This window comes from Streptomyces sp. SAS_272 (assembly GCF_052543235.1).
The window spans coordinates 1-56,368 of the sequence record NZ_JBMNDR010000063.1 but is presented as its reverse complement, the minus strand read 5'-3'; the positions used below and the strand labels follow the sequence as shown (position 1 = coordinate 56,368).

At 72.3% G+C, this 56,368-nt stretch carries 48 protein-coding genes; 33 read left to right on the top strand and 15 right to left on the bottom strand.

The genetic code is table 11. From position 1 onward, the window contains the following. Nucleotides 1-101 precede the first annotated feature (101 nt). Complete coding sequence (locus tag ACN6LD_RS29650; protein ID WP_319191415.1) at nt 102-866, bottom strand: hypothetical protein; 765 nt, start codon at nt 864-866, stop codon at nt 102-104. A 166-nt stretch (nt 867-1,032) separates the two neighbouring features. Between ACN6LD_RS29650 and ACN6LD_RS29645 the strand changes: the two genes are divergently transcribed. The 8 genes from ACN6LD_RS29645 (at nt 1,033) to ACN6LD_RS29610 (ending at nt 13,317) form a co-directional block, all read left to right on the top strand. Then, nucleotides 1,033-1,830, top strand: coding sequence for an adenosylcobinamide-GDP ribazoletransferase (locus ACN6LD_RS29645; protein ID WP_445044807.1), 798 nt, complete (start codon nt 1,033-1,035; stop codon nt 1,828-1,830). 310 nt (nt 1,831-2,140) lie between these two features. Beyond that, entirely contained in the window at nt 2,141-3,676 is a 1,536-nt protein-coding gene (locus ACN6LD_RS29640; protein WP_319191412.1) for a leucyl aminopeptidase, read from the top strand. A 494-nt stretch (nt 3,677-4,170) separates the two neighbouring features. Next, the gene (gene lpdA, locus ACN6LD_RS29635; RefSeq protein WP_319191410.1) at nt 4,171-5,559 is read left to right on the top strand and encodes a dihydrolipoyl dehydrogenase; all 1,389 of its coding nucleotides are present in this window, start codon (nt 4,171-4,173) and stop codon (nt 5,557-5,559) included. A 66-nt stretch (nt 5,560-5,625) separates the two neighbouring features. Further along, on the top strand, nt 5,626-7,392 hold the full coding sequence (gene sucB, locus ACN6LD_RS29630) for a 2-oxoglutarate dehydrogenase, E2 component, dihydrolipoamide succinyltransferase (RefSeq protein WP_445044806.1): 1,767 nt from the start codon (nt 5,626-5,628) through the stop codon (nt 7,390-7,392). A 366-nt stretch (nt 7,393-7,758) separates the two neighbouring features. Next, on the top strand, nt 7,759-8,382 hold the full coding sequence (locus ACN6LD_RS29625) for a GntR family transcriptional regulator (RefSeq protein ID WP_057583364.1): 624 nt from the start codon (nt 7,759-7,761) through the stop codon (nt 8,380-8,382). A gap of 414 nt (nt 8,383-8,796) precedes the next feature. Beyond that, a complete protein-coding gene (gene aceE / locus ACN6LD_RS29620) occupies nt 8,797-11,502 on the top strand; it encodes a pyruvate dehydrogenase (acetyl-transferring), homodimeric type (protein ID WP_445044805.1) in 2,706 nt (901 codons plus the stop codon). A 77-nt stretch (nt 11,503-11,579) separates the two neighbouring features. After that, on the top strand, nt 11,580-12,563 hold the full coding sequence (locus ACN6LD_RS29615) for a helix-turn-helix transcriptional regulator (protein WP_445044804.1): 984 nt from the start codon (nt 11,580-11,582) through the stop codon (nt 12,561-12,563). A gap of 232 nt (nt 12,564-12,795) precedes the next feature. Then, on the top strand, nt 12,796-13,317 hold the full coding sequence (locus ACN6LD_RS29610) for a DUF4240 domain-containing protein (protein ID WP_319191437.1): 522 nt from the start codon (nt 12,796-12,798) through the stop codon (nt 13,315-13,317). 34 nt (nt 13,318-13,351) lie between these two features. On the opposite strand, the gene ACN6LD_RS29605 is transcribed toward ACN6LD_RS29610, so the two are convergent. After that, on the bottom strand, nt 13,352-13,588 hold the full coding sequence (locus tag ACN6LD_RS29605; RefSeq protein ID WP_319191404.1) for a hypothetical protein: 237 nt from the start codon (nt 13,586-13,588) through the stop codon (nt 13,352-13,354). Nucleotides 13,589-13,663: 75 nt separating this feature from the next. After that, on the bottom strand, nt 13,664-14,515 hold the full coding sequence (locus ACN6LD_RS29600; RefSeq protein ID WP_445044803.1) for a peptidoglycan recognition protein family protein: 852 nt from the start codon (nt 14,513-14,515) through the stop codon (nt 13,664-13,666). Nucleotides 14,516-14,735: 220 nt separating this feature from the next. Between ACN6LD_RS29600 and ACN6LD_RS29595 the strand changes: the two genes are divergently transcribed. Then, on the top strand, nt 14,736-15,920 hold the full coding sequence (locus ACN6LD_RS29595; RefSeq protein WP_319191403.1) for a MarP family serine protease: 1,185 nt from the start codon (nt 14,736-14,738) through the stop codon (nt 15,918-15,920). A 78-nt stretch (nt 15,921-15,998) separates the two neighbouring features. On the opposite strand, the gene ACN6LD_RS29590 is transcribed toward ACN6LD_RS29595, so the two are convergent. Continuing rightward, nucleotides 15,999-16,496, bottom strand: a complete 498-nt coding sequence (locus ACN6LD_RS29590) for a GNAT family N-acetyltransferase (protein WP_319191401.1) — start codon at nt 16,494-16,496, stop codon at nt 15,999-16,001. A gap of 72 nt (nt 16,497-16,568) precedes the next feature. Between ACN6LD_RS29590 and ACN6LD_RS29585 the strand changes: the two genes are divergently transcribed. Both ACN6LD_RS29585 and ACN6LD_RS29580 read left to right on the top strand, forming a co-directional pair. After that, entirely contained in the window at nt 16,569-17,462 is an 894-nt protein-coding gene (locus tag ACN6LD_RS29585; protein ID WP_319191399.1) for a TIGR01777 family oxidoreductase, read from the top strand. Between the two features lie 161 nt (nt 17,463-17,623). After that, complete coding sequence (locus ACN6LD_RS29580) at nt 17,624-19,042, top strand: NAD(P)/FAD-dependent oxidoreductase (RefSeq protein ID WP_445044802.1); 1,419 nt, start codon at nt 17,624-17,626, stop codon at nt 19,040-19,042. A gap of 224 nt (nt 19,043-19,266) precedes the next feature. Here ACN6LD_RS29580 and ACN6LD_RS29575 read toward each other — a convergent pair whose 3' ends face one another. After that, complete coding sequence (locus ACN6LD_RS29575; protein ID WP_445044801.1) at nt 19,267-20,850, bottom strand: regulator; 1,584 nt, start codon at nt 20,848-20,850, stop codon at nt 19,267-19,269. Nucleotides 20,851-21,095: 245 nt separating this feature from the next. Here ACN6LD_RS29575 and lipB point away from each other — a divergent pair, with 245 nt between their 5' ends. From lipB to ACN6LD_RS29555, 4 genes are all read left to right on the top strand, one after another. Then, the gene (gene lipB, locus ACN6LD_RS29570; RefSeq protein WP_445044800.1) at nt 21,096-21,893 is read left to right on the top strand and encodes a lipoyl(octanoyl) transferase LipB; all 798 of its coding nucleotides are present in this window, start codon (nt 21,096-21,098) and stop codon (nt 21,891-21,893) included. Between the two features lie 92 nt (nt 21,894-21,985). After that, entirely contained in the window at nt 21,986-22,951 is a 966-nt protein-coding gene (gene lipA, locus ACN6LD_RS29565; protein ID WP_057583351.1) for a lipoyl synthase, read from the top strand. 272 nt (nt 22,952-23,223) lie between these two features. Next, nucleotides 23,224-23,424, top strand: coding sequence for an SCO2195 family GlnR-regulated protein (locus tag ACN6LD_RS29560; RefSeq protein WP_319197147.1), 201 nt, complete (start codon nt 23,224-23,226; stop codon nt 23,422-23,424). Between the two features lie 78 nt (nt 23,425-23,502). After that, entirely contained in the window at nt 23,503-24,207 is a 705-nt protein-coding gene (locus tag ACN6LD_RS29555; RefSeq protein ID WP_306952972.1) for a DUF4191 domain-containing protein, read from the top strand. Nucleotides 24,208-24,418: 211 nt separating this feature from the next. On the opposite strand, the gene ACN6LD_RS29550 is transcribed toward ACN6LD_RS29555, so the two are convergent. Further along, nucleotides 24,419-24,886, bottom strand: a complete 468-nt coding sequence (locus ACN6LD_RS29550; RefSeq protein WP_057583345.1) for an RDD family protein — start codon at nt 24,884-24,886, stop codon at nt 24,419-24,421. A 197-nt stretch (nt 24,887-25,083) separates the two neighbouring features. Between ACN6LD_RS29550 and glnA the strand changes: the two genes are divergently transcribed. Beyond that, nucleotides 25,084-26,493, top strand: a complete 1,410-nt coding sequence (gene glnA / locus ACN6LD_RS29545; RefSeq protein ID WP_319197153.1) for a type I glutamate--ammonia ligase — start codon at nt 25,084-25,086, stop codon at nt 26,491-26,493. Between the two features lie 247 nt (nt 26,494-26,740). On the opposite strand, the gene ACN6LD_RS29540 is transcribed toward glnA, so the two are convergent. Beyond that, entirely contained in the window at nt 26,741-27,259 is a 519-nt protein-coding gene (locus ACN6LD_RS29540) for a lactococcin 972 family bacteriocin (RefSeq protein ID WP_319197155.1), read from the bottom strand. Between the two features lie 332 nt (nt 27,260-27,591). On the opposite strand from ACN6LD_RS29540, the gene ACN6LD_RS29535 reads away from it, so the two are divergent. The 4 genes from ACN6LD_RS29535 (at nt 27,592) to pspAB (ending at nt 30,898) form a co-directional block, all read left to right on the top strand. After that, nucleotides 27,592-27,849, top strand: a complete 258-nt coding sequence (locus tag ACN6LD_RS29535; protein ID WP_319197157.1) for an SCO2583/SCO2584 N-terminal domain-containing protein — start codon at nt 27,592-27,594, stop codon at nt 27,847-27,849. Between the two features lie 14 nt (nt 27,850-27,863). Beyond that, nucleotides 27,864-29,195, top strand: coding sequence for a HEAT repeat domain-containing protein (locus ACN6LD_RS29530; protein WP_445044799.1), 1,332 nt, complete (start codon nt 27,864-27,866; stop codon nt 29,193-29,195). A gap of 162 nt (nt 29,196-29,357) precedes the next feature. Continuing rightward, nucleotides 29,358-30,278 carry a zinc metalloprotease HtpX gene (gene htpX / locus ACN6LD_RS29525; protein WP_445044798.1) on the top strand — a complete coding sequence of 307 codons (921 nt, stop codon included), beginning with the start codon at nt 29,358-29,360 and terminating at the stop codon, nt 30,276-30,278. 5 nt (nt 30,279-30,283) lie between these two features. Beyond that, nucleotides 30,284-30,898: a PspA-associated protein PspAB gene (gene pspAB / locus ACN6LD_RS29520; RefSeq protein WP_319186921.1), complete on the top strand. Its 615-nt coding sequence runs from the start codon at nt 30,284-30,286 to the stop codon at nt 30,896-30,898. A gap of 58 nt (nt 30,899-30,956) precedes the next feature. Here pspAB and ACN6LD_RS29515 read toward each other — a convergent pair whose 3' ends face one another. Further along, nucleotides 30,957-31,244 (bottom strand): hypothetical protein, encoded by a 288-nt coding sequence (locus ACN6LD_RS29515; protein ID WP_319186920.1) that lies wholly within the window; start codon nt 31,242-31,244, stop codon nt 30,957-30,959. Between the two features lie 311 nt (nt 31,245-31,555). Here ACN6LD_RS29515 and ACN6LD_RS29510 point away from each other — a divergent pair, with 311 nt between their 5' ends. Then, on the top strand, nt 31,556-32,740 hold the full coding sequence (locus ACN6LD_RS29510; protein ID WP_319186919.1) for a winged helix DNA-binding domain-containing protein: 1,185 nt from the start codon (nt 31,556-31,558) through the stop codon (nt 32,738-32,740). A gap of 175 nt (nt 32,741-32,915) precedes the next feature. On the opposite strand, the gene ACN6LD_RS29505 is transcribed toward ACN6LD_RS29510, so the two are convergent. Next, the gene (locus tag ACN6LD_RS29505; protein WP_319186918.1) at nt 32,916-33,230 is read right to left on the bottom strand and encodes a hypothetical protein; all 315 of its coding nucleotides are present in this window, start codon (nt 33,228-33,230) and stop codon (nt 32,916-32,918) included. Nucleotides 33,231-33,514: 284 nt separating this feature from the next. On the opposite strand from ACN6LD_RS29505, the gene ACN6LD_RS29500 reads away from it, so the two are divergent. Continuing rightward, nucleotides 33,515-33,874 carry an arsenate reductase family protein gene (locus tag ACN6LD_RS29500; protein ID WP_319186917.1) on the top strand — a complete coding sequence of 120 codons (360 nt, stop codon included), beginning with the start codon at nt 33,515-33,517 and terminating at the stop codon, nt 33,872-33,874. A gap of 148 nt (nt 33,875-34,022) precedes the next feature. After that, nucleotides 34,023-34,748 carry a hypothetical protein gene (locus ACN6LD_RS29495; protein ID WP_445044797.1) on the top strand — a complete coding sequence of 242 codons (726 nt, stop codon included), beginning with the start codon at nt 34,023-34,025 and terminating at the stop codon, nt 34,746-34,748. 3 nt (nt 34,749-34,751) lie between these two features. Here the strand turns inward: ACN6LD_RS29495 and ACN6LD_RS29490 are convergent, their stop codons facing one another. Further along, nucleotides 34,752-35,597, bottom strand: a complete 846-nt coding sequence (locus tag ACN6LD_RS29490; RefSeq protein ID WP_445044796.1) for an alpha/beta fold hydrolase — start codon at nt 35,595-35,597, stop codon at nt 34,752-34,754. A gap of 161 nt (nt 35,598-35,758) precedes the next feature. Here ACN6LD_RS29490 and ACN6LD_RS29485 point away from each other — a divergent pair, with 161 nt between their 5' ends. The 8 genes from ACN6LD_RS29485 to ACN6LD_RS29450 all read left to right on the top strand — a co-directional run bounded on the left by ACN6LD_RS29485 (nt 35,759) and on the right by ACN6LD_RS29450 (nt 43,349). Then, nucleotides 35,759-36,208, top strand: coding sequence for a MarR family winged helix-turn-helix transcriptional regulator (locus tag ACN6LD_RS29485; protein WP_445044795.1), 450 nt, complete (start codon nt 35,759-35,761; stop codon nt 36,206-36,208). Between the two features lie 276 nt (nt 36,209-36,484). Beyond that, a complete protein-coding gene (glnII, locus tag ACN6LD_RS29480) occupies nt 36,485-37,516 on the top strand; it encodes a glutamine synthetase (protein WP_319186913.1) in 1,032 nt (343 codons plus the stop codon). 178 nt (nt 37,517-37,694) lie between these two features. After that, nucleotides 37,695-37,817 carry a hypothetical protein gene (locus tag ACN6LD_RS29475; RefSeq protein ID WP_266728206.1) on the top strand — a complete coding sequence of 41 codons (123 nt, stop codon included), beginning with the start codon at nt 37,695-37,697 and terminating at the stop codon, nt 37,815-37,817. Between the two features lie 82 nt (nt 37,818-37,899). Then, a complete protein-coding gene (locus ACN6LD_RS29470) occupies nt 37,900-38,481 on the top strand; it encodes a winged helix-turn-helix domain-containing protein (protein WP_319186912.1) in 582 nt (193 codons plus the stop codon). Nucleotides 38,482-38,547: 66 nt separating this feature from the next. Further along, entirely contained in the window at nt 38,548-39,585 is a 1,038-nt protein-coding gene (locus ACN6LD_RS29465) for an NAD-dependent epimerase/dehydratase family protein (protein WP_445044794.1), read from the top strand. 51 nt (nt 39,586-39,636) lie between these two features. Beyond that, nucleotides 39,637-40,923 carry a sensor histidine kinase gene (locus ACN6LD_RS29460; protein WP_445044793.1) on the top strand — a complete coding sequence of 429 codons (1,287 nt, stop codon included), beginning with the start codon at nt 39,637-39,639 and terminating at the stop codon, nt 40,921-40,923. After that, entirely contained in the window at nt 40,908-41,564 is a 657-nt protein-coding gene (locus tag ACN6LD_RS29455; protein ID WP_319186909.1) for a response regulator transcription factor, read from the top strand. The genes ACN6LD_RS29460 and ACN6LD_RS29455 overlap by 16 nt, the downstream gene beginning before the upstream one ends. A 177-nt stretch (nt 41,565-41,741) precedes the next feature. Then, entirely contained in the window at nt 41,742-43,349 is a 1,608-nt protein-coding gene (locus ACN6LD_RS29450; RefSeq protein WP_319186908.1) for a DUF1996 domain-containing protein, read from the top strand. 126 nt (nt 43,350-43,475) lie between these two features. On the opposite strand, the gene ACN6LD_RS29445 is transcribed toward ACN6LD_RS29450, so the two are convergent. Next, nucleotides 43,476-43,904 carry a hypothetical protein gene (locus tag ACN6LD_RS29445; protein WP_319186907.1) on the bottom strand — a complete coding sequence of 143 codons (429 nt, stop codon included), beginning with the start codon at nt 43,902-43,904 and terminating at the stop codon, nt 43,476-43,478. Nucleotides 43,905-44,037: 133 nt separating this feature from the next. Here ACN6LD_RS29445 and ACN6LD_RS29440 point away from each other — a divergent pair, with 133 nt between their 5' ends. Both ACN6LD_RS29440 and ACN6LD_RS29435 read left to right on the top strand, forming a co-directional pair. Next, complete coding sequence (locus ACN6LD_RS29440) at nt 44,038-45,969, top strand: hypothetical protein (RefSeq protein WP_445044808.1); 1,932 nt, start codon at nt 44,038-44,040, stop codon at nt 45,967-45,969. A gap of 217 nt (nt 45,970-46,186) precedes the next feature. Next, the gene (locus tag ACN6LD_RS29435; protein ID WP_319186906.1) at nt 46,187-46,876 is read left to right on the top strand and encodes a TetR/AcrR family transcriptional regulator; all 690 of its coding nucleotides are present in this window, start codon (nt 46,187-46,189) and stop codon (nt 46,874-46,876) included. Between the two features lie 4 nt (nt 46,877-46,880). Here ACN6LD_RS29435 and ACN6LD_RS29430 read toward each other — a convergent pair whose 3' ends face one another. The 4 genes from ACN6LD_RS29430 to ACN6LD_RS29415 form a co-directional block, all read right to left on the bottom strand. Next, the gene (locus ACN6LD_RS29430; protein ID WP_319186905.1) at nt 46,881-47,243 is read right to left on the bottom strand and encodes a 5-carboxymethyl-2-hydroxymuconate Delta-isomerase; all 363 of its coding nucleotides are present in this window, start codon (nt 47,241-47,243) and stop codon (nt 46,881-46,883) included. 143 nt (nt 47,244-47,386) lie between these two features. Then, nucleotides 47,387-52,801, bottom strand: coding sequence for a pullulanase-type alpha-1,6-glucosidase (pulA, locus tag ACN6LD_RS29425; protein WP_445044792.1), 5,415 nt, complete (start codon nt 52,799-52,801; stop codon nt 47,387-47,389). Nucleotides 52,802-52,966: 165 nt separating this feature from the next. Beyond that, nucleotides 52,967-54,349 carry an alpha-amylase gene (locus ACN6LD_RS29420; RefSeq protein ID WP_445044791.1) on the bottom strand — a complete coding sequence of 461 codons (1,383 nt, stop codon included), beginning with the start codon at nt 54,347-54,349 and terminating at the stop codon, nt 52,967-52,969. 197 nt (nt 54,350-54,546) lie between these two features. Further along, nucleotides 54,547-56,235: a glycoside hydrolase family 13 protein gene (locus ACN6LD_RS29415; protein WP_319186902.1), complete on the bottom strand. Its 1,689-nt coding sequence runs from the start codon at nt 56,233-56,235 to the stop codon at nt 54,547-54,549. Nucleotides 56,236-56,368 lie beyond the last annotated feature (133 nt).

Genomic DNA, 56,368 nt, shown 5'->3' with positions numbered 1-56,368 from the left:
GGCGGCCCGGACCGGCGCCGTCGCCCACGCGCGCCGGACCGCCGCCGCCACCTCCGTTCGCCGGACCGGCCCCCTGGCCTGCGTTCGCCGGACCGGCCCCCTCACCTGCGTTCGCCGGACTGAGCCAGCTCCGCGTCCGTCTTGCCGCCGAGCCAGTCCCCCACCAGCCGGCGCGGCCTCGCCCAGCGCCGGTCGTGCCGGTAGGCGCGCAGCATCGCCTTCGCGCGGGCCCGCGGCCGCCGCCGGTAGAACCGCCGGGCCCACGGCGAGGCGGGCCGGGCCACCCGGACCAGGCCGATGAGCCCGACGAACGGGACGAACACGCTGAACACGGCTGTCTTGACCTTGCCCTTGGTGAGCACGGCCAGCGAGAAGAGGACGTTCGCCCCGACGGTCGCGAGGACGCTTCCCCGGTCCTGCAGCTCCTCCTCGCTCATCCCGTCGACGCCGAACGGCGAGAAGCCCACGAGCAGCAGTCCGCCCAGCGCCGCCGTGAGGACCACGGCCTCCACGCTCTTGCGGCCCGCCTCCGTCCAGTACACGTCGTCCAGGTGCAGGATCAGCGCGAACTCGTCGAGGACCAGGCCCGTGCCGATGCCGAAGACCACCGCGAAGGCGCCCGCCCCGAAGCCGTGCCGGCCGCTCGCCACGGAGCCGAATCCGCCCGCGACGGTCAGCACGACGCCCGGGACGACGTGGTGGATGTGCACCCCGCCGGAGCTGACGTTGCCGAACGGACCCTTGCCGGCCCGGATGAGGCGGGTGATGACCCGGGTGATCAGGAAGGTGGCCACGAAAGCGATCAGGGCGAGAAGCAGCGGGAGCTTGCCCGGTTCGACGATGTTGCGCTGCAGCCAGTCGCCCATGCCCCCAGTCTCACGGTGAGCGGGGCGCGCTGCCTCGCGGGCGGGGCGTCCGGGCTAGGGCTGGTGCGGCCGGGCGGGGCCGTGACCGGCCGGGGGCTGCCCGGCGGCCGTCCCGGCGGTCGTCCCCGGCATGATCCGCCGGGCGGGCAGGCCGTAGTCTGCCGCGGTGTCCACTGCCCCGCCTCCCGCCTCATCCCTCGACGGCCTGCGCTTCGCCTTCGGCACCCTCACCGTTCTGCCGGTGCGGGTGACCCGCTGGGACCGTCCGGCAGCACGCGGCGGGATGCTGAGCGCGCCCCTGGTCGGGCTGGTCGTCGGCGGCTGCGCGGCGGGGCTCGGGCTGCTGCTGCTGCGGCTGGGCGCGGGCCCGCTGCTCGCCGCCGTCGCCTCGGCCGCCGTGCCGGCCGTCCTCACCCGGGGGCTGCATCTCGACGGGCTGGCCGACACCGCGGACGGTCTGGGCAGCGGCAAGCCCGCCGAGGACGCGCTGCGGATCATGAAGCAGTCGGACATCGGCCCGTTCGGCGTGCTCACGCTCGTCCTGGTGCTGCTCGCCCAGACGGCCGCGCTGGCGCAGGCGTACGGCGACTCCTGGGCGCGGGGCGCGGTCGCCGCCGTCGTCTCGGCCGTCGCCGCGCGACTGGCGCTCACCCTGGCCGCCCGCGCCGGGGTCCCGGCGGCCCGGCCGGAGGGGCTAGGCGCGGCGGTCGCCGGGGTGGTTCCGGTCGCGGGCGCGGCGGGCGCGGCAGCCGTCTGCGTCGTCGTCGCGGCCCTCTGCGGCGGGCTGTCCGGCACGGCCGACGGGGTGCGCACGGCCTCCTCGGTCGTCCTGGCCCTCGCCGCCGCCGAACTCCTGCTGCGCCACTGCACGCGCCGCCTCGGCGGGGTCACCGGTGACGTGTTCGGCGGGCTGGCGGAGACCGCGGCGACGACCGCGCTGACGGTGCTGGCGCTGGGCGGGTAGGCGTCGTCCTGCGTCGCGCGGGGGGCGGCCGTGGCCGGTGGGGAACCCGAGGGGTGTGCGCCGGTCACGGTAGTGCGAGGATCGTCCGGCGGAGACGACGCCACCGACAGGGGCGAAGGCTCGCGCGCATGAGCGGACGCACAGGCACGCGTACGCTCGTTCCGGGATTCGCCACGCCGGTTCGCCGCGCCGGTGGGACGCACCCCGGACACGACCGCACCCACGGCCCTCATCCAGGGTCGGCTGTCGGGCCCGGTCGAACCGTGCTCCGGCCACAGCAACTCCACATCGGAAGCGAGATTTCACCACCGTGACTGCTCTCACTCTCAGCACCGCCGCGGCGCCCGGCCTGCGGGCCGACGCGATCGTGATCGGTGTCGCCAAGGGCGTAAAGGGCCCGATCGTTGCCCCAGGCGCCGAAGCCGTCGACACGGCGTTCGACGGCCGGCTCGCCGGCGTTCTGGAGACCCTCGGGGCTTCCGGCGCCGAGGGCGAGGTGACGAAGCTGCCCGCCCCGGCCGGCTTCAAGACGCCGCTCGTGCTCGCGGTGGGCCTCGGCTCCGAGCCCGAGAAGGACGCCGCCTACGAGCCCGAGGCGCTGCGCAGGGCGGCCGGCGCCGCCGCCCGCATCCTCGGCGGCTCCAAGAAGGCCGCCTTCGCGCTGCCCGTGACCGACGCCGGCGACATCGGCGCGATCGGCGAGGGCGTGGTGCTCGGCGCCTACTCCTTCGACGCCTACAAGCAGAACGCGCGCTCGAACAGCGACGCCAAGGCCAAGAACGCCAAGGCGCCGCTCGCCGAGGCCGCCCTGCTCGGCGGGAAGCCCCGCGACGCCGCCCACAAGGCCGCGCTGCTGCGGGCCGCCGCCGTCGGCGAGGAGCTCAACCGGGCCCGCGACCTGATCAACATGCCGCCGAACGACCTCGACCCGGAGGCGTTCGCCGGCATCGCGCAGGCCGCTGCGAAGGAACACGGCATCAAGGTGCAGGTCCTCGACGAGAAGGCGCTCGTCAAGGGCGGCTACGGCGGCATCCTCGGCGTCGGCGCCGGCTCGGCGGCGGCTCCGCGCCTGGTCAAGCTGTCGTACACGTCCGCCAAGGCGACGAAGCACCTCGCGTTCGTCGGCAAGGGCATCACCTACGACTCGGGCGGCATCTCGCTCAAGCCGGCCGGGCACAACGAGACGATGAAGTGCGACATGAGCGGGGCCGCGGCGGTCTTCGCCGCGGTCGTCGCCGCCGCCCGGCTCGGGCTCGAGGTGAACGTCACCGGCTGGCTGGCGCTCGCCGAGAACATGCCGTCCGGCTCCGCCACCCGCCCGGGTGACGTGCTGCGCATGTACAGCGGCAAGACCGTCGAGGTCCTCAACACCGACGCCGAGGGCCGGCTGGTCCTCGCGGACGCGCTGTGGGCGGCCTCCGCGGAGAAGCCGGACGCGATCGTCGACGTGGCGACCCTGACCGGCGCGATGATGCTGGCGCTCGGCAGCCGCACCTTCGGGATCATGGCGAACGACGACGCGTTCCGCTCCGCGGTGCACGAGGCCGCCGAGGAGGTCGGCGAGCCCGCGTGGCCGATGCCGCTGCCGGAGCACCTGCGCAAGGGCATGGACTCCACCGTCGCGGACCTCGCGAACATGGGCGAGCGGATGGGCGGCGGGCTGGTGGCCGGTCTCTTCCTGCGCGAGTTCGTGGGCGAGGGGATCACCTGGGCGCACCTGGACATCGCCGGTCCGGCGTTCAACGAGGGCGGCCCCTTCGGCTACACCCCCAAGGGCGGCACCGGCACCGCCGTGCGGACGCTGGTGCGGCTGGCCGAACTGACCGCCGCCGGCGACCTCGGCTAGGGCGTGTTTCGAAAGGAGCGTCGTCTGCCCGAAGGGCAGGCCCGGCGGCGTCCGGTGCGTGCGATCGCAAGGCGGAGGGTCGCGCCGATAGCGGTTGTGTCGGGGTGATCCCGACAACGCGGCTGGGGGTCCCCCCTCTGGGGGAGTGCGTGCCAGGCGTCGCCGGGCAGACGGGACTTTCGAAACACGCGCTGGTCCCTCCGGGAGGGGGACTGTGCGCCTGATCACTCGGCTCCGTCCGTCGTACCGGCGGGCGCGGGTCGTACGTGGCTGGTCGCGCAGTTCCCCGCACCCCTGAGCACCTCTCAGGTCTGTCACAAGTGAGCGTGGGGTGTCTCACACCCCGGCCCCGTGTCTCGTCGGGGTCCGACAAGTGCGAGGATGGGGCTCGGCAGGACAGGGCCCCCACCACAGGGCCGAGACAGAGCGGCCGGACACCAGCCGCCGACCGGTCACTGGAGACCGGCGTGGCGCACATGCATGGAGGACGTGACGTGGCGAACGACGCCAGCACCGTTTTCGACCTAGTGATCCTCGGCGGTGGTAGCGGTGGTTACGCCGCGGCCCTGCGCGGGGCGCAGCTGGGCCTGGACGTCGCCCTGATCGAGAAGGACAAGGTCGGCGGTACCTGCCTGCACCGGGGGTGCATCCCCACCAAGGCCCTGCTGCACGCGGGCGAGATCGCCGACCAGGCCCGCGAGAGCGAGCAGTTCGGCGTCAAGGCCACCTTCGAGGGCATCGACGTCCCCGCCGTCCACAAGTACAAGGACGGCGTCGTCTCCGGCCTCTACAAGGGCCTCCAGGGACTCATCGCCTCCCGCAAGGTGACGTACATCGAGGGTGAGGGCCGCCTGTCCTCCCCGACCTCCGTCGACGTGAACGGGCAGCGCGTCCAGGGCCGCCACGTGCTGCTCGCGACCGGCTCCGTGCCGAAGTCGCTGCCGGGCCTGGAGATCGACGGCAACCGGATCATCTCCTCCGACCACGCCCTCGTCCTGGACCGCGTGCCGAAGTCCGCGATCATCCTGGGCGGCGGCGTCATCGGCGTCGAGTTCGCCTCGGCGTGGAAGTCCTTCGGCGCCGACGTGACGGTCATCGAGGGCCTCAAGCACCTCGTGCCGGTCGAGGACGAGAACTCCTCGAAGCTGCTCGAGCGCGCGTTCCGCAAGCGCGGCATCAAGTTCAACCTGGGCACCTTCTTCTCGAAGGCCGAGTACACCGCCGACGGCGTCAAGGTCACCCTGGCCGACGGCAAGGAGTTCGAGGCCGAGGTCCTGCTGGTCGCGGTGGGCCGCGGGCCCGTCTCCGCCGGTCTCGGTTACGAGGAGCAGGGCGTCGCGACGGACCGCGGTTACGTCCTGGTCGACGAGTACATGCGCACCAACGTCCCGACCGTCTCCGCCGTCGGCGACCTGGTCCCGACGCTCCAGCTCGCGCACGTCGGCTTCGCCGAGGGCATGCTGGTCGCGGAGCGTCTGGCCGGCCAGAAGGTCGTCCCGATCGACTACGACGGCGTCCCCCGGGTGACGTACTGCCACCCCGAGGTCGCCTCCGTGGGCATCACCGAGGCCAAGGCCAAGGAGCTCTACGGCGCGGACAAGGTCGTCGCTCTGAAGTACAACCTCGCGGGCAACGGCAAGAGCAAGATCCTGGGCACCGCGGGCGAGATCAAGCTCGTCCAGGTGAAGGACGGTGCCGTGGTCGGCGTCCACATGGTCGGCGACCGCATGGGCGAGCAGGTCGGCGAAGCCCAGCTGATCTACAACTGGGAGGCGCTGCCCGCCGAGGTCGCGCAGCTCATCCACGCCCACCCGACGCAGAACGAGGCGCTCGGCGAGGCCCACCTGGCCCTGGCGGGCAAGCCGCTGCACTCGCACGACTGACCCTCGGTCGTACCACGTCGAAGCGACGACCCAGACTTCCGCAATCGTTAAGGAGCAACCGAAACCATGGCGGTTTCCGTAACCCTTCCGGCGCTCGGCGAGAGCGTCACCGAGGGCACTGTCACCCGCTGGCTGAAGGCCGAGGGTGAGCGCGTAGAGGCCGACGAGCCCCTGCTCGAGGTGTCGACCGACAAGGTCGACACCGAGATCCCCTCCCCCGCAGCCGGCATCCTGGCCTCCATCAAGGTCGCCGAGGACGAGACGGTCGAGGTCGGCGCCGAGCTGGCCGTCATCGACGACGGCAGCGGCGCGCCCGCCGCTGCGCCCGCCCCGGCCGCCGAGGAGGTCGCTCCGCCGGCCCCCGAGCCGGCCCCGGCCGCCCAGCCCTCCACCGAGCAGGCGGCTCCCGCCCCGGCTCCCACCGCCGAGGCCGCTTCCGGCGCCGGCTCCGCCGAGGGCACGGACGTCGTCCTGCCCGCGCTCGGCGAGTCCGTCACCGAAGGCACCGTCACCCGCTGGCTGAAGTCGGTCGGCGACTCGGTCGAGGCCGACGAGCCGCTGCTCGAGGTCTCCACCGACAAGGTCGACACCGAGATCCCGGCGCCCACCTCCGGTGTGCTGCTCGAGATCACGGTCGCCGAGGACGAGACCGCCGAGGTCGGCGCCAAGCTCGCCGTCATCGGCGCCCCGGGCGCGGCTCCGGCCGCCGCTCCGGCCCCGGCCGCCCCGGCTCCGGCGCCCGCCGCCGAGGCCCCCGCCGCCCCCGCGGCGCCGGCGCCTGCGGCTCCCGCCCCTGCTCCGGTCGCCGCCGCCCCGGCCGCTCCGGCTCCGGCGCCGGCGCCCGCTCCGGCCCCGGTCACCCCGGCTCCGGCCGCGGCTCCCGCGCAGCCCGCCGACGAGGGCGCCTACGTCACCCCGCTGGTGCGCAAGCTCGCCGCCGAGAACGGCGTCGACCTGGGCGCCGTCAAGGGCACCGGCGTCGGCGGTCGCATCCGCAAGCAGGACGTCATCGCCGCCGCCGAGGCCGCGAAGGCCGCCGCCGCTCCGGCTCCGGCCGCCGCCGCCCCGGCCGCGCCCGCCGCGAAGAAGGCCCCGACGCTCGAGGCCTCCCCGCTGCGCGGCCAGACCGTGAAGATGCCCCGCATCCGCAAGGTCATCGGCGACAACATGGTCAAGGCGCTGCACGAGCAGGCGCAGCTGTCCTCGGTCGTCGAGGTCGACATCACCCGGCTGATGAAGCTCCGCGCGCAGGCGAAGGACTCCTTCGCGGCCCGCGAGGGCGTCAAGCTCTCCCCGATGCCGTTCTTCGTCAAGGCTGCGGCCCAGGCGTTGAAGGCCCACCCGGCCGTCAACGCCCGGATCAACGTGGACGAGGGCACGATCACCTACTTCGACACCGAGAGCATCGGCATCGCGGTGGACTCGGAGAAGGGCCTGATGACCCCGGTCATCAAGCACGCGGGCGACCTGAACATCGCCGGCATCGCCAAGGCCACGGCCGATCTTGCGGGCAAGGTCCGCGCGAACAAGATCACCCCGGACGAGCTGTCCGGCGCGACCTTCACCATCAGCAACACCGGCTCGCGAGGCGCGCTGTTCGACACGATCATCGTGCCGCCGAACCAGGTCGCGATCCTCGGCATCGGCGCGACGGTCAAGCGTCCGGCCGTCATCGAGACGGAGGAGGGCACGGTCATCGGCGTCCGCGACATGACGTACCTGACCCTGTCCTACGACCACCGTCTGGTCGACGGAGCCGACGCGGCCCGTTACCTGACCGCGGTCAAGGCGATTCTCGAGGCCGGCGAGTTCGAGGTCGAGCTCGGCCTCTGACCCCGTCGGTCCAGCAGCACAGGCGCCTCCGTCCGGTTTTCCGGGCGGGGGCGCCTTCGTTCCGGCCTCATGAGTTCCGGCCTCATGAGTTCCGGCTCGGGGCAGCCCGCTTCGGCACGCGCACCGCGCACGGCGACATCGGCCCCGGGGGGACGGCCCTCGTCGACAACGCGTTGCGCGCGGTTCTCCACCTCCGAGCCGACTCGTGGCCGGCCCGCGGGCCGGCCCGCGGTCACGCTCGTGTAAGTCTCGTCTCACCTGCGTAAAAGCACCCCCGCGCGCCCTTCTGGAAAGCGCTCACGGCCGTATTGTCTAAACGTCAAACGCCCCCGGGGGCCCGTGGGGCCTCTCCTCAAAGGAGCTTTCATGACCGCGCCCGTCGTCCACTCGCTGCGCGAACAGATCCGCGAGCACATCGTGGAGGGGATCGTCAGCGGGCGCTGGCAGCCGGGCGAGCGGATCGTGGAGCGGCGGATCGCCACCGAGCTGGAGGTCAGCCAGACGCCGGTGCGGGAGGCGCTGCGCGAGCTGGAGTCGCTGCGGCTGATCGAGTCCGCGCCGAACAAGGGCGTGCGGGTGCGCAACCTGACGGCGGCCGACCTGGAGGAGAGCTACCCGGTCCGGGCGGGCCTGGAGGCGATCGCGGCGGAGCTGGCGGCCGGGAGGCTGGCCGAGGACTGCTCGGCGCTGGAACCGCATGTCGCCGCCCTCTACGAGGCCGACCGCGCGTCCGACGGCACCGGCCAGGTACGGCACACCGTCGGCTTCCACCGTGAACTGGTGCGGGCCGCCGGGAACTCCGTGCTGCTGCACACCTGGGAGGGCCTCGGCATCGAGGTGTTCACGGCGCTGTCCATCCGCTGGCTGGGGACCGTGCAACAGTCGTACGCGGAGGAGCACGAGGAGCTGGTGCAGGCGTTCCGGCGACGGGATCCGCGGATCGCGGAGCTGGTGAAGGCGCACGTCCTCGGCTGCGCCCCCCGCCCGTAGGGCCCGACGTACGACCCGGGCAGGACCGGCACGCGACCCCCGGGCAGGCACACGACCCCGGGCAGGACCGGCACGCGACCCCCGGGCCGAGCCGGGGGCAGGGCGGGGATCAGCTGCGTCCAGTGGAGCGTACACGCGCTCATACGTGGGCTCCGACCTGCGAAAACCGCCGAAATGTACGGCACGCGGTGCCTGCCCGAAAGGCACCGGGTGCCTACTTTCTCGTGATCAAGAGGTTTTCCCCCTCAACCCTTTGATCGATCATCGATCAGCGGGTTATTGTCGCCGACGGGTCTCGCGCGGAGCCGTACAACGACGCCGCATCCGGGCTCCACGCCCTGTCCTGCCAAAGACCTAGGGCACCCCGAACCCTTGCCGATGAGGGAACCCCCTTCGACTGAGGAAGGCGGCGACATGACCGACCCCCAGGCCATCCAGCCCAGCGCGCTCGACCAGCTCCCCGACCGGGACCCGGAGGAGACCGCCGAATGGCAGGCCTCTCTGGACGCGGTCGCCAAGGCGGCCGGGCCGCACCGTGCCGCGTACCTGATGCGCCGCACGCTGGAGCGTGCCGAGGGCAACGGCATCGCGCTGCCCAAGCTGCTCGAGACGGACTACGTCAACACCATCCCCACCGCTGCCGAGCCGTCCGCGCCCGGTGACCCGGAGATGGAGCGCAGGATCACCGCGTGGAACCGCTGGAACGCGGCGGCCATGGTCACCCGCGGCAGCAAGCACGGCGTCGGCGGCCACATCGCCACCTTCGCCTCGGCCGCCTGGCTGTACGAGACCGGCTTCAACCACTTCTTCCAGGGCAAGGAGGCCGACGGCTCGGGCGACCAGCTCTACATCCAGGGCCACGCCTCCCCCGGCATCTACGCCCGCGCCTTCCTCGACGGCCGGCTGACCGAGCAGCACCTGGACAACTTCCGCCAGGAGTCGGGCGGCGAGGGCCTCCCGTCGTATCCGCACCCCCGCAGGCTTCCCTGGCTGTGGGAGTTCCCGACGGTGTCGATGGGCCTCGGCCCGCTCTCCGCCATCTACCAGGCGCGCTTCAACCGCTATCTCACCAACCGCGGCATCAAGGACGTCTCCGCGTCCCACGTGTGGGCGTTCCTCGGCGACGGCGAGATGGACGAGCCCGAGTCGACGGCGGCACTCGCACTCGCCTCCCGCGAGGGCCTCGACAACCTGACCTTCGTCATCAACTGCAACCTGCAGCGACTCGACGGCCCGGTCCGCGCCAACTTCAAGATCGTGCAGGAGCTGGAGGCCCAGTTCCGCGGCGCCGGCTGGAACGTGATCAAGTCGCTGTGGGGCTCCGCCTGGGACGAGCTGTTCCAGCTGGACGCCACCGGCGCGCTGGTCCGCCGGCTGCGCGAGGTACCGGACGCGCAGGTGCAGACGTACCAGACGCGCGGCGCCGCCTACATCCGCGAGGACTTCTTCGGCAAGGACCCGGCGCTCGCCGAGATGGCGAAGCTGCTGAGCGACGACAAGATCCTCGAGTGCTTCCACCTCTCCCGCGGCGGTCACGAGGCGCGCAAGGTGTACGCCGCCTACAAGGCCGCCGTCGAGTTCAAGGGCGCGCCGACGGTCATCCTGGCCCAGACGGTCAAGGGCCACACGCTCGGCGAGGGCTTCGCCTCGAAGAACGCCAACCACCAGATGAAGAAGCTCTCGGTGGACGAGTTCAAGACGATGCGCGACCTGCTGGAGCTGCCGATCTCCGACGCGCAGTTCGTCGACGGGGTCGTCCCCTACGGGCACCCGGGCGCCGACTCCCCCGAGGTCCGCTACCTCCAGGAGCGCCGCGCGGCCCTCGGCGGCCCGGCCCCGGCCCGCCGTACGCACGCCCTCGCCCCGCTGCCCGCCCCCGCCGACAAGACGTTCGCCTCCTTCGACAAGGGCTCCGGCTCGCAGAACGTGGCGACGACCATGGCCTTCGTCCGGCTGGTCAAGGACCTGGTCCGCGACAAGGAGAGCGGCCGGCGCTGGGTGCCGATCGTCCCCGACGAGGCGCGCACCTTCGGCATGGAGAGCCTGTTCCCGTCGCTCGGGATCTACTCCCCCAAGGGCCAGACGTACGAGCCGGTCGACCGCGACCAGCTGATGTACTACAAGGAGGCCGAGAACGGCCAGATCCTCAACGAGGGGATCACCGAGGCCGGTTCGATGGCCGACTTCATCGCCGCTTCCACCGCGTACTCCACGCACGGCGAGGCGATGATCCCGTTCTACATCTTCTACTCGATGTTCGGCTGGCAGCGCACGGCCGACCAGATGTGGCAGCTCGGCGACCAGCTCGGCCGCGGCTTCCTGGTCGGCGCCACCGCGGGCCGGACGACGCTGACGGGCGAGGGCCTGCAGCACGCCGACGGCCACTCCCCGGTCATCGCCGCGACCAACCCGGCCGCTCTCAGCTACGACCCGGCGTTCGCGTACGAGATCGCGGCGATCGTCAAGGACGGTCTGCGCCGGATGTACGGCGAGGCGGCCCCGGGCGAGGACCAGAACGTCTTCTACTACCTGACGGTCTACAACGAGCCGATGCCGCAGCCGGCCAAGCCGTCGGCGCCCGGCGTCGACGAGGGCATCCTCAAGGGCCTGTACCGCTTCAACACGGCGGAGTCGGCCGGCGTGCAGGTCGCCGCGGCCAACGCGCCGCGCATCCAGCTGCTGGCCTCGGGCACCGCGATCCACTGGGCCCTGAAGGCGCAGAAGCTGCTCGCCGAGGAGTGGGGCGTGGCCGCCGACGTGTGGTCCGCGACCTCCTGGACCGAGCTGCGCCGCGACGCTCTGGACGCCGACGCGGCCCTGCTGCGCGGCGAGGAGCGCCAGCCGTTCGTGCGCCGGGCGCTGCAGGGCGCCGAGGGCCCGGTCCTCGCGGTCTCCGACTACATGCGCCAGGTCCCCGACCAGATCGCGCAGTGGGTCGAGCAGGACTGGTCCTCGCTCGGTGCGGACGGCTTCGGCCTCTCCGACACCCGTGAAGCGGCCCGCCGCCACTTCGGCGTGGACGCCGAGTCGATCGTCGTCGCGGCCCTCGCACAGCTCGCCCGACGCGGCGAGGTCAAGGCGGCTTCGGTGAAGGAAGCGCGCGAGCGCTACGGCCTGTAGGTCACGGACGGGCGAAGGGGGGTGCGGCTCCGGCCGTGCCCCCCTTCGCCGTCGGCGGGTCCCGGCATCATGTCCCCATGCGTGCTGCCCGCCTCATCAAGATGGTGCTCCTTCTGCAGTCCCGCCCGACCATGACCGCGTCCGAGCTGGCGCGGGAGCTGGAGGTGTCGGAGCGGACCGTCACGCGGGACGCTCAGGCGCTCTCCGAGGCGGGCGTGCCGGTGTACGCGGAGCGGGGGCGCGCCGGGGGCTACCGGCTGGTCGGCGGGTACCGGACGCGGCTGACCGGGCTCGGGCGCGGAGAGGCCGAGGCGCTGTTCCTGAGCGGGGTGCCGGGGGCGCTGCGGGAGATGGGGCTGGCGGACGTGGCGTCGGCCGCCCGGCTGAAGGTGTCGGCCGCTCTGCTGCCGTCCCTGCGGGACGCGCCGCGCGCGGCGGCGCAGCGCTTCCATCTGGACGCGCCGGCCTGGTTCCGGGAGCCGGAGGCGCCCGCGCTGCTGCCGGTGATCGCGGAGGCGGTGTGGGACGACCGGTGCGTGCGGGCGCGTTACCGGCGCGGGGAGGGCGAGGTCGAGCGGGAGCTGGAGCCGTACGGGCTCGTGCTCAAGGCGGGGGTCTGGTACCTGTGCGCCCGGGTGCCGGAGGGCGACGCGTTCCGGACGTACCGCCTCGACCGTTTCGTGGCGGCCGAGCCTGCGCAGGATCGTTTCCTCCGGGACGAGGAGTTCGATCTGCCGGGTTTCTGGGACGCGCAGGCCGAAGGGTTCGCGCGCTCGCTGCTGCGGGCCGAGGTCGTCGTCCGGCTGTCGGAGGCGGGGGTGCGCCGACTGCCGTACGCCGTCGACCCGGTGGCGGCGCGGGACGCGCTGGCCGACGCCGGGGAACCGGACGGGCGGGGCTGGGCGACGGTCTCCCTGCGGGTCGAGTCGCTGGAGGTGGCGCACACCCAGCTCACGGCGCTGGGACCGGAGGCGGAGGTGCTCGCCCCGGCGGCGCTGCGGGAGTGGTTCGCCGCGGACGCGCTGCGGCTGGCGGCACGATACGGGTCCCGGGAGGGCTGACTCGGCGCGACACGGACCCCGGAAAGGCTGCCGCGGCGCGACACGGACCCCGGAAAGGCTGCCGCGGCGCGACACGGACCCCGGAAAGGCTGCCGCGGCGCGACACGGACCCCGGAAAGGCTGCCGCGGGACGACACGGACCCCGGAAAGGCTACCGCGGCGCGGAAACCCGGCGGGAATCGCGCGCACTCCGGGTGCGTCGCGCATCTCCAGGCACGATGCTGGACGCGTGATGGACGAGACGGAGTTCTGGGAGCTGGTGGACGCCTCCCGCGAGGCCGCCGAGGGCGATCCCGAGGAGCAGGCCGACCAGCTCGTGGAGCGGCTGGTCCGGCTGGACCCGGAGGCCGTGCTCGACTTCGCCCGGCACTTCGAGTCGCGCTACAACCGCGCCTACCGCTGGGACCTGTGGGGCGCCGCCTGGCTGCTGCTGGACGGAGCGAGCGACGACGCCTTCGACTTCTTCCGGTGCTGGCTGATCGGTCAGGGCCGCGAGGTCTTCGAGGGCGCGCTGCACGGCGACCCGGACTCGCTCGCCGACCTGCTGGACGACTTCGACGAGGAGATCGACGGCGACGGCGAGGAACTCGGCTACGCGGCCGACGAGGCCTACGAGCAGCTCACCGGGATGGTCGCCCCGGATCTGGGCATTCCGCCGGCCGCCGCCGAGCCCGAGGGCGCGCCCGTCGACTTCGAGAACGAGGGAGCGCTGGCCGAGCGGTATCCCCGGCTGTGGCAGCGCTTCAAGGAATGAGCGCCGGCGGGCGGCTGCGCCCCCACGGCCGCCCTCACGCCGCGAACCTGCGGCGGCTGGTGTCGGCGGGGAGACAGGCCTGCGCCTGATCGGCCCGCACCGCGTGGTGCATAGGCGCCCGGTTGGCCTGCTCCAGAGCGGAGGCGGTGGCCGCCGCCGGGCCCAGGACGACCGCTGCGACGGCGCACAGCACGGCCCAGGGGCTGCGGGCGGCCCTGACGAGGGCGCCCTGCTCCGTGGTCTGCGCGGCCCCGGTACGGCTGCTGTTCATGATCCCCACCTCCGGTCGGTGCTTCCTGTCGTGCACGACCGTAGGGCGCGGGCATGGGAGGACCCTGAACGCCGCCTAAGGCGTTCCTGTGAGAGCGTGCGCGGCCGTCCTGCCCTGGAGGCGGGCGGCCTTCTCGCGGATCTCCGGCAGGCGGGCGGCGAGGGCGGCGCCGGGACAGCTCGTCATGAAGCCGTCCCGGTGGCCGGCCAGGGCGGGCAGGGTGGCGGTGGTCCCGGCCGCGTACCGGCTGTGGCTGTTGCTGGAGGTCAGCCGCACGTGCGCCCGCGGATCGACGCCGGACAGGCCGAGCTTCCAGGCGGCCAGGGCGGCGATCGCGTCGATCATGGCCTGCGGCACCGGGACGCCGGAGGTGAACGTGCCCAGCGCGGCGATGCCCACCGTGCGGTGGTTGAAGCCCTGGGTGTGCGCCCCGGTGACGGCGCGGTCGACGCCGCCCGCACGGCCCTCGTAGACGGTGCCACAGCGGTCGACGAGGAAGTTGTAGCCGATGTCGTCCCAGCCCCGGGCGGCGGTCTGGCCGGTGTACAGGGAGCGGATGATGCGGGGCGCGTCGGCGCAGTCGTAGCCGTTGGGCGAGTCGGTGTGGTGGACGAAGACGGCGACGGCCTTGTCGTCGTAGCGCGGCGGCGGCTGTGCGTGCCGGGCCAGGGCGTCCAGCCATGCGGTGCGGGGCACGACGGGCGGCCGGGCCGCCCGGTGCCCGGCGGCGGGACGGGCGGCGGCGGGACGGGCGGTCCGGCCGGCGGAGCGGGCGTCGCCGACGCCCCCCGCGCACGCCCCCAGGGCGGCCACGGCGGCGAGCCCGGGCAGACAGCCCAGGAGCACGAGGAGCGGGCCCGGTATCCGCGTGCGGCGCGGACGGCGCGTTCCCCGCGGACCGTGCGACGCCGGTCGGAGGGCACACATGACCCCACTGTCCGACGAATCCGCTCCGTCCGCGATGTGGAGTGTGCCACCCGGTGGAACCATCATCCCGGTCCGTGACGTTTTCCGGAGTGCACGCACGCGTGGCCGGTCGGGCCGCACGCGCGTGTGACGGCCATGACGGACGGACAGCTGATCACTGGGCCCCTCCCGCGCGTACTAGGACACGACCTGGGGGATCCAAGAGAAAAAAGGGGGGCCGGTGGACCTGCTCGACATTCTGCTGGTGCTGGTGATCCTGGCCTACGCCGGCTCCGGCTACCGGCGGGGCCTGGTGGCCGGCTGCGTGTCGCTGGCGGGCTTCGTGGGCGGTGCGGTGATCGGCGTGTGGATCCTGCCGTGGCTGATGGATCCGGTGACTCCGGGAACCACCGCGGCCACCGTGACGGCCGTGCTGACGGTGCTTCTTCCGGCGGCGGTGGGGCACGAGCTGGCGGGGCGGCTGGCGTTGCGGCTGCGCCGGGAGCTGGACCGCGGGCCGCTGCGGGTGGCGGACGGGATCGGCGGCGCGGCGGCCAACGTGGTCGCGGTGCTGATCGTGGCGTGGGTGGCGGCGAGCGTGCTGGGCGCGTCCTCGTCGCCGTTGGTCACATCGTCGATACGGGACTCACGGCTGCTGGGGGCTGTGCAGGACGTCATGCCGGACACCACGCCCACCTGGTTCGCGCGGGCCACGTCGGCGCTGACCCAGGCGGGTTTCCCGCAGGTCTTCAACCCCTTCGAGAACGAGTCGACGGCCGAGGTCGCCAAGCCCACCGGCGACAGCGTCACGGCGAGCGCCACCGAGGCGGCCAAGCGCAGCACGGTAAAGATCGAGGGCGTCGCGGGCGACCAGGGCCGCGAGGGCAGCGGCTTCGTGTACGCCGACGAGCACGTGATGACCAACGCGCACGTGGTGGCGGGCATCGACAGCCCGACGGTTCGGGTCGGCGGCGTCGGGCCGTCGTACGACGCGCGCGTGGTGCTCTTCGACCCGGACAAGGACGTGGCGGTGCTGTACGTGCCGTACCTGAAGGCGCCGGTGCTGGTCTTCGACGACGAGGCCGTGCGCGGAAACCCGGCGGTGGTGGCCGGCTATCCGCAGGACGGCGACCTGAACCTGCAGGCGGCCACGGTCGCGGGCCGGGTGAAGGCGACCGGCCGCAACATCTACAACGACGAGATCGTCACCCGGGAGATCTACTCGATCCGCTCCACCGTGCGCCCCGGCAACTCCGGCGGCCCGCTGCTGACCACGACCGGCCGGGTCTACGGCGTGGTCTTCGCGCGCTCCACCTCCGACGACGAGACGGGATACGTGCTGACGGCGGCAGAGGTCGCGGGCGACGCGAAGCGCGCGGCGGACTCCACCCGGCCGGTGGACACGGGGAACCTGACCTCCTCCTGAGCGTGGGCGCGGTCCCCGCCGCGGCGCGTGGTTCGACGCCCAGGCGCGCGCCGCGCGCGGAGATCCGTCCGAAGGGCCCTACACCGGCCGGCCCATGAAGACGTCGTCCACGTACGCGCCGTCCAGCAGGAACTCCTCGGGGAGGACCCCCTCCACCGTGAACCCCTCGGCCTCGTAGAGCTTGCGCGCCGGGGTGTTGTGGCCGAGGACGCGCAGGGTGATGCGGCGGGCGCCCTGCCGGCGGGTCTCCTCGACGGCGGCCCGGACCAGCGCCCGTCCGACGCCGTGGCCGCGCGCCTCGTCGAGCACGGCGAGGCCCTGGATCTGCCGGACGTGCGCGTTGGCGGCGAGCGGGGTGGGCGGGACGAGACGCACGTATCCGACGACACGGCCGTCCAGTTCGGCGACCAGGAAGTCCCCGGGCGGATGCCGTTCGTCGAAGAAATGGTCGTACGGCGGCTGCGGCTCGGGCATGACGGCGTGCAGGGGGGACCAGGTCAGCCGGTCGACGAGACCGAGCGCCTCGTCGTCGGCGGGCGACGCGGCGCGTATGCGGGGTGCGGACGGCTCGGACATGGCCGCCACCCTAGTGCGGGGGGACGACGCCCCGGCCGTGGTTTTCCCGGGGCGGGGGGCAGGATGGGCTGCATGGAACGTACGCGAATCGCGGTGGCCGGGGCGTCCGGACTGATCGGCAGCGCATTGGTGCGGTCCCTGACCGCGGACGGGCACGAGGTGGTCCGGCTGGTGCGTCGGGCGCCCCGGGGGCCGTCGGAGCTGCGCTGGGACCCCGAGAAGGGGCAGGTGGACACGGCCGGGCTCGCCGGATGCGACGCCGTGGTCAACGTGGCGGGTGCGGGGGTCGGCGACCGGCGCTGGAGCGAGGCCTACAAGAAGCGCATCCACGACAGCCGGGTGCACGGCACGGCGGCGCTGGCGCGGGCCGTCGCCTCGCTCGACGAACCGCCGCGGGTCTTCGTCAACGGCAGCGCGATGGGCTACTACGGCGAGACGGGCGACCGGGTCGTGGACGAGAGCGCGCCGGCCGGCAGCGGCTTCCTGCCGGAGCTGTGCGTGGAGTGGGAGGCGGCCGCGGGTCCCGCCCAGGAGGCGGGCGTGCGTACGGCGTTCACCCGGACCGGGCTGGTCGTGGCGCGCGGCGGCGGGGCCTGGGGCAAGCTGTTCCCGCTCTTCACGGCCGGGCTCGGGGGGCGGATGGGCGACGGACGCCAGTACTGGTCGTACATCGCGCTGCACGACGAGGTGGCGGCGATCCGGCACCTCCTCGACCGCGACGACCTGTCGGGCCCGTTCAACCTCACCGCGCCCGAGCCGCTGACGAACCGTGAGATCACCGCGGCGATGGGGCGGGTGCTGCACCGGCCGACGCTCTTCGCGGTGCCGGCGCCGGTGCTGCGGACGGTGCTCGGCGAGATGGCCGGGGACGTGCTGGGCAGCGCGCGGGTGGTGCCGAAGCGGCTGCTGGAGTCCGGGTTCACCTTCGCGTTCCCCGGGATCGAGGATGCCGTCCGAGCAGCCTGATCCGCCACGCGACCGCATGCGACCGGCGTGCGACCGTGCCCTGTTCATGCGCGACTGTTCTTGACCGATCACGGCCCTACCCTCGACCCGAACTCGGGTATCCCGGACGGCCGTCGGGGGCATGACGTCTCCACCGGCCGCGCAACCTCGAGGAGGGGCACGTGCTTGAGCCCGCGTACCAGGCAGACGTCGTCGTGGTGGGAGCCGGAGTCTCCGGACTCTCCGCCGCGCACCGGCTGACCAGCGCAGGAGTAAGAACCGTAGTCCTGGAGGCCGCCCCTTGCGTGGGCGGCCGCATGGCGACGGAGAAGGTCGACGGGTTCCGGCTCGACCGCATCGGGCAGCTGCTGTCCACGGCGTACCCCGAACTGGCCCTGACACCGGGGCTCGACGCGCTCGCCTTGCGCCCGTTCGCGCCGGGGGTCCTGTTGCACAGCGACGGACGCCATCACCGCGCAGGCGCACAGGCGGGCGCGGGGAGCGCAAGGGGCGCACTCCATGCGGTGCGCGCCCTGGCGAGCACTCCCCGGCCGGGTGCGCTGCCCCGGCCGCGCGCCGGCGGCTCCCTGCCGGCCGCGGGACGGCCGCCCGCCCCGCCCAGGGTCCGGGCGGGCGCGCCGCTGGGCACCGCCGTGGACCAGGCTCGGCTCGGCGCCGCGCTCACCCGGCTCGCGGCCACCCCCGCCGAGCGGCTGCTGCGCCGCCCGGAACTGCCCGCCGCCCAGGCCCTCGCCGCCCGCGGGCTGCCCGCCCGCACGGTGGACGGCTTCGTGCGCCCCCTGCTCGCCGCGCTGTTGTGCGACCCGGATCTCACCACCTCGAGCCGGTGCGCGGACCTCGCGCTGCGCGCCTTCGCGGCCGGCCGGCTGGCGCTGCCGGAGGGCGGGGCCGAGGCGCTGCCGGACCTGCTCGCGCGGACCCTGCCGCCGGGCTCCGTGCGCACCGGGGTGCGGGTCACCTCCGTCTCCACCACCTCGGTGACCACCGCGGGGCACGGCGAGTTCCGCTGCCGCGCGGTCCTGGTCGCCACCGACGCGCGCAGCGCGGCGCAGTTGCTGCCGGGGCTGCGGGTGCCGGACTTCCACCCGGTGACGATCGTCCACCACACGACGGACGAGCCGCCCGGGACCGGCGCCTCGCTGCTCCTGGACGCCGACCGCGGCGGGCCGGTCGCGCACACGGCGGTGGTCAGCCGGATCGACCCGAGCCGCGCGCCCGCGGGCCGCACGCTGATCTCGTCCACCGTCCTCGGCACACCCCCGCCGGGCGTCGACACCGCCGTACGCATGCATCTGTCCCGGCTGTACGGCGTCTCCACCGCGCGCTGGGAGACGCTGGCCGTTCATCACACCGCCGAGGCCGTGCCCGCGATGCGCGCACCGCACGATCTACGGCGGCCGGTGCGGCTGCTGGCGGGCCTGTACGTGTGCGGCGACCACCGGGACACCAGCACCGTGCAGGGAGCGCTGCACTCGGCGCACCGGGCGGCGTCCGCGATCGTCTCCGACCTGCGCGCCGCCGGTTCCCTGCCCCTGGCCGACCCGCGCCCGACGGCCCCCGAGGAGCAGGCAGCGGCGTGAACCGGGGGGTCGGGGGCCGGGGCGGAGCCCCCGGCCCCCCGCCTCCGCCCCCGGCCCCGGCCTCTCGGCCTCCGCCTGCCCACCACCCGTCTCGGCCGGCCGAAAGGCGGCCAGGCACTTCAACCCGTCCGGCGCGTGAGGACGTGGCCCGTCCAGGGCCGAAACCGGGGCCGAGGGGCGAAGCCCCCAGAGGTGGTAGGCCAGGGTCGGTCGGCCAGGGTCGGTCAGCCCAGGGCCGCCACCTTGTCGCGGTAGGTACGGGCCGGGGACGCGTCCTTGTACGGCTCCAGCCTGCGTTCGAAGTCCCTGACGTACTCCAGGGCGCGGACCGACCGCATCTCCGCCGCCTGGCCGGCCGCCTCCGCGGCCAGCTGGCAGGCCTGGTCGAGTTCGCCGAGTCCGAGACGGGCGGAGGCGAGGACGACACGGCAGAACAGCCGGCTGCGGGCATGGGCGGCCGGACGCAGCTGCAGGGAGCGTTCGGCGTGCTGGGCGGCCGCCCGGAACTGTTGCAGGTCGCGGTGGCAATGCCCGAACTCGTCGGCCAGCTGCGCCTCGTCGAAGAAGCGCGCCCAGTACGGCGTCTCGTCACCGGACTTGGCCGCCTCCAGCGCGCGCTCGGCGCGGACGAGGGCCGCCGTGGAGGCGCGCACCTCGCCGAGCACCGCGTGCCCGCGCGCCTCCGCCGCGTGCAGCAGCGCCTGCACGACGGGCGGGGCCCCCGTGCCGACGCCCTGCTGGGCCACCCGCGCGAGCTGCACCGCCTCCCGGCCGTGCCCGAGGTAGACGGCCTGACGGCTCATGGTGACGAGGACGAAGGAGCCGTAGGCGCGGTCCCCGGCCACCTGGGAGAGGCGCAGGGCCTGCACGAAGTAGCGCTGGGCCAGGCCGTGCGCGGCGATGTCGAAGGAGGTCCAGCCGGCCAGCCGGGTCAGGTCGGCGGCCGCGCCGAAGAGGCGGCGGCCGGTCTGCTCGCCGTACGTGCCGCGCAGCATGGGCTCGCACTCGTGTTCCAGGTAGCGCACGAGGGCCTGCCGGGCGTGACCGCCGCCGTACCGGTCGTCGAGGGAGCGGAAGAGCTCGCCGACCGAGCGCAGCGCGGAGATGTCGCCGCCGGTGACCCGCTGGCCGGGGCCGCGTTCGGCGCCGTGACCGCGCCGGCGCGGCACGACGGACGGCCCGCCCGCCGCAGATCCCGGCGAAAGGGGCGACACGAGCGGCGCCGAGAGTGCCGGGGAGGGGTGCAGGGAGGGGTGTGGCGAGGAGTGCGGGGAGAGGTGCGGGGAGGGGGGCTGCGGCGCGGTGGGCCGCGTGGCCGGGCGGCCCTGGACGGGCACCCGGGCGGGCGGCTCGTTGCGGGCGACCTTCTCGTCGGCCCGCCCGATCAGCCAGTCACGGCTCGGCACGACGAGCCCCGCCGGGGTGAAGGCGATCTTGCGCAGCTCGGCATGGCTGCCTGAGTCCTTGCGCCACAGCCCCCCGACGATGTCGACGGCCTCCTCGGGCGTGCCGGCGAACTCCAGGCCCGCGTAGACGGGGGCGCAGGCGTCCAGACCGAGATCCTGGGCGCTCAGGCGGCGGCCCAGACGCCGGGTGAAGACCTCGGCGATCAGGGCGGGGGTGGTGCCTCGGGGCTGCTGCCCGCGCAGCCACCGGGTGACGGACGTCTTGTCGTATCTCAGGTCCAGCCCGTGTTCGAGGCCGAGCTGATCGACCCGACGGGCCAGTCCCGCGTTGGAGAATCCCGCTTCTGCGATGAGCGCGGCGAGCTGACGGTTGGGCGTGCGCTGCGCGGGTCGTTCCGTCATCTGCGGTGCGGTCTCCTGCCTTCCGGGCCTCCGACGTGCCCGGATGAAGTGCGCTGATGGGTGTGATCAGCCGTTTTGGCCTCGCGAACGGCGCGAATGTAGCGGAGCGTAAGCGGGCGATCGCACATCTCGAGGTTCATTCATCCGATCGTGTGAGGATTGGCCGCGCGGCTGACGCGTGGCACGCGGTCGTACAGTGGCTTGGGCGCGTCACGCGCCTGACGACTTTCAGGGAGGCGCTTGCCGTGAGCGAGTTGCGGTTCGTCCGGATGGGTTTCGGCGGGGACGCCGTCGAGTACCAGGAGGGGTGGGACGAGCAACGCCGCGTGCACGCGGCGCGCTTCGCCGACGAGGTGCCGGACACCGTCCTGTTCCTGGAGCACCCGGCCGTCTACACCGCCGGCCGGCGCACCGCCGACTCCGAACGCCCTCTGGACGGCACCCCGGTCGTCGACGTGGACCGCGGCGGCAAGATCACCTGGCACGGCCCGGGCCAGCTGGTGGGCTACCCGATCCTGAAGCTGCCGCGTCCGGTGGACGTCGTCGCGCACGTACGCCGCCTCGAGGACGCGCTGATCCGCGTCTGCGCCGAGTTCGGCCTGGAGACCAGCCGGGTCGAGGGCCGCAGCGGGGTGTGGGTGCTGGGCGACCCGGTGGAGTCGCGCCCGTCGCTCGGCGGCCTCGCGCTGGACTTCGACCCCCGGCTCACCGACGAGGAGTTCGACCCCCGGCTGAACGGCCCGGAGTACGCCCCGTCCAACGCCGGCCAGCGGCGTGAGGACCGGAAGATCGCGGCGATCGGCATCCGGGTCGCCAAGGGCGTCACCATGCACGGCTTCGCGCTCAACGTGAACCCGGACAACAAGTGGTTCGACCGGATCATCCCGTGCGGCATCCGGGACGCGGGCGTAGCCTCGCTCGCCGGCGAACTGGGCCGGGACGTGACGATCGAGGAGGTGCTGCCCGTGGTGGAGCGGCACCTGAGGGACGTCCTGGAGAACGCCGAGCTGAAACCGCGCGAGATCGAGAAGGCGACCGCCTGACCCCGCAGGGCCCGGCAGGGCTCGAAAAGCACGGGCGTACCCTGGTGTACGCCGAAGAATCGAAAGTCTAAGCAGACAGGCAGGGAGCCGACGTGTCCGCAGTCGCACCCGACGGACGCAAGATGCTGCGCCTGGAGGTCCGTAACAGCCAGACCCCCATCGAGCGCAAGCCCGAGTGGATCAAGACCCGGGCGAAAATGGGTCCCGAGTACACGAAGATGCAGAACCTCGTGAAGAGCGAGGGCCTGCACACGGTGTGCCAGGAAGCCGGCTGTCCCAACATCTACGAGTGCTGGGAGGACCGCGAGGCCACCTTCCTCATCGGCGGCGACCAGTGCACCCGGCGCTGCGACTTCTGCCAGATCGACACCGGCAAGCCCGAGGCGCTGGACCGCGACGAGCCGCGGCGCGTGGGCGAGTCCGTCGTCACCATGGACCTGAACTACGCCACCATCACCGGCGTCGCGCGTGACGACCTGGCGGACGGCGGGGCGTGGCTCTACGCCGAGACCGTGCGGCAGATCCACCTGCAGACGGCCGAGCGGGAGGCGGGGCGCACCAAGGTCGAACTGCTGGCCCCCGACTTCAACGCCGTCCCGGAGCAGCTCGCCGAGGTCTTCTCCGCGCGGCCCGAGGTCTTCGCGCACAACGTCGAGACCGTCCCGCGGATCTTCAAGCGGATCCGGCCGGGCTTCCGCTACGAGCGCTCGCTGGGCGTCATCACGGCGGCCCGCGACAACGGGCTGGTCACCAAGTCGAACCTGATCCTCGGCATGGGCGAGACCCGCGAGGAGGTGAGCGAGGCGCTGCGGCAGCTGCACGACGCGGGCTGCGAGCTGGTCACCATCACGCAGTACCTGCGGCCCTCGGTGCGCCACCATCCCGTCGAGCGCTGGGTCAAGCCGCACGAGTTCGTGGAGCTGAAGGAGGAGGCCGACCAGATCGGCTTCTCCGGCGTGATGTCGGGACCGCTGGTACGGTCCTCCTACCGCGCCGGACGCCTCTACCAGATGGCCGTCGAGAAGCGCGGTTCCTTCGTCGCCGGCCAGGCGGTCTGACGCAACGTCACCTCTCTTGCGCCGTACGGGCGCAAGCCGAGTGTGTGAATTCCCGCACAAGAGACTACTCGCCAGTAGTGACCGATATGACGCGGTCCCGGTCGTCCTCGCAGATGAGGGCGTACGCCGGGGCCGCGTCAGCGTTTCGGCCCCTCGCACCGAGGCTTCATTCGCGTTTGACCGGCCGGTCACGCCCTGGTAACACCAATCAGTGACGCTGGTATCACACCACGTAGACCCGAGTCCGAGCCTTACGAGGGGGAACCTCCACCATGCAGGCCGCGCCCGTTAGCGCCACCGCCATCCCGTCCTTCACCACCGCACTGCGCGCCGTCGAGTCGCTGCTCATGAGCAGCGGACAGCGCACCGCCCGCCGCAACGCCTGGACCTCCGTCCTGGAGGACCGCCGTCGCGCCAAGGACCGTGTCGAGGCGCAGCGCATCCTCGACACCGTCACCTCCGCCCGCCCCTGAGCTCCTGCCCGCGGTTCCTCGGCCCACACCCGCCTCCTGCCGTCGTAGGCGCTCGTGGGGGCACGTAGACTTCGTGGCATGGCGAGAAGTGACAGCGCGGCGGACGCCGCCAACCCCGGGCGACTGAAGCAGATCGCCCTGACGTACAAGATGACCCGTAAGGCCGACAAGACGATCGGCCTGGTGCTCGCGGGCGTCTTCCTCCTCACCTTCGGCGTCTTTCTCGCGATCGGCTTCCTGCTCGGCCACCCGGTCTATCTGGGCATCCTGGGCTTCCTGCTCGCCTTCCTGGCGACGGCGATCGTGTTCGGACGCCGGGCCGAGCGAGCCGCCTTCGGTCAGATGGAGGGCCAGCCGGGCGCCGCCGCGGCCGTCCTCGACAACATCGGCCGGGGCTGGACGACCACTCCCGCCGTCGCGATGAACCGCAGCCAGGACGTGGTGCACCGGGCCGTCGGCAAGGCCGGCATCGTCCTGGTCGCCGAGGGCAACCCGAACCGGGTGAAGAGCCTCCTGGCCGCCGAGAAGAAGAAGATGAACCGCATCGTCGCGGACGTCCCCGTGCACGACGTGATCGTCGGCGCCGGCGAGGGCCAGGTGGAGCTGAAGAAGCTGCGCACCACCCTGCTGAAGTACCCCCGGGTGCTGGCCGGACCCCAGGTCACCGCCACCAACGACCGGCTGCGCGCGATGGGCGACCTCATGAGCAACATGCCGCTGCCGAAGGGCCCGATGCCCAAGGGCATGCGGCTGCCCAAGGGCGGCGGCGGCAAGGCCCGCTGAGCCGCCCGGCTCCGTCCCCGTCCTGCCGAACGTCACGAAGGGGCGTCCGGCCCACGCTGTCACCGTCGCGTGGGCCGGACGCCCCTTCGTCGTTCCGCCACGGCCAGGCACATCGGAAGCCAGGCGCATCGGACGGCCCGCCGCCCCGGAGGACCGGGCGCACCCCACGGCAAGAACGGGCGCACGGGACGGCCGGGGAAGGACTCGACGTTCAGAGGCGCACTTCGACCGTGCGGGCCAGCCGGTCGTGCAGACCGCGGCCGTCGCGGTCCCAGACCAGCGCCGGCACGGCCAGGCAGAGCAGGACCGTGCGCGCCACGGAGCGCAGCGGGCTGACCGCGCCGGTGTCGGCGGAGACCACGCGCAGACCGAAGAGACGCTTGCCCGGGGTGAAACCGATCGTGCCGACGGTCAGGGCGCTCATGACGAAGAAGACGAGCAGCGCCCAGTTGCCCGTGGCGGGCCGATAGCCGTCCGTGATCAAGCTGTATGCGATCAGGACGCTGAGCCCCCAGTCCAGGGCCAGCGCGCCGAGCCGTCGGCCGGGACGGGCGATCGAGCCCGGGCCCTCCTCCGGCAGACCGAGCTGCTCGCCCCGGTATCCGAAGTCGGCGCCGGCGTCCTCCATGGCCGAGCGGGGTCCGGAGAGCCACGATCCGAGTGCTTGCCTGTTGTCCACGCGTCCACGGTACTGCCCGCGTTTCGTGATGCGGACAGGTGGGGTGGACCGGGCGAGGTCCGGTTAACTTGTGCGAAACAAATGGGTCACGCCCGAGAAATCACCCGTCCCTAGGGTCGACGACAGCGTGTGCCACCGCACTGGCAGCACGAACGAACTACCACCCCGGCTCGACGGCCGGGAGTAGGAGGAGCTGGATGTTCCAGAACGCCGACGAGGCCAAGAAGTTCATCGCGGACGAGGACGTCAAGTTCGTCGACGTCCGCTTCTGCGACCTGCCGGGCGTCATGCAGCACTTCACGCTGCCCGTCGAGGCGTTCGACCCGGACGAGGAGCTCGCCTTCGACGGCTCGTCGATCCGCGGCTTCCAGGCCATCCACGAGTCCGACATGGCGCTGCGCGCCGACCTGTCGACGTCGCGCGTGGACCCCTTCCGCCGCGACAAGACGCTGAACATCAACTTCTTCATCCACGACCCGATCACGGGCGAGCAGTACTCCCGTGACCCGCGCAACGTGGCGAAGAAGGCCGAGGCGTACCTGGCGTCGACCGGTATCGCCGACACCGCCTACTTCGGTCCCGAGGCCGAGTTCTACGTCTTCGACAGCGTGCGCTTCAAGACCTCGGAGAACGAGTCCTTCTACCACATCGACTCCGAGGCCGGCGCCTGGAACACCGGTGCGCTCGAGGACAACCGCGGTTACAAGGTCCGCTACAAGGGCGGCTACTTCCCGACCCCGCCGGTCGACCACTTCGCCGACCTGCGCGCGGAGATCTCCCTGGAGCTGGCCGCGTCCGGCCTCCAGGTCGAGCGCCAGCACCACGAGGTGGGCACCGCCGGCCAGGCCGAGATCAACTACAAGTTCAACACGCTGCTCGCCGCGGCCGACGACCTTCAGCTCTTCAAGTACATCGTGAAGAACGTCGCCTGGCGCAACGGCAAGACCGCGACCTTCATGCCCAAGCCGATCTTCGGCGACAACGGCTCGGGCATGCACGTCCACCAGTCCCTGTGGAGCGGCGGCTCCCCGCTGTTCTACGACGAGACCGGCTACGCGGGTCTGTCGGACATGGCCCGCTACTACATCGGCGGCATCCTCAAGCACGCCCCGTCGCTGCTGGCCTTCACCAACCCGACGGTGAACTCCTACCACCGTCTGGTGCCGGGCTTCGAGGCTCCGGTCAACCTGGTGTACTCGCAGCGCAACCGTTCCGCGGCCATGCGTATCCCGATCACGGGCTCCAACCCGAAGGCCAAGCGCGTCGAGTTCCGCGCGCCCGACTCCTCCGGCAACCCGTACCTGGCGTTCTCCGCCCTGCTGATGGCCGGCCTGGACGGCGTCAAGAACAAGATCGAGCCGGCCGAGCCGATCGACAAGGACCTCTACGAGCTGGCCCCCGAGGAGCACGCGGGCGTCGCGCAGGTCCCGACCTCGCTCCCGGCCGTCCTCGACCGCCTCGAGTCGGACCACGAGTTCCTGCTCGCCGGCGACGTCTTCACGTCCGACCTGATCGAGACGTGGATCGACTACAAGCGCACGAACGAGATCGCCCCGCTGCAGCTCCGCCCGCACCCGCACGAGTTCGAGCTGTACTTCGACGTGTGATATCGCCCCAGGTCAGAGCGGGTTTCCGCTCCCCTGGGCGGTGTGTGGGCCGTCGGCCGTGTCCTTCCTCGCCCGACGGCCTTTTGCTGCCCGGCCGGCGAGGAACGGGACGCCCTGGCGCTCATGGACACGGTGGGAAACCAACAAGGCTCCTGTGCCGGCGAGTGGAGACGTCGAACGCCTCACTCAACGGCACAGGAGCCTTGACGCAGCCGAGGGAGGTCAACCCTCAGCACTGCGGGCACATTTATGCATTGTCGTAATATGCGTAGCAGGTGTATGCCGCACCTTGGGTGTGGTGGGCGTAGGACGTCTCACCCTTCGCCACCCAGCCGCTCGAATGGTCGATGTTGATGACCCTGACCGTCGACTTGTGCTTCACGTCCGCGATGTAGTTGGAGTAGCACTTCCTCCCGGTTCCACCCGACGTGACCTCCTGCCCATAGCACCACCTGCCGTGAGTCACGTCCTTGCAGGTGTTCTCATTCAGCGCGGCCGGACGCTTCAGCTGCGCGGCCGAAGGGTTGATTTCCAGCTTTACGACGCCCCACTCGGAGGGGTTGCCCAGTTCCGCCGGCGGGCTGACGCCGTCACCCCTCTTGTGGACGACGGGCTGCCCGATCACGAGGCCATCGCTGGCCTCTGCCACGGCAGCGGCACCGGTTCCGCCCTGCGGGGCGTCAGCCGCTGCCGGGGCGGCAAGAGCGGAGACCGCAAGCACGGCGCCCGAAATGCCGAAAAATATCGACTTTCCAAAGTTATTCATTTTCCCCCATTTCCACCCTCGCGATCGAGGGCCAGGAAAGATCTTCAACGAGGACGCTGCGAAGGTCAAGGCTTGGCCGATTTACAGCCCCGGAACGGCCTGAAATCGCTTGCCGGGCACTGGTGTTCACGGGCGGGCCATCACACCGAGTACTCATCCTCCACCGGCATCACACGATCTCCATGCAACGGACGTGCGACCGGCCCCGGCCCGTCGGACGGCCCTGCCCCGTCGGACGGGCCGACTGCGACGCCCCCGTTTTCCGGTTTTTCCGGGCGGGGGCGTCGTCGTATGGTTTCCGGCACTGCTGTTCGACGGGGGGAGTTGCGGGTATGCCCGAACAGGACGACGGCGAGCGCGAGTTCGACCTCAGGTGGGCGGACGCCGCGACGCACAAGGAGCCCTCGGCGCGGGCCCGGATGCTGGCCGCCCGGTGGAAGGAGAACCCCCCGGAACCGGTGCCGTTCCGCGCCGATCCGGGCCCGGCGGCGCGGAGCCGCTCGTCCTGGCTGTCGACGGCACTCGTCCTGGGATGTGTGATCGGCGTGATCCTGCTGCTGGGGTACGCCCGCTTCCAGGCTCCGTACTAGAGGGGCGGCGGGGAATGTCGCAGGACATCCGGAGCGGGACGGCGGCGGCGGCGCTGCTCGCGGCGGGCACACCCGTGCGGGACGCGGTGGCCGTGGCCGATCCACGGGCCTGGCTCGCGCTGGACCAGGGAGCGCGACGGCCCGACTTGCGTGGGTGGGACGACCTGACCCACTGGGAGCGCGTCGTCCCGCTGCCGGCCGACCTCTCGCTGCTCGACGAGCCCCGGCTGGCGCTGGCCCTGTGCCATCGCGACGGCCGGACGCGCGAGGCGGCGCTGGGACCGGCCGCCCGGCACGCCGGCCTGCTGCCGTTGGTCGTCGTGCGGTGCGCCGACTGGGCCGCGCCCGTGCGGGAACGGGCCCGCGAGGTCCTGGGCGAGCGGCTCGGCCCGGCCGACGCGGAGACGCTCGCGCCGCTGATCCTGCTGCTCGCCCGCCGGGACCGGGGCCGCTTCGCCGCGGACCTGCTCAGCGGGCTGCTGCGCGCCGGGCCGCGCGGCCCGCTCACCGGCCTCCTGTCCCACCCCGCCCTCCCCGTGCGCCGGTTCGCCCACCGGCTGGCGGTCGAGGAGAAGCTCCTCTCCCCCGGCGAACTCGCCCTGGCCGCCCACCGGGAGCCCGACGCCGTCGTCCAGCGCCTGTGCGCGGACGCCGTCCTGGCCTGCCTCGCGGCCGGCGGGGCGGACCCCGACGATACGATCGGGCTGCTGCTGACCGCCCGCGGTGCGGCGGTGCGCGCGGCGGGCGTGACCGCGCTGCGACGAGCGGGGGCGCCGGAGCGGGCCGCGGAGTTCCTGGGCGACCGGTCGGCTGTGGTGCGGGCGTGCGCGCGCTACGTCGTGCGGCAGCACGGCGGTGACCCGGCCGCCCGGTACCGCGAGCGGTGCGGGGCGCCGACCGTCCTCACGCCCGGGGCGGGCCTTGCATCCGGGGTGGGACTCACGCCCGGGACCGTCCTCGGGCTGGCGGAGTGCGGCGACCGTGCCGACGCTGAGGTGCTGTGGCCGCTGGTCCGGCACCCGGACGCGCGCGTACGGTCCCGGGCGGTGGCCGGGCTGCGGATGCTCGACGCCGACGACGTGCGGCTGTTGTGGCCGCTGCTCGACGATCCGGCCCCGGGCGTGGTGCGGGAGGTCGTCGCCTCGGTGCTGCCCTCGGCGGAGGCGGTTCCGGCGCCCTGGCTGGCCGAGCGGGTCGGCGCCGGTCGGCCCGCGCATGTGCGGTTGGCCGCGTTCCGGCTGCTCGTCCGGCGCGGCGGGGACCTGCGCCGCGGCGCTCTGCTCGCCCTGCGCGACGATCCGGACCCGGAGCTGCGCACGCGGGCCGCGCAGGTTGCGGAGCTCTGAGACGACGCCGGTGCCCGGCGGACCGGGCCGGTGACGCCGGGCGGCCGCACCGGCCGTGCACAGGGAGGTTTTGCTCCGCCTGGGGCCGTTACGGGGCCGTTCATGGGGGTGGGGCGGTGCACACTGGCAGTGGGACGAGTGCCTGACTGCGGGGTGATGCAGATGCAGAGCCGTTTCCGGAGCGATCGGCGGCTGACCGTGCGGATGACGGTCACGTTGTTCCTGCTCGGACTGTTGTACGTAGCGTTCGTCGCCGCGTTGATCGTGTTGCTGAAGTCCTGGGTGCTGGTCGTGGTCGTGGCGGCGGGGATGCTCGGCGCGCAGTACTGGTTCTCCGACCGGGTCGCCCTGTTCGCGATGCGCGGGCGGGTCGTGGAGCCGGAGGAGTATCCCGAGCTGCACGCCGTGATCGACCGGCTGTGCGCCATCGCCGACCTGCCCAAGCCGGTGGTCGCCGTCTCCGACCTGGGCATGCCGAACGCGTTCGCGACGGGGCGCAGTCCCGAGCACGCGGTGGTGTGTGTGACGACGGGCCTGCTGCGGCGGCTGGAGCCGGCCGAGCTGGAGGGCGTCCTCGCGCACGAGCTGTCCCATGTGGCGCACAAGGACGTCGCCGTGATCACCGTCGCGTCGTTCCTCGGTGTGATCGCCGGACTGATCGTGCGCTTCGCTTTCTACTCGCAGGTGTTCGGCGGCGGGCGCAGGGACCAGAACACCGCCGCGGTCTTCGCCGCGGTGATGGGCGTCTCGGCGGCCGTGTACGCGCTCAGCTTCCTCATGATCCGCGCCCTGTCGCGGTACCGGGAGCTGGCGGCGGACCGGGCAGCGGCGCACCTGACCGGCCGTCCCTCGGCGCTCGCCTCCGCGCTGACGAAGGTCTCCGGCGACATCGCCCGTATCCCCACGAAGGACCTGCGGACGGCCCAGGCGTTCAACGCCTTCTACTTCACCCCGGCGCTGGGCGCCGAGCCCGGTGTGGCAGGGCTGTTCTCCACCCACCCGAGCCTGGAGCAGCGGCTCGACCAGCTGGGCCGGATCTCCGCGGAGCTGGGCGAGGCGGCCACGCCCGGAAGGGCGGGCTGACGGGCATGGGATTGCTGGACATCCTGCTGGGCCGGACGAAGCCGGTCGCGCCCGACCTCGATCAGCTGTTCGCGCTGCCCTCGGCGGCGGTGACGCTGGAGGCGGCGGCCGGATTCACCCCCACCGGGCGGGGCGCCGTGTGTTTCGCGACCGTCGAGGGCTCGGCCTTCGAGCAGACGCACCGCGAGGTGCAGGCGCTCCTCGACGCCGACACCGAGCGCACCGGTCCTCCGGTACGGCTTCTGCGGGACGACTACGGCTACTCCTGGCTGGTCTCCGAGCGCGCCCCCGACGAGCTGGCGCTGCTGGTCAACGATCTGCACGCGGTGAACAGCGCGATGGAGGTCAACGGTTTCGGGCCCCAACTGCTCTGCTCGCTCGCCGGGTTCGAGAGGGCGGCAAGCCCGTCGGCGGGGCCCCGGGGGGCGGACGGGCAGCGGCTGGCTCTGGTGTACCTGTACAAGCGGGGGGCCTACTACCCGTTCGCGCCGCTGCCCGGCGCGGGGCAACGGCGCGACAACGCACTGGAGTTGCAGGTGAAGGCCGCCCTGACGAACGACCTGCGGATCGAGCCGGACCTGAGCCGCTGGTTCCCGGTGTGGGGAGCCCCCGGCCTGTAGGGCCTGCCCAGCGGTCGGACAGGCCCTACCGGTCGGACGGCCTCACCGGTCGGACGGCCTACTTGCCGCCCTCGTCACGGCGGTGCCGCAGGGGACGCTCGCGGCGGTAGCGGCGCTCCCACTTGGCCTGCAGGTCGCGGCGCTCGCGGTACGCCTTGTACGAGGTGGGCGTCGCGGCTGCCGGGCCCGGGGCCTGACCGGGCGCGGAGGACGAGGTCGGCGCGGCCGCCCCGAGCCCGTACCGCACGTACAGGAAGAGCACGGCGACGGCGGCGAGCCAGTAGAGCGGGTGGCCGAATCCCAGGACCACCAGGACGACGGCTGCGGAGAGGACGACGGTGCCCATGGCGTGCCTCCTTCCTGGGCGGGGACGGTTACTGAGTGTGGCGGTAGGGGCGGGGTGGGGTCTCAGAATACGAGATCCGTCACTCACCGTGCATCTCCTTTTTCCGCGCGCGGGAGTGCGGCCAGGAGCGGTTCCCGTTCCCGGGACCTCGCGCCGGGGCCGGACGGCGTGGTGGGCGGCGGCCGCCGATTGCCCTTCACGGCGGCCGATCGTCGGTGACGGCGGCCGGTTGTCAGTGGTGTCGGGGAGGATCGGGTCAGGAACGGGTGACGGACGCGACGAGGCCGTGGGTCACGGGGGACGGAGGCGGGATGGGCGACGGGCTGCGGCACATCGGCGCGGAGGAGCGAAGGACCAGGCTGGCCCTGCGGCACCGGCTGGCGCCCGGGGCTCGGGTCACGACGCCGGAGGCGGTGGCCGACGCCCTGGTCGCCCTGCACGCCACGGACCCGGCGACGGTGTACCTGACGGTGGGCGCCCGTCTGGCCGACCCGGCGCAGACGGTGACGCAGACCGACCGCGCGCTGTACGCCGACCGCACCCTCGTGCGCATGCACGGTATGCGGCACACGGTCTTCGTGTTCCCCACCGGGTCGACGGGCGTCGTGCACGCCTCGACCGGCATCGTGGTCGCCGCGCGGGAGCGGGCCAAGCTGCTGAAGGACATGGCGACGGCGGGCGCCCCCGACGCGGCCTGGCTGAAGGAGGTCGAGGAGTCGGCGCTGGCCGCGCTGGCCCGTCTCGGTCAGGCCACGTCGGGGGAGCTGGCCGCCGAGGAGCCGCGCCTGCGGGAGCGGTTCGTGTACGCGGCGGGCAAGCCCTACGAGGGCCTGCACAGCGTGGGGACACGGCTGCTGAAGGTGCTGGGGGTGGAGGGCAAGGTGGTCAGGGGGCGCCCGCTGGGCTCGTTCACGTCGAACCAGTTCCGCTGGGCCCTCGCTCCGCGGCATCCCGAACTGGCCCCGGCCGAGGCCCAGTCGGACCTGCTGCGGCGCTGGCTCGCCGCGTGCGGCCCGGCCACGGAGGCCGACCTGAAGTGGTGGACGGGCTGGCGGGTCACGGAGGTGCGCCGCGCTCTGACGGCGATCGGGGCGCGCGCGGTGGCCCTGGACGAGGGCACCGGGTACGTCCTCGGCGACGACGTGGAGGCCGTGCCCGGGCCGGCCGAACCGTGGGCGGCCCTGCTGCCCGGCCTCGACCCGACGGCGATGGGCTGGCAGGGCCGGGACTGGTATCTGGCCCCGGAGCTGCGCCCCGCCCTGTTCGACTACAGCGGGAACGTGGGACCGACGGTGTGGTGGAACGGCCGGGTGGTGGGCGCGTGGGCGCAGCGGGCCGACGGGGAGATCGTGTGGCGGATCCTGGACCCCTGCGATGCGGGGAGCGAGGCCGAGGCGGCGATCGCCTCGCAGGCGGCGGCGCTGGCATCGTGGCTGGGCCCGACCCGGGTGACGCCGAGGTTCAGGACGCCGATGGAGAAGGAACTGGTGAGCTGACCCCGCGCGCCGGGCCTCGCACCGGCCGGGTACGGGCCTCGCCCACCGGCCGGCGCCGACCGGCTCACGCGGACCGGCGGAGACGTCCAGCGGCCCCGGTCGGGCACACGGCACCGGCGCGTGCCGGTGCGGAAGCGCGTGGCGTTGTCGCGCGTAATGTCACCCGGCGCCCGCCTCACCGGCTGTACCGCAGCAGCGCCCGCACCATGTGGCAGGTCGTGTCCGACGGCGGATGCAGGCCGATCAGCTCCGCCGTGCTGCGGATCCGCTCGTTGCGGGCCTGGTTCGGCATATACACGCCCAGGTCGAGCAGGGCGATGGCGAGGCGCATGGCCTTGAGGCGACGGTTGTGCATGACGTACCACTCGCGCGGCCGCCCGGGCGGCAACGCCCGCTTCGGCACCGGCCCGTAGGGCAGGTCGAGCTGGACGGAACGCTTCGCGGTGGACTGGGTCGGCAACGGCTTCGGCTTCAGTGCGGCAGCGGGCACAGGCATCCTCCTGTCGCGGTCAGGGCTCGGTCCGGAATCTCCGGCCAACCCTCGAACACTGCTTACAGTTTACCGCCTGGGACTGACATCGCGCAGGCCTGAACGGGCCGTCAAAAGTCCAGGTGAGTAAGGGTTTTACGGCCGTGTCACAGCAGGTTCGGGTGAGGCGGGCGAGGCGGCGATGAAATCGAACAGAGCCAGTGGCGGGCCGACGCGACGAACCGCGACGCCACGACGCGGGCCGGCTTGCCTCCCGAGGCGGCTTCGGGGCTACCGTGACCGGCATGGAGATCTGGATCAACCCCGCCTGTTCCAAGTGCCGCAGCGCCCTCACCCTGCTCGACGCCGAGGGCGCCGACTACACCGTCCGCCGCTACCTGGAGGACGTCCCGACCGAGGACGAGATCGAGGCGGTGCTCGACCGCCTCGGCCTGGAGCCGTGGGACATCACCCGCACCCAGGAGGCCGCGGCCGAGGAGCTGGGACTGAGGGACTGGGCGCGGGACGCGGACACGCGCGGGCGCTGGATCACGGCCCTCGCCGCTCACCCGAAGCTCATCCAGCGTCCGATCATCACCGCCGACGACGGCACCGCCGTGGTGGCCCGCACCGACGAGGCCGTCCGGGACGCGCTGTCCCGGTAGCGGCAGCGGCAGCGGCAGCGGCAGCGGCAGCGGCAGCGGCAGCGATGTGTGACGCACGCCACTCGGGCTGACTCCTGGGTCTCTGAGCAACCTCGTTCGGTATCTCGTACATAGCGGCGTACGCTCCCCTACCTCTCAGGAGGCGCGCATGTCGCGCAGGAGAACTGTCGGCACGAAGAAGAAGATCGCGCTGCTCGTCAGCGCGGCGGCGGTCGCGGGCGGCGGCGCCTTCGCCATGGCGAACACCTCGAACGCCGCCCAGACCCCGCAGAACGCCACGCCGCTGTCCGCCGCGAACTCGACGGTGTGTCAGGGCCTCGCCACCGCCCTCGGCAACAACCAGAAGTTCATCGACGGCCAGCGGGCGGCCCCGGACGCCCAGTCCCAGGCCCGCATCGCCAACCGCGAGGCCGTCATCACGCAGATCAAGGTGCAGCAGAAGGCGTCCGGGTGCGCCGTCGGGGAGTCGGCTCAGGACTCCCAGACGGGCGGCGCCCAGGCCGGCGGCACCCAGGCCGGAGGGGCGCAGAGCGGCGGCGCCCAGGCGACCCAGCCCTCGCAGGCGGCCTCCGCCCCTGCGGGCGGCACCGGGAACAACGGCAACGCGGGAAACGGCGCCGCCTCCGGTCAACAGGTCTGCAACGGCTCCACGGTCACCCTTTCCGGGGAGGGCGGGGCCCCGGCCGCGTCGAGCAACCAGTTCCCGGCGGGGACCAAGCTGAAGGTCACCAACCTGGACAACAACAAGTCCACGACCGTCGAGGTGACCTCGGTCTCCGGTAGCTGCGCCCTGCTCAACGACGCGGCCTTCGAACTCGTCCGTGAACCGGGCAAGTTCCTGATCCGCCGGGCCGTGATCGAGAAGGTGGGGTGAGGCTCAGCCGCCGAGAAACCCGGTGAGACGGCGGCCCGTTCCGGAGGGCGCGGCAGACGGCAGCGCGTGATGGGAGACGTCCTGCAGGACGATCGTCCCGAGTTCGCGCACCGTCTCGCCCGCCCGGGCCGCCAGGGTGCGCGCGTCATGGGTCCTGCTGTTCGCGGCCACGAGCAGCAGGACCGGCGCACGCAGCCCCCGCAGCGCCTCGGACGAGGGTCGCGGGCCGGTGGCCGGTCGCCCCGCCGGGAATCCGGCGGCCGCCTCCTGGAGCCGCAGCCAGTCCGGGTCCAGCGCCGCTCCCCCGGTCTCCCACCGCAGGAAGGCGCGCACCCTGCGCGGGGTGGGCCGCACGAGCATCGGCAGGGCGCGCAGCAGGTACGCCGCCTCGTACCCGGCGAAGCACTGGGTCGGGTCGAGGAGGAACAGGCGGCGTACGCGGGCGGGGGCGCGCAGGGCGAGGCGGAGGGCGATCCACCCGCCGTAGGAGTGACCGCCGACGTCGGTCCGCCCGATCTCCAGGCCCGCCAGCACCGCGTCAAGCCAGTCGTCGAGGTCGGCGGCGGTCCGCACCCCGCTCGCCGCGGTCCGCCCCGCCGCGCCCGCCAGGTCCACTGCGTACACCCGTCGCACCCGCGCGAGTTCGGCCGCCTGGGCGAACCAGGACGCGGAGGTCGCGCCTCCGCCGCCGGGCAGGAGCAGCAGCGGGGGCGCGTCGCGCGGGCCGCAGACGTTGACGTAGGCCGTGCCGAACGGGGTGGGGACCCGCACGGCCTCGCGGTCGGCCGGCCACCTGGCCATCACCTTGTCGTAGGCCGCCTGGAAAGCACCGTCGTCGTACCCGCTCATGGAGTCTCCCCGCTCATGAAGTACCGCCGCTCACACGGTCCGTCCGCCCTGACGCACCGCCGCGCACGGTTCCCCGCCCATGGAGTCTTCCTGCCCTCCGTTATCATCTCGCCGAGCGAGAGAATCGCCGAGCGAGATGATATCCGGAGGAGAGCCGCCGTATGCCGACCGAGCGTCCGGAGCTGGAGACCGTCCATCTGCTGCGTGCGGTGACGGTCGAACTGGGGCTGCACAGCGCCCGGTTCGCGTACCTGCACGGCATGGACCCGACGGACGTCCGCGCGCTGATCGTCCTCATGGACGCGCGCAGGGCCGCCGATGAGGTCACCGCCGGGCGGCTCGGCGCCGCGCTCGGGCTGAACTCGGCGGGCGCCACCGCGCTCGTCGACCGCCTGGAGCGCGCCGGGCACGTCCGGCGGGCACGCGGGACCGCGGACCGGCGCAAGGTCGTCATCGAGCTGGACGAGCGTGCGGTGGAACTGGGCCAGGCCTTCTTCGGCCCGCTCATCAGCCGGGTGGCCGAGCTGCTGGGCGGGTACGACGAGCGGGAGCGGGCCGCGGTCCACGGTTTCCTGGAGGGGGTGCTCCGGGCCGCCGCGGAGAGTGACTGACGCCCCGGATGCCCCCCTGCGGACCGTTCACTCCCGTCGCATACGAGACGCCGCCGGGCCGGGACGGCCGCTCCCGGCGGCGGCGACGATGGGCCCGGCCGCCGCCTCACGCCGTGAGCCGTGCCACAGAACCACCAGGTAACACGGGGTTCACATTCGAGCAATGACCGGGAAATCGCCTGTTGACAAGCTTCCGGACAAACAGGCGGCGCCCCAGTGCCGCAGCGCCGCAGCACCCGCGAAGTGCGTCAGACACACCCCCGAAGGAAGTGGCCCGTGACCTTCAAGGCTGAGTACATCTGGATCGACGGCACCCAGCCGACGGCGAAGCTCCGTTCCAAGACGAAGATCATCGGGGGCGAGCCCGCCGGTCTCGAGGAGCTGCCGATCTGGGGCTTCGACGGGTCCTCCACGAACCAGGCCGAGGGCCACTCCTCGGACCGTGTCCTCAAGCCGGTCTTCACCTGCCCCGACCCGATCCGCGGCGGCGACGACATCCTCGTCCTGTGCGAGGTCCTCGACATCGACATGACGCCCCACGAGTCCAACACCCGTGCCGCGCTCGCCGAGGTCGCCGCGAAGTTCGGCGCGCAGGAGCCGATCTTCGGCATCGAGCAGGAGTACACGTTCTTCCAGGACGGCTACCCGCTCGGCTTCCCCAAGGGCGGCTTCCCGGCCCCGCAGGGCGGTTACTACTGCGGCGTCGGCGCGGACGAGATCTTCGGCCGCGACGTCGTCGAGGCCCACCTCGACAACTGTCTCGCCGCCGGCCTCGCGATCTCCGGCATCAACGCCGAGGTCATGCCCGGCCAGTGGGAGTTCCAGGTCGGCCCGGTCTCCCCGCTGGAGGTCTCCGACCACCTGTGGGTGGCCCGCTGGCTGCTCTACCGCACCGCCGAGGACTTCGGCATCTCCGCCACCCTCGACCCCAAGCCGGTCAAGGGCGACTGGAACGGCGCCGGCGCGCACACCAACTTCTCCACCAAGGCGATGCGCGAGGGCTACGACGCGATCATCACCGCGTGCGAGTCGCTCGGTGAGGGCTCCAAGCCGCTCGACCACGTCAAGAACTACGGCGCCGGCATCGACGACCGTCTGACGGGCCTGCACGAGACCGCCCCGTGGAACGAGTACTCCTACGGCGTCTCCAACCGCGGCGCCTCGGTCCGCATCCCGTGGCAGGTCGAGAAGGACGGCAAGGGCTACATCGAGGACCGCCGTCCGAACGCCAACGTCGACCCGTACCTGGTGACCCGTCTGATCGTGGACACCTGCTGCTCGGCGCTGGAGAAGGCCGGCCAGGTCTGATCCCCCGAACTCCCGCAAGGGGCGTCCGCCGAGTCGGCGGGCGCCCCTTGCGCGTATCCCGCACCGCCCGGGGAGCCGGGCAGCCGAGCAGCTGACTGAGGCGGAGTTCACGCCGAGGACGCGTCCAAGCTGTGAGAGGACTCTCCTGTTGCGGGCAGGTGTCTGCTTCAATGGGGCCATGGCCACCTTCCAGAAGCACACCGCGACGGGTCGCCATGACCTCGAGCCCTTCTGGCCCTCCCGTCAGCACCACGACTTCGACCGGGTGTGTTGCCGCGCGACGAACGCGCCGGCCCTCTAAAGCCGTACACCCCGGCCTTCGGCCAGCGCGCACGACGTACGTCCCTTCCGACGAACTCCTCGCGCGAAAGAGCTGACCTCTCATGGCGACCACTCGTTCCCTCTCCGCCGCTCCCTCCCCCGCCTCCCCCGCCCCGGGCGGCTCCGCCCGGCACCGGCTGCGCGCCGTCGACCGGGACGAGGTGGTGGACGTCGCGGACTTCCTGCCGCCGGGCGCCACCTGGCTGCCCGCCCCGCAGCACACGCTGCCCAGCCTGCCCGGCCGGCCGCCCATGATCGGCTACCTGGTGCTCGTCCCGGCCGACCAGCAGCCGCCGTTCCTGCCGGTGGCAGTGCCGGACCGGGCCCCGGCCGACACCGGCGCGGCCGGCGAACCCCTCGTGCGCGTCGACCCCGTGCAGCGCACCGCCGAGGTCGACGGACAGCGACTCGACCTCACCTACCTGGAGTTCGAGCTGCTCGCCCACCTTGTCGCCCACCCCGAGCGGGTGCACACGCGCGACCAGCTCGTCACCACGGTGTGGGGCTACGGCCATGTCGGGGACGGCCGCACGGTCGACGTCCACATCGCCCGACTGCGCCGCAAGCTGGGCGCCCGGCACCGCCAGTCCATCCAGACGGTGCGCCGCGTCGGCTACAAGTACACCCCGCCGACCGCCCGCTGATCCGTTCCCTCTGCCGACGGCAGAGCGCGGTTCCGTTCGGGGCGTGCACCGGGCACAGTCACCGGCATGAGACTTCTGGTGCTGGGTGGAACGGAGTTCGCGGGACGGGCCGTCGTCGAGGCGGCCCTCGGGCGCGGCTGGGAGGTGACGGTCCTCAACCGGGGACGGCAGGCGCCCGTTCCCGGCGCCCGGTCGCTGACCGGCGACCGGACCGCGCCCGGGGGCCTCGCCGCCCTGGCCGACGGCGACTGGGACGCCGTCGTCGACACATGGTCGGCGGCGCCCCGTGCGGTGCACGAGACGGCGCGGCTGCTGCGGGGCCGCGCCGGGCGATACGTGTACGTGTCGAGCTGCTCGGTGTACGCCTGGGCCCCGCCCGCCGGGTACGCCGAGGACGCCCCCCTCGTGCAGGGAGCCGCCGCCGACGCCGAACAGAGCGACTACGTCAAGGACAAGCGGGGCGGTGAGCTTGCGGTCGTCGACGCCTTCGGCGCGGACGACTCCGTCCTGGTACGGGCCGGGCTGATCCTCGGCCCGTACGAGAACGTCGGGCGGCTGCCCTGGTGGCTGACCCGGATCGCCCGCGGCGGCCCGGTCCTCGCACCCGGTCCGCACGGCCTGCCCCTGCAGTACGTCGACGTCCGCGATCTCGCCGAGTGGATCCTCGGCGCGATCGGGCAGGGGCTGAGCGGGCCGTACAACCTGATGAGCCCGCAGGGTCACGCCACGATGGGCGAACTGCTGGAGGCCTGCGTACGGGCGACCGGCTCGGACGCCGAACTGCGGTGGACGGCGCCGGAGATCGTCCTCGGCGCCGGAATCGAGCCGTGGACCGAACTGCCCGTGTGGGTGCCGCCGGGCACCGACATGCACGACGCTCTGCACGCGGCGGACGTCTCACGGGCGGTGGGAGCGGGCCTGTCCTGCCGTCCGGTGGAGGAGACCGTCGCCGACACCTGGAGCTGGCTGGCGTCCATCGGCGGCATCGCGCCCCAGCGTCCCGACCGGACCCGCAAGGGCCTCGACCCGGAGCTGGAGGCGAAAGTGCTCGCCGCGGCGAAGGGCCCGGCGGACGCTGAGGGTGTATCTGGCACCACCCCCTGACCGGGGGCTTCGGCCAGTGACCGCCGGTCCGGGCTCGGCCAGACTGACGGCATGAACACCCACACGAAGAGCGGCGACGTCGGTTCGAGGGCACGGGGGATGGCGCTCGCCGCTGTGCGGGGGCTCGCGCTCGCCGTGGTGTCGCTGCCGCTGAGCATCCTGGGCTTCTGCCTCTCCCTCGTGTCCATGGCGCTGATACCGATCGGGGTCGGCCTCGTCACCACGCCGTACGTGGTGAAGGGCGTGCGCGCCTTCGCCGACCGGCGACGAGCGCTCTCGGCGCGCTGGGGCGGGGTGAGCATCCCGTCGGCGTACCGGCCGGCGCCCGAGACCGCGAACCCGTGGACGCTCACCTTCGCGCTGCTGCGGGACCCCGCGACCTGGCGGGACCTGCGGTGGCTGCCGGTCGACATGACGGCCGGGTTCGTCACCGCGCTGCTGCCCGCCGTCCTGGTCCTCTATCCCCTGGAGGGGTTCGCGCTGCCGCTGGGGCTGTGGCGGACGATGACGGGCGGACCCTACGGCGAGTACGGACCGTACTGGTACGGTTTCGTGCCGGTCAGCGACCGGACCACGGCGTTCGGCGCCGCCGCCCTGGCCGCCGTCGTCCTCGTCGTCGCGCACCGGTACGCCGTGAGCGCCTTCCAGACCCACTTCCGCCTCACCAAGGCGATGCTCTCCCCCAGTCAGGCCGAACTCGCCGAACGCGTGCGGGTGTTGACCGAGACCCGGCGGGACGCCGTGGACACCTCCGCCGCCGAGCTGCGGCGCATCGAGCGGGATCTGCACGACGGCGCCCAGGCCCGGCTGGTGGCGATGGGCATGGACCTCGGCACCGTCGAGATGCTCGTCGACAAGAACCCCGAGAAGGCCAAGGAACTGCTCGCGCAGGCCCGTCAGTCGTCCGCCGAGGCCCTCTCCGAGCTGCGCGACCTGGTGCGCGGCATCCACCCGCCGGTGCTCGCCGAACGCGGGCTGGGCGACGCCGTGCGGGCGTTGGCGCTGCGGCTGCCGGTCGCGACGGAGGTCGACGTGGAGCTCGCGGGCCGGGCCGAGGCGCCGGTGGAGTCGGCGGCCTACTTCGCGGTGAGCGAGGCGCTCACCAACGCGATCAAGCACTCCGGAGCGGACCGGGTCTGGGTCGACCTGCGTCACTCGGACGGCAGTCTGCGGATCTCCGTCACCGACAACGGCAAAGGCGGCGCGGCGATCGGGGCGGGCACGGGGCTGGCCGGCCTCGAACGGCGACTGGGTACATTCGACGGCGTCCTGGCCGTCAGCTCTCCTGCCGGCGGTCCCACCATGGTGACCATGGAGATCCCTTGCGTGTTGTCCTAGCCGAGGACCTCTTCCTGCTGCGGGACGGTCTCGTCCGGCTGCTGGAGGCCTACGACTTCGAGATCGCCGCCGCCGTCGAGACCGGGCCCGAACTGGAGCGTGCCCTCGCCGAGCTGGAGCCGGACGTCGCGGTGGTCGACGTCCGGCTCCCGCCCACGCACACGGACGAGGGCCTGCAGTGCGCGCTCCGGGCCCGCCGGGACCGGCCCGGACTGCCGGTGCTCGTCCTCTCCCAGCACGTGGAGCAGCTGTACGCGCGCGAACTGCTCGCGGACGGCAGCGGCGGCGTCGGCTATCTGCTGAAGGACCGGGTGTTCGACGCGGAGCAGTTCGTCGACTCCGTTCGGCGGGTGGCGGCCGGCGGGACGGCGATGGACCCCCAGGTGATCCAGCAGCTGCTGGCCCGGCGCTCGCACGACGGGCAGGGTCCGGTGGACCGGCTCACCCCGCGCGAACGGGAGGTCATGGAACTGATGGCGCAGGGACGGTCGAACGCGGCGATCGCAGGCAAACTGGTCGTGACCGAGCGGGCCGTCGCCAAACACACCGCGAACATCTTCGTGAAGTTGGGCCTGGAGGTCTCCGACGACGACAACCGCAGGGTACTGGCGGTGCTGGCCTATCTGGACCGGGGTCGCTGAGCCCGCCAACTGCTGCGTCCCACGGTGGATTTGGGGTTGTTTGGCCGTACGGGATTCTCATCAATTTCTGAGCGGGCTGAACACCTGTGAGGCGTCGTGCGTAAAGGAGGGGGCAGCTTCAGCTTCACTCCTGTCGGGCGCCTCGATGCTGCCCCGCAAGGAAGTCAGAGGAGTTCCATGGGACGCAACACACGTAAACGCCGTTCGTCGATGGCCACGAAGGCCGTGGCAGCATCGGCGGCCCTAGCGCTCGGCGGGGGCGGGCTGATCTGGGCGAACTTCTACGCTTCGGCGCACGAATCGAACAACTCGGGTCAGAACCAGACCAAGGCCGCCAACGCGGCCGCACAGGTGGCCACCATCTCCTGCCCGGATGTGGGGCAGAAGCTGACGAGCGTGCCCAACGGGGCCAAGCAGGGCGTCGCGACAGAGCTGGCCAACCTCGACAAGCAGATCACCGAGGCGTACACCCGGCTCGCGTCGACGCGTCAGGCCCAGGCCGGTGACCCCGGCTTCGTCCAGAACGCGATCGTCGGCCCCCTCAAGGAGAAGCGGGGGGCCACGATCGACCGGATCCGCATCAACATCCAGCGCGCCGGCGGCCAGTTCGACAACTCGCTGAGCCAGCTCGCGGCCTGCACCACGCAGGCGGCGAACAACACCAACGCCGGCCAGGGCGGGCAGAACAACAACGGCGGCCAGCAGAACAACGGCGGTCAGAACAACAACAACGGCGGCCAGCAGAACGGCGGTCAGAACAACAACAACGGCGGCCAGCAGAACGGCGGCCAGAACAACAACAACGGCGGCCAGCAGAACGGCGGTCAGCAGAACGGCGGCCAGCAGGGCGGCAACGGCGGCCAGGCCGGCAACGGCCCCGTGGCGTCGGACTTCGTCGACATCACGAAGGTCCAGGCCAACGTCAAGGCCAAGCCCCGCAAGAACGGCCAGGCCTCGACCGGTACGTTCACCAGCCGTTGCGGCGTCAACGCCAACAACAAGTTCAACACCGACAACGTCATCGTGGCGCCCGGCGTGACCAACGGCGCGCACCACCTGCACGACTACGTCGGCAACCAGTCGAACGACGCCTTCGCCAACAACAACACGTTCGCGGCCGCCCAGACCTCCTGCCAGAACCAGCAGGACAAGTCGTCCTACTACTGGCCGGTGCTGCGTGTCCAGGACGGCACGAAGGAGTTCGACCAGAACCGGGACGGCGGTGGCAAGGAAGGCAACGTCGGCAAGGTCCTGAAGGCCAAGCAGGCGGAGATCAAGTTCGTCGGCAGCCCGAAGGCCAAGGTCGTCGCGATGCCGCAGTTCCTGCGCATCATCACCGGTGACGCCAAGACCACCACCAACGGTCTGGCGAACGCCAACGCGCACTGGAGCTGCACCGGCTTCGAGAACAAGGTCCAGCTGACCGAGCAGTACCCGATCTGCCCGCAGGGCAGCAACGTGGTCCGCACGTTCGCCTTCCAGAGCTGCTGGGACGGCAAGAACATCGACTCGGCCAACCACCGCACGCACGTCGCCTTCGCCGACGCCAACGGCAACTGCCAGAACGGCTTCAAGGCGATCCCGCAGCTGACCATGCGTCTCGTGTACGCGGTTCCCGCCCCGGTCATCCAGAACGGCCAGGTCAAGAACGCCTACGCGGTCGACGGCTTCCCGGAGCAGCTCCACAAGCCGTCCACCGACCACGACGACTTCATCAACGTGATGAACGCGCAGCTGAACAACAAGATCGCGAACTGCGTCAACAAGGGCCAGCAGTGCCAGTGACACCGGCCTAGCACGCATACGAGAACCGGCGGTGGGATCTCCCACCGCCGGTTTTCGTATGCCGTCCGTCTGCTGTCCGTACGCCTCGTGCTCCGCGCTCCGGCTTCCGCCGTCGCGCGGAGGACTTCAGTGGCTGGAGTGGGTCGCGCCGCCGGACTCCTTGTGCGCGCCGTGGTCGGTGCCCTCCTCGATGTCGCCGCCGAGCGTGGTGCGCAGCGCCGTCACCGTGCTGGTCTCCCCCACGGCCACCCACTTGCGGCCGACGAGGTAGTGACCGCCGTAGTCCTTCGCCGAGTTGATCCAATCGCGCTGGCCGCGGTCGGTGGCGAAGGTCGCCAGGATGAACTTGCCGTCGGCGTTCTTGCAGACGGCCTGGCGGATCTCGTCCGCGTCGGTCTGCATGTCCGGGGTGCACTTCACCTCGGCGGCTATGTGCTCCAGGCTGCCGGTGGCCGTCTTCGGAACGGCGGCCTCCTTGTCGCCGGACGCGCATCCCGCCAGCAGCAGCGCCGCCGCCGCGGCCGCCGCGGCGAGCATCGGTCGGGTCACCTTCATCTGTTCCTCCCTGCAAGAGCCTCGCCCTGGATACGGCTCCCGTGCCCGGCGCGCTCAAAATACCCGGTGTGCCCCGTGCGCGGCCGTTGCTCCACAGGGGTGACCATCGCCCGGTTCGCTCGTTCTGGTGGACGTGCAGTCACGAGATGTCGCCCCCCGCCCCGCGCCCCGGTCCTCCGCCGGCCGGACCATCGACGTCGAGCAGGCCGAGGCCGCCCTCGTCGAGCATTATCCGCGTCTCGTCCGGCTCGCCTATCTGGTGCTGCCGCCCGCGCTCGGTCGCGGCCGGCGCGTCCTGAGCGCCCACGCCCTCGTCCAGCGCGCCCTGCCACGCCGCCGCGCCTCGGCTCCCGTCATCCCCGCCCAGTCCACCGGCCGTGACGGCGACCCCGGGTACGCCTACGTCCGGCTCCAGGTGGTCCGTGCCGCGCTGGAGGCGGGGGCGCCGACGAGGCTGCGGGCGTGGCCGAAGCGCGCGCAACTGCCGCCGCTGCTGCCCCAGGTATGGGGCCTGCGCCTCTTCCCCCGCTCCGGGGGCGCCGACGAGCTCGCCCTCGACCAGCGGCTCGCCGACCTGTCCGGACCGGCCCGCGCCGCCTGCGTCCTGCGCGGGCTGGAGAAGCTGCCCGACGGCGATGTCCGCGCGGTGCTGACCGGCTCCGGCGTCCACGGCTCCGACGTGACGGCGGCCCTGCGCGAGGCCGCCGAGGTCCCGGCCGCGCAGTACCCGCTGCTCGGCTCCCCCGAGTTCGACCCCTGCGCGCTGCAGGCCCGGCCCACCGACCTCACGCGCCGGCGCCAGCACGGCAGGGCGGCCCTCGCCGCCGTGGCCGCGCTCGCCGTGTGCGGCGCACTGGTCGCGCTGCCCGGAGACGGCTGGGGGCCCGACGGCGCGGCCGCTCCGGCCTACGCGCAGAATCCGGCCGCCGAGGCCGCCCTCGACCCGGGGCGGCTGGTGAAGATCTCCCCCGCCGCCTGGAAGACCTCGCCCCGCACCGACTTCTCGGTGTGGCCCGCGCGCGGTCCCCTCACCGGCGACAGCGCCCTGCTGCGCCGCGCGCTCGCCGTCTGGGCCCGGCCCGGCGCGACCGTCCAGGTCTCGTCCACCCCGGACACCCCCTCCGGCGGCCCCGCGGGACCGCCCCAGCTCCTCTACGCGGGCGAGGTCGACGCCGCGCGCGTGGTGATCCTCTACGACGGGCTGCGCATCGCCCGCTACGCCGAGCCGAAGGACGGCACCGCCGGGGCGGCTCTCGACTTCGCCCGGGTCGACGGCGCGTCCGGCACCGACGCGGGTGCGCTGGTGCTGGGCCGGGCCGACGGCAACGTCCGCTATCTGACGGCCCCCTGGGTCACGAAGGCCGGCGAGCGGGACCTGACGAAGCCGGGCGCCGGGGTGATGGACCTGACCCTGACCGACGGCGTCACCTCGCCGCTGGCCAGCCCGGCCGCCCGGGCCGGGGCCTGCACGACGTGGAACGTCCTCCTGTTGACCGACGCCCTGGGCACCCGTGTCTACAGCGACCTCGCCGAACTCGTCCCCGCCCGGCTGACCGCCGGCCGTCCGGCCGCGCCTCGGGAGGCGACCGGCGCACAGGCGCTGCGGACCTGGGCCCCGTTCGCCTGCTCGCTGAGCGACGCGCGCGGTCAGGGCGTGCGGACGGTCAACGCCTGGGCGTACACCCGGCAGCCGCTGCCGGACGCGAGCGGATCGGCGTCCTGGGTGTGCACCCGGGCGGAGACCTGGCGCGGCGACGGGAGCCGGGTGCTGGCGCAGTTCCACAGCCCGGGCGGCATCTTCGGGGCGGCGGTGGCGAAGGCCGGGGACGTGCCGGCGTGCGGGCCGCGCGACCCGCACGTGCTGGCCGGGGTGCTGTGGAAGTCGAAGGGCGGCCGCTGGTATCTGCTCGCGGCGGGCGACCGGCAGACGACGTCCATCCGCACGACGGGCGCGGTGCGCGGGTCCGGGCAGGGGCATCTGCTGACGCTGCCCGCGAAGCAGGGGGCCCAGGCCGGCCTGGAGGGCAAGCTCTCGGACGGACGCGCGATCAGCGGACTGCGCTGAGCCGCGCTGCCCCGCCCCCACACCGTCCCGCACCGCGCGGGCGAGGTCGGCGGTACCGGCTGAACGGGCCGGGGTCGACGGGGCCGCGGACCTGGGCGCCGCGAGCGCATGGTGCCGGACCTGCGCGGAGGCGGTGATCGCGCGTGCGAGGGATCAAGGGGAACGCGTGCACGGATCCGGTCGATTGGAGTCCGGATCCGATCGGTAAGGTGTTCGCATGACTACCGGGGTCCGCCGCAGAATGGGCGTCGAGGAGCGTCGGCAGCAGCTGATCGGCGTCGCCCTCGACCTGTTCGCCCAGCGCTCGCCCGACGATGTCTCCATCGACGAGATAGCCGCGGCCGCCGGTATCTCCCGGCCGCTCGTCTACCACTACTTCCCCGGCAAACTCAGTCTGTACGAGGCCGCGTTGAAGCGGGCTTCGGAAGACCTTGCGGGACGGTTCACCGAGCCGCACGAAGGGCCGCTCGGCGCCCGGCTGCTGCGCGTGATGCACCGGTTCTTCGACTTCGTCGACGCGCACGGTCCCGGCTTCTCGGCACTGATGCGCGGCGGACCGGCGGTCGGCTCGTCGACCACGAACGCACTCGTCGACTCCGTGCGCCAGATCGCCTACGAACAGATCCTGTCGCATCTGGACGTGTCCGATCCGCCGCCGCGGCTGGAACTCGTCGTCCGCTCCTGGATCTCGCTCGCCGAGTCGACCGCGCTGATCTGGCTGGACGGGCGGCGCATCCCGCGCGAGGAGCTGGAGGTCCAGCTCGTGCACGACTTCGCGGCACTCACCGCCGTCAGTGCCGCCTTCGACGACGAGCTGCGCACACTGCTGCGGCCCGTGCTGGGCGGCGAGCCGGCCGACGGTCCGTTCGGCGACCTGACCGCCCGGCTCATCGCCCTCGCTTCCTGAGGCGTCAGCTCTCGTACTTGCGGTACGACGGGTCGAGGTCGCGCACCTCGGCGGAGGCGTGCAGCACGAAACCGCCGTCCGCCACATGCGCGCGCAGCAGCTCCAGCACGCTCTCGGTCAGCTTCGTCTTGGTCTCGTCGGAGCGGCCGGCGAGCAGCCCCAGCGTGACGTGCACGACGGCGTGCCCCCGCTCCTCGGGATCGTCGTAGCCGAACGCGGTGAACTCGGCCGGCCGGAACAGGGTCTTGCAGGCCTCCGGCTTGGCGGCAGCGATCTCGACCACCGAGGTGTGCAGGGCCCGCGCGAAGCCGGCGCGGTCGAAGGCCGGGTCCATGGTGCTCGAGTAGTCGACGGTGATCTGCGGCATGGGCACTCCTGTTCTGGGTCTCGGGATCACCCTAGTGCCGCCGGTCGGGTTCGCCGGCTCTCGTCGCCTGCGAACGCGCCGGTGGAGCAGACCGGGCCGGGGCTTCGGTCTGCTCCACCGGGGTCGTGCGTCGCGGATTCGCCCTAGCGCGTCGTCCTGGCGAACACCGCCACGGTCCGGGCCGGTACGGCGAACGTGCCGGACGCCCTGTCGTACGACGAGGCACGCACGGTGGCGTCCGCACCCGCCGACTGCACCGGGTGCAGCCGGTATCCCGCGCCCGCGAGCCCGCCGACCGTCTGCTGCTGCGCGGTGGGCGTCGCGTTGAACACGACGACCAGGTCGCCGAGCTCCATGGTGATCACTCCGGGTGTCTGCTTCTCGCCGGACAGCGGGAAGGACAGATGCGCCTGCACCTGTGCGGCCGACCCGAGGGAGAACGCCTTCTCCGTGGTGCGGATCCGCAGCAGATCCCGGTAGGCCGCGGAGGCCGCCGTGATCTGCGGACAGCCCACCTCGACCGAGGTCAACAGGGGCTTGGCGTAGGGCCACTTGGACGCGTTGTCGGCGGCCGGGGGCAGTCCGCGGCCGAAGCCGTTGCCGGCCGCGCAGTCCCAGTGGATCGCGTTGAACCAGTCGCCGCTGTCGAAGGAGTTGCGGTCCAGGGACTTCGAGCGCAGCAGGTCGGTGCCGGCCTGGGACAGCGCCGGGCCCTGGGAGAGGGCGGCGGTCGCCAGGGCGAGCACCTGCATACGGGAGCGGTCGGCGGCGGAGGTGCCGGCCGGCAGCTTGTAGGCGAGGGCGTCGAACAGCGACTCGTTGTCGTGCGCGTCGGCGTAGGCGAGGGCGTCGCCGGGTGCGTCGGCGTAGCCGGCCGGGGCACCGTTGTAGTCGACCTCGGCGCCGGTGACCTCCTTGCCGTCGGCGTCGGAGAAGCGGTACGCGGCCAGGTTCCCGGACAGCCCGACCTTGATGAGGTCCTGGTAGTGCAGCAGTCGCGTCCGCTGCTCGGCGGGGGTGCCGTTGGCCTTTGAGGAGTTGGGGTCGGTGTAGAGACCGGAGGCGAAGCCCTGCACGCCGGGGTCCTCGTCGAACGGGCCGCCGCCGCGGACGGCGTCCCGCGCGCGGTCGGAGAACGTCGCGACACCGGTTCCCGCCATGTTCCGTTGCGTGGCCTGCACGAAGCGGGCGTCGTCGGCGACCTCGCCGAAGTTCCAGCCCTCGCCGTAGAGGATGATCTTCTTGCCGTCGACGCCGTCCTCGGCGGGGGTCAGCGCGTCGAGCGCCTTGCGCACGGCGAGGATGTTGGCCTTCGGGTGGTGTCCCATGAGGTCGAAGCGGAAGCCGTCGACCTTGTACTCCTTGGCCCAGGTGACGACGGAGTCGACGACCAGCTTGCCCATCATGGCGTTCTCGGTCGCCGTGTTGGCGCAGCAGGTGCTCGTGGCGACCGAGCCGTCGGCGAGCAGCCGCTGGTAGTAGCCGGGCACGATCCGGTCGAGGACGCTGGTGCGGGCCTGTCCGCTGGCCGCCGTGTGGTTGTAGACGACGTCCATGACGACCCGGAGGCCGTCCTCGTTGAGCGCCTTCACCATCTTGCGGAACTCGACGGTACGGGCCGTCCCGTCGGGGTCGGTGGCGTAGGACCCCTCGGGGACCGTGTAGTGGTACGGGTCGTAGCCCCAGTTGTAGGCGTCCTTCGCGGCGGCCGCGGAAACGCATTCCTGCTGTTTCTCGGAGTCCGCGGGGTAGGAGGCGAGGTCGCATGCGGGGGCGGCCTGGTCGGCCTTCTTCTCGGCGATGGTGGCGATGTCGAAGACGGGCAGCAGATGGACGTACGACGTGCCCGCCGCCGCCAGCTCCCGCAGGTGCTTCGAGCCGTCGCTGCCGCGGTCGGTGAAGGCCAGGTAGCCGCCCCGGTCGCGCGCGGGCACGGTGGTGTCCGCGACGGAGAAGTCCCGGACGTGCAGTTCCTGGATCTCGGCGTCCCTGAGCGGGACGGCCTTCGGTTTGGCGAGCGTCGACCAGCCGCCCGGGGCCAGCGACCTGTCGTCCAGGTCGACGACGAGACTGCGCTCGGAGTCGGTGGTGAGGGCGACCGAGTAGGGGTCGGTGACCTTGTTGACGACGACCTTGCCGGCGCCGGGCGCCCACACGGTCACGGCGTACCGGTAGGGCTTGTTCTTCCACGACCCGGGGCCGGTCACGGACCAGACGCCGGTCGCGTCGTTCCGCTTCATCTTCACGGTGGAGCCGCCGAGCTCCAGGGACACCTGCTGGGCCGTCGGGGCCCAGACCGCCAGTGTGGGACGGCCCTTGTGGAAGGTCGGCCCGAGCCGGGCGGCGGCGGCCCCGGCGTACAGGTCGTCCAGCACGCCGGCGATCTGCACCCCCGTGGCCGACAGCACCGCGCCGGTCACCGCTCTTTGCGAGGCCACGACCTGGCCGGTCAGCGCCCCGCGCACCCGGGCGCGGTCCCGCGGGTCGACGGACCAGGCGGTGTAGGCCCCGAGGTGCGGGAACTTCGCCTTCTGGGCGTCGGTCAGGGTGGTCTTCGTCAGCCGGAGCCACTTGGCCGCGCCGGTCAGTGTGCCGTCCTCGACGGCGATCGCGCCCTTGTCGCTGTACAGCAGCTGGGTGGAGGCGGCGGCCGGCGAGCCGTTCCAGGCGACCGTGTTCCGGTCGATCCACACCGCCTTGGAGGTGGTGAGGTCGAGCGCGGCGGCCGATCCCGCGGGCTGCGGGAGCAGGTACTCCTCCCGGCCGTTCAGCAGCCACACCTCGTGGCCCGTGCTCGTCAGATTCAGCGACTGGTCGGAGGGCAGGTCCTTGTCGTCGCCCTTGTGCAGGATGTAGCTGAGGCTGGTGGCGTTCGCGGCGAGCGGCACCTCGAAGACCGCGCCGTAGGCGTCGGTCCGCGCCGGCTTCAGCGGGCTCGACCATTCGGTGGGGTTCGCGGCCCCCGTCCAGGTGTGCAGACCCCAGCCGTCGTAGTCCCCGTCGGCGCGGTGGTAGTGCAGGACGGCCTTGGCTGCGTCCTGTGCCGGATAGGCGGGCCGCTCCGTGCGGACGTCCGCCGAGCCCTGCTCGATCCAGACCTCGCCGGTCGCGGTGACGTCGATCGTGCGGTCGGCGGAGACGTCCTTGTCGCCGTCCTCGTCGATGACGAGGAAGCCGACGCTCGAGGCGCCCGGCTTGAGCTTGACGTAGGCGAAGGCGCCGTAGGCGTCCCGGCCGGTGAAGGGGTGGCCGGCGGGCCAGGTGGTCGCCTCCCCGTCGGCCAGGTCGCCCCAGGCGTACAGACTCCAGTCGCCGTAGTCGCCGTCGGTGCGCTTGTAGTGGACGATCGCGTAGTCACGGGAGGAGGCGGTGGGCGCCTCCTCGGCGGGCGGGGCGCCGGCCACGCTCGTCGCCGTCGCGCTCGCGGTGCGGCCCGCCGAGTCGATCGCCACGGCCTTGTAGCGCAGGGGTGTGCCGGCCGGCACGTCCTCGCCGATGGTCTGCGTGACCTTGTAGGGGGCGTGGTCGGCGGAGCCGAGGGTCCGCCAGGCGCCGTTTCCGGTCTGGGCGGCGAAGACGACCCGGTTGAGCTGTCCGCCGGCGACGTCGGCGCTCAGCTCGACGGTGCCGGTGGCGCCCGCGGCGGGGGCGTGCAGGGAGACCGTGGGCCTGACCGCGGGGGCGTGCGGCCTGCGGGCGGCCTGGAACACGACGGCCGAACCTGCGGGAACGGTTACGGTGATTTTCCGGTCCGCGCCGGCGGTGACCGTCCTGCCGGTGCCGTAGATCCCGCGGAACGCGGTGTTCGCGGAACCGGTGGCGAACGTCGCCTCCTTCGCCGTGCGGGCGTTGTTGAAGGCGACCACGTACTCGGTCGCGTCCTTGCCGAGGCCGTTGCGGGAGAAGGCGTAGACGCCGGCGCCGTCGGCCGCGTAACGCTCGGTCTGGACGCCGTCCGCGAGGGCCGGGTGGGCCTTGCGGAGCTTGGACAGGGCTGCGATCCGGCGGTACAGCGGCGCACCGGTGTCGTAGGCGTCGCTCGCGTGGGTGCGGTCGGTGCCGATCTCGTCGTCGTCGAGGTAGTCGGCCGTGCGGGAGGCGAACATCGTCTGGCGGGCGTCCTTGTCGCCGCCGGCGCCGGTGAAGCCCTGTTCGTCGCCGTAGTAGACGACCGGGTTGCCGCGGCTGAGGAACATCACCTCGTTGGCGAGCTCGTCCTTGGCGAGCAGTTCGGCGTCGGTCGCCTTCGGGTCGTCCTGGTTCAGGAAGTACCCGATGCGGCCCATGTCGTGGTTGCCGAGGAAGGTGACCTGCTCGTACGCGTTGGCCTTGTCGGTCGTGTACTTGTAGTCGTCGCCGAAGACGGCCGCGAGCTTCTTCGCGCTGCCGCCCTGGGAGGCGAACTGACGGGCCGCCTCCTGGAAGGGGAAGTCGAGCGTCGCGTCGAGGCGGCCCCGGGTGACGTACGGCGAGGTGATCGACGTGTCGGCGGAGTAGACCTCGCCGAACATGAAGAAGTCGTCACGGCCCTGCTTCTTCGCGTAGGCGTCCAGCGCCGTCGCCCACTGGGTCCAGAACTCCATGTTCACGTGCTTCACGGTGTCGATCCGGAAGCCGTCGATGTCGAAGTCGCGCACCCAGCGCTGGTAGATCTTCTCCATCCCGGCGACGACCTCGGGCCGTTCGGTCCACAGGTCGTCCAGTCCGGAGAAGTCGCCGTACGTCGTCGACTCGCCGGCGTAGGTGGAGTCGCCGCGGTTGTGGTACATCGTCGGGTCGTTGAGCCAGGACGGGACCTTGGCGTTCTTCTTCGCGGCGGGCACCGTCGGGGTCCGCGGGAAGGAGGCGGCGTCCACCGCCGGGAACTTCGCGCCGCCGGCCGCGTGGTCGGCGTCGTCGAACGGTTCGCCGTCCTTCGTCAGGTACGGGAACGCGCCCTTGGAGAGGTAGTCGTAGGACTTCTCCCGGTAGTCGACGACGTCGGCGGTGTGGTTGGTGATGACGTCGAAGAAGACCTTCATGCCCTTGGCGTGGGCCCTGTCGATGAGGGTCTCGAGGTCCTTGTTGCTGCCGAAGTGCGGATCGACCTGGGTGAAGTCGGTGATCCAGTACCCGTGGTAGCCGGCCGAGGCGTCCTTTCCGGTCCCCTGCACGGGCTGGTTCTTGAAGATCGGGGCCATCCAGATCGCGGTGGTGCCGAGGCCCTTGATGTAGTCGAGGCGCCGGGTCAGGCCCTGGAGGTCGCCGCCCTGGTAGAAGCCTTTGTCGGTGGGGTCGTATCCGGTGGTCAGGCGTGAACCGGTCAGTCCGCCCCGGTCGTTGGCGGTGCTGCCGTTGGCGAACCGGTCCGGCATGACGAAGTAGAACTGCTCACGTGTGTCGTCGTGCCGGGCGGGCTCCGCGGCGAGCCTGGCGTCGGAGGGCGGCGCGGGCGGGCTGTCGGCTCGCGCGGCGAGCGGCTGGACCAGTGCGGCGGCCAGGGCTGCCACGGTGACGGCGGCCACCCGTCCGGCGTGGGCGGTGCGGCGCGTCCGGGGCGCGGGCCATCTCGGTATCACAGGCGGGAACTCCTTGCGGCTGCGGCTCTGTCGGGTCCGACCCCTGCGCCCGGGACGGCTGCGTCACCGGGCGTCCGCGCGACCGTATCGCCGACGCAAGCTTTACAGCAAGGGTCATGAAAGACCGAGAAAGAACTTTCACGACCCTTGCTCCCGACGACTCGCTCAGCAGGTGGATTTGCCCGCGTAGAGCGCCAGCGCCGTGTCGGCGCCCAGCGTCGCCGTGAACTGCCCCGAGGAGTTCACGGTGACGGTCGTGTTGTTCTGGATGTTGCAGTAGGAGCCCGCGGGCAGCCCGGTCTGGAAGGTCCGGCTCAGCGAGCCGCTCTCGTGGTTGACGGCGACGTACCCCTTCGAGCCCCGCCCGAAGGCGATCGCGTCACCGCCGTCGTCCCACCAGTTGCCGACCGGCTCGCCGCGTGTGGCGTTGCGGAAGGCCACCATGCGGACGATCTCCGGCCAGGCGTGCTGACACTTCCAGCCGTCCTGCCAACAGGCGTTGACGGTACCGCCGGCGGGCGGGCCGGCGTCCGCGTTCGACCACTCGTAGCCGGAGTTCACGTCCGGGGCCCCGTACGGATACGCGAGCATGAAGACGTTGGCGAGGGTGTAGTTCGCGCCGTCCTTGTAGTTCAGGGTCGATCCGTTGCGCTCGGTGTCGTGGTTGTCGACGAAGACGCCGGCGACCGAGCTGTTCATGTAGCCCCAGCCCTCCCCGTAGTTCTTCAGGTAGGCGAGGTTCTCGCTGTTGAAGACCCGCTTGAGGTCGTAGGCGTAGCGGAACTCCTGGACGTCCCCGTTGCCGGTGTACTCGGTCGGCTGGACGGCCTCTCCGCTGCCGTAGATGACCTCCTGCTTCCAGTACACGCCCGGGTTCGTCAGCCGCGACTTGACGTCCGCGAGGTCGGCCTTGTCGATGTGCTTGGCGGCGTCGATGCGGAAGCCGTCGACGCCCAGGGTGAGCAGGTCGTTCAGGTACCCGGCGACGGTCCTGCGGACATAGTCCTCACCGGTGTCCAGGTCGGCGAGCCCGACGAGTTCGCAGTGCTGGACGTTCCACCGGTCGGTGTAGTCGGAGATCTGGGCGGTGCAGTCGTCGAAGTCGTGCGAGGAGTACAGGCCGGGGTAGTCGTACTTCGTGTACGACGACCCGCCGGTCCCGGTGCCGCTGCCGGCCGCCATGTGGTTGACGACGGTGTCGACCACGACCTTCACACCGGCCGCGTGACAGGTGTTCACCATGTTCTGGAACGCCGTGCGGTCGCCGAGCCGGCCCGCGATCTTGTAGCTGACGGGCTGGTAGGACGTCCACCACTGCGTGCCCTGTATGTGCTCGGCGGGCGGGGAGACCTGCACGTAGCCGTAGCCGGCCGGGCCGAGTGTGCGTGTGCACTCCTTGGCGACCGAGGCGAAGTTCCACTCGAAGAGGACGGCGGTGACGTCTTTGACGCCGGGCGGGGCGGCGGAGGCGGTGGGGGCTCCGGGGAGCACGACGGCCGCGGCGGCGGCCAGGGCGAGGGCGCCCGTGAGGGGTCTGCTGGGTGTCATGGTGGGGTTCCTTCGTCGTTGAAGGCTCTTGCTGCAATCTTTCAGAAACCTTGCGGTGGCGTGATGTTAAGGGAACGCCGGCCGGAAAGGGCAGAGGGGCGACGTGAAGGAACGGAAAGAAACGACGCCGGGCCCGTCGCTCCGTTGGGAGCGGCGGGCCCGGCGGACCGGCGCTGGACGCGTGAGGACGTCGTGGGTCAGGCGGTCGTCCACCACACGGTGGTGTCCGCGGGGAGTTTCACCTCGCCGTCCGCCTCCGTGACCTCACCGCTGGCGAGCAGGATGCGGCCATGGACCGGGGTGCGCACCGACTCGCCCGAGGTGTTCGTCACGCAGACGAACTCCCCGCGGCGGAAGGCCAGTACGCCCTCCGGGGCCTTCAGCCACTCGACCGAGTCGCCGGCTCCGAGGTCGGTCCGGGCGCGGCGGACGGCGAGGGCCGTGCGGTACAGCTCCAGCGTGGAGTCCGGGGCCCCTTCCTGCGCCTCGACGCTCAACTCGCCCCAGTTCGGGGGCTGGGGCAGCCAGCTGCCACCGGCGCCGAAGCCGTAGGAGGAGCCCTCGCGGGTCCACGGGATCGGGACGCGGCAGCCGTCGCGGAAGCCGTCCTGGCCCGCGCCGCGGAAGTACGCCGGGTCCTGGCGCACCTCGTCGGGCAGGTCGACGACGTCCGGCAGGCCGAGCTCCTCGCCCTGATAGACGTACGCCGAGCCGGGGAGCGCCAGCATCAGCAGGGTCGCCGCCCTGGCGCGGCGCAGGCCGAGCGCGCGGTCGCCGGCCGTGCGGATCTGGGTGCCGAGGCCGGGCGGGTTGGCGAAGCGGGTGGCGTGCCGGGTGACGTCGTGGTTGGACAGCACCCAGGTGGCGGGTGCGCCGACCGGGCGCATCGCGTCCAGCGTGCGGTCGACGACCTCGCGCAGTTCCTTCGCGTCCCACGCGGTGCTCAGGTACTGGAAGTTGAAGGCCTGGTGCAGTTCGTCGGGGCGGACGTAGTTCGCGGTGCGCTCGACGGTCGGGGTCCAGGCCTCGGCGACGAAGATGCGCTCGCCCGAGTACTCGTCGAGGATGAGCCGCCACTGGCGGTAGATCTCGTGGACGCCGTCCTGGTCGAAGAACGGCATGACATCGTTGCCCAGCAGTTTGAGCTGTTCGTGGGAGCCGAGGTCGGGCAGACCGGCCGCCTTGACCAGGCCGTGGGCGACGTCGATGCGGAAGCCGTCGACGCCCATGTCCAGCCAGAAGCGCAGGATCGAGCGGAACTCGTCGCCGACCGCGGGGTGTTCCCAGTTGAAGTCGGGCTGCTCGGGGGCGAAGAGGTGCAGGTACCACTCGCCGGCCGAACCGTCCGGCTCGATGACCCGTGTCCAGGCCGGGCCGCCGAAGATGGACTCCCAGTCGTTGGGCGGGAGTTCGCCGTCCGCGCCCTTGCCGGGGCGGAAGTGGTAGCGGTCGCGCAGGGGCGAGCCGGGGCCGTCCGCCAGGGCGCGCTTGAACCACTCGTGCTGGTCGGAGGAGTGGTTGGGGACCAGGTCGACGATGATCCTCAGGCCCAGTCCCCGGGCGTCGCGGATCAGCGCGTCGGCGTCGAGCAGGTTGCCGAACATCGGGTCGACGGCACGGTAGTCGGCGACGTCGTAGCCGGCGTCGGCCTGCGGCGAGGCGTAGAAGGGGCTGAGCCACACGGCGTCCACACCGAGGTCGCGCAGGTAGGGGAGACGGGAGCGTACGCCTTCCAGGTCGCCCATGCCGTCGCCGTTGCTGTCGGCGAAGCTGCGCGGGTACACCTGGTAGATCACCGCGTCCCGCCACCAGTCGCGGTGCTGGGCGACGGTGGCGACGGCCGAGGTGGGGGCGGGGGCCGGGGCTGCGGAGGGCTGCTGGCTCATGACGTCCTTGGTACGTAACGGAGTGGTGGTCATGGGGTTTTCGGGTCGGGCGGCGGGTGGGAACGAGGCGGCCGCGGTGCCGGCGGGGTCGGAAGGACACCGCGGCCGCCGCACGCGCGGCAGGCCGCGCGGG

What these genes read in the sequence shown, in the direction of transcription:
- ACN6LD_RS29650 (WP_319191415.1), bottom strand. Translation starts at nt 866, where the DNA reads ATGGGCGACTGGCTGCAGCGCAACATCGTCGAACCGGGCAAGCTCCCG.
- sucB (WP_445044806.1), top strand. Translation starts at nt 5,626, where the DNA reads ATGGCGGTTTCCGTAACCCTTCCGGCGCTCGGCGAGAGCGTCACCGAG.
- ACN6LD_RS29625 (WP_057583364.1), top strand. Translation starts at nt 7,759, where the DNA reads ATGACCGCGCCCGTCGTCCACTCGCTGCGCGAACAGATCCGCGAGCAC.
- aceE (WP_445044805.1), top strand. Translation starts at nt 8,797, where the DNA reads ATGACCGACCCCCAGGCCATCCAGCCCAGCGCGCTCGACCAGCTCCCC.
- ACN6LD_RS29615 (WP_445044804.1), top strand. Translation starts at nt 11,580, where the DNA reads ATGCGTGCTGCCCGCCTCATCAAGATGGTGCTCCTTCTGCAGTCCCGC.
- ACN6LD_RS29610 (WP_319191437.1), top strand. Translation starts at nt 12,796, where the DNA reads ATGGACGAGACGGAGTTCTGGGAGCTGGTGGACGCCTCCCGCGAGGCC.
- ACN6LD_RS29605 (WP_319191404.1), bottom strand. Translation starts at nt 13,588, where the DNA reads ATGAACAGCAGCCGTACCGGGGCCGCGCAGACCACGGAGCAGGGCGCC.
- ACN6LD_RS29600 (WP_445044803.1), bottom strand. Translation starts at nt 14,515, where the DNA reads ATGTGTGCCCTCCGACCGGCGTCGCACGGTCCGCGGGGAACGCGCCGT.
- ACN6LD_RS29590 (WP_319191401.1), bottom strand. Translation starts at nt 16,496, where the DNA reads ATGTCCGAGCCGTCCGCACCCCGCATACGCGCCGCGTCGCCCGCCGAC.
- ACN6LD_RS29585 (WP_319191399.1), top strand. Translation starts at nt 16,569, where the DNA reads ATGGAACGTACGCGAATCGCGGTGGCCGGGGCGTCCGGACTGATCGGC.
- ACN6LD_RS29575 (WP_445044801.1), bottom strand. Translation starts at nt 20,850, where the DNA reads ATGACGGAACGACCCGCGCAGCGCACGCCCAACCGTCAGCTCGCCGCG.
- ACN6LD_RS29560 (WP_319197147.1), top strand. Translation starts at nt 23,224, where the DNA reads ATGCAGGCCGCGCCCGTTAGCGCCACCGCCATCCCGTCCTTCACCACC.
- ACN6LD_RS29555 (WP_306952972.1), top strand. Translation starts at nt 23,503, where the DNA reads ATGGCGAGAAGTGACAGCGCGGCGGACGCCGCCAACCCCGGGCGACTG.
- glnA (WP_319197153.1), top strand. Translation starts at nt 25,084, where the DNA reads ATGTTCCAGAACGCCGACGAGGCCAAGAAGTTCATCGCGGACGAGGAC.
- ACN6LD_RS29540 (WP_319197155.1), bottom strand. Translation starts at nt 27,259, where the DNA reads ATGAATAACTTTGGAAAGTCGATATTTTTCGGCATTTCGGGCGCCGTG.
- ACN6LD_RS29535 (WP_319197157.1), top strand. Translation starts at nt 27,592, where the DNA reads ATGCCCGAACAGGACGACGGCGAGCGCGAGTTCGACCTCAGGTGGGCG.
- ACN6LD_RS29530 (WP_445044799.1), top strand. Translation starts at nt 27,864, where the DNA reads ATGTCGCAGGACATCCGGAGCGGGACGGCGGCGGCGGCGCTGCTCGCG.
- htpX (WP_445044798.1), top strand. Translation starts at nt 29,358, where the DNA reads ATGCAGAGCCGTTTCCGGAGCGATCGGCGGCTGACCGTGCGGATGACG.
- pspAB (WP_319186921.1), top strand. Translation starts at nt 30,284, where the DNA reads ATGGGATTGCTGGACATCCTGCTGGGCCGGACGAAGCCGGTCGCGCCC.
- ACN6LD_RS29515 (WP_319186920.1), bottom strand. Translation starts at nt 31,244, where the DNA reads ATGGGCACCGTCGTCCTCTCCGCAGCCGTCGTCCTGGTGGTCCTGGGA.
- ACN6LD_RS29510 (WP_319186919.1), top strand. Translation starts at nt 31,556, where the DNA reads ATGGGCGACGGGCTGCGGCACATCGGCGCGGAGGAGCGAAGGACCAGG.
- ACN6LD_RS29500 (WP_319186917.1), top strand. Translation starts at nt 33,515, where the DNA reads ATGGAGATCTGGATCAACCCCGCCTGTTCCAAGTGCCGCAGCGCCCTC.
- ACN6LD_RS29495 (WP_445044797.1), top strand. Translation starts at nt 34,023, where the DNA reads ATGTCGCGCAGGAGAACTGTCGGCACGAAGAAGAAGATCGCGCTGCTC.
- ACN6LD_RS29490 (WP_445044796.1), bottom strand. Translation starts at nt 35,597, where the DNA reads ATGAGCGGGTACGACGACGGTGCTTTCCAGGCGGCCTACGACAAGGTG.
- ACN6LD_RS29485 (WP_445044795.1), top strand. Translation starts at nt 35,759, where the DNA reads ATGCCGACCGAGCGTCCGGAGCTGGAGACCGTCCATCTGCTGCGTGCG.
- ACN6LD_RS29475 (WP_266728206.1), top strand. Translation starts at nt 37,695, where the DNA reads ATGGCCACCTTCCAGAAGCACACCGCGACGGGTCGCCATGACCTCGAG.
- ACN6LD_RS29470 (WP_319186912.1), top strand. Translation starts at nt 37,900, where the DNA reads ATGGCGACCACTCGTTCCCTCTCCGCCGCTCCCTCCCCCGCCTCCCCC.
- ACN6LD_RS29465 (WP_445044794.1), top strand. Translation starts at nt 38,548, where the DNA reads ATGAGACTTCTGGTGCTGGGTGGAACGGAGTTCGCGGGACGGGCCGTC.
- ACN6LD_RS29460 (WP_445044793.1), top strand. Translation starts at nt 39,637, where the DNA reads ATGAACACCCACACGAAGAGCGGCGACGTCGGTTCGAGGGCACGGGGG.
- ACN6LD_RS29450 (WP_319186908.1), top strand. Translation starts at nt 41,742, where the DNA reads ATGGGACGCAACACACGTAAACGCCGTTCGTCGATGGCCACGAAGGCC.
- ACN6LD_RS29445 (WP_319186907.1), bottom strand. Translation starts at nt 43,904, where the DNA reads ATGAAGGTGACCCGACCGATGCTCGCCGCGGCGGCCGCGGCGGCGGCG.
- ACN6LD_RS29435 (WP_319186906.1), top strand. Translation starts at nt 46,187, where the DNA reads ATGACTACCGGGGTCCGCCGCAGAATGGGCGTCGAGGAGCGTCGGCAG.
- ACN6LD_RS29430 (WP_319186905.1), bottom strand. Translation starts at nt 47,243, where the DNA reads ATGCCGCAGATCACCGTCGACTACTCGAGCACCATGGACCCGGCCTTC.
- ACN6LD_RS29420 (WP_445044791.1), bottom strand. Translation starts at nt 54,349, where the DNA reads ATGACACCCAGCAGACCCCTCACGGGCGCCCTCGCCCTGGCCGCCGCC.
- ACN6LD_RS29415 (WP_319186902.1), bottom strand. Translation starts at nt 56,235, where the DNA reads ATGAGCCAGCAGCCCTCCGCAGCCCCGGCCCCCGCCCCCACCTCGGCC.